Origin of the sequence: Micromonospora sp. NPDC048887 (genome assembly GCF_040649715.1) — a bacterium.
In the GTDB taxonomy this organism is placed as follows: Bacteria; Actinomycetota; Actinomycetes; order Mycobacteriales; family Micromonosporaceae; genus Micromonospora.
Map to the genome: position 1 here is coordinate 114,193 of NZ_JBEZGA010000010.1, position 56,766 is coordinate 170,958.

At 73.6% G+C, this 56,766-nt stretch carries 53 protein-coding genes (1 of these 53 only partly in view); 34 read left to right on the forward strand and 19 right to left on the reverse strand.

All coding sequences use genetic code 11. The annotated features are described in order from the left end of the window. The first annotated feature begins 223 nt into the window (after window positions 1-223). The 3 genes from dacB (at window position 224) to tilS (ending at window position 3,851) form a co-directional block, all read left to right on the forward strand. A complete protein-coding gene (gene dacB, locus AB0C17_RS17380; protein ID WP_357479463.1) occupies window positions 224-1,645 on the forward strand; it encodes a D-alanyl-D-alanine carboxypeptidase/D-alanyl-D-alanine-endopeptidase in 1,422 nt (473 codons plus the stop codon). 66 nt (window positions 1,646-1,711) lie between these two features. Next, window positions 1,712-2,779 (forward strand): zinc-dependent metalloprotease, encoded by a 1,068-nt coding sequence (locus AB0C17_RS17385; protein ID WP_357385449.1) that lies wholly within the window; start codon window positions 1,712-1,714, stop codon window positions 2,777-2,779. Window positions 2,780-2,900: 121 nt separating this feature from the next. Next, entirely contained in the window at window positions 2,901-3,851 is a 951-nt protein-coding gene (tilS, locus tag AB0C17_RS17390) for a tRNA lysidine(34) synthetase TilS (RefSeq protein WP_357468799.1), read from the forward strand. A gap of 267 nt (window positions 3,852-4,118) precedes the next feature. Here the strand turns inward: tilS and AB0C17_RS17395 are convergent, their stop codons facing one another. After that, window positions 4,119-5,078, reverse strand: a complete 960-nt coding sequence (locus tag AB0C17_RS17395) for a helix-turn-helix domain-containing protein (protein WP_357468802.1) — start codon at window positions 5,076-5,078, stop codon at window positions 4,119-4,121. Window positions 5,079-5,228: 150 nt separating this feature from the next. Here AB0C17_RS17395 and AB0C17_RS17400 point away from each other — a divergent pair, with 150 nt between their 5' ends. The 4 genes from AB0C17_RS17400 to folE all read left to right on the forward strand — a co-directional run bounded on the left by AB0C17_RS17400 (window position 5,229) and on the right by folE (window position 9,189). Continuing rightward, window positions 5,229-5,366 carry a hypothetical protein gene (locus AB0C17_RS17400; RefSeq protein WP_018786602.1) on the forward strand — a complete coding sequence of 46 codons (138 nt, stop codon included), beginning with the start codon at window positions 5,229-5,231 and terminating at the stop codon, window positions 5,364-5,366. A 99-nt stretch (window positions 5,367-5,465) separates the two neighbouring features. Further along, window positions 5,466-6,041 (forward strand): hypoxanthine phosphoribosyltransferase, encoded by a 576-nt coding sequence (gene hpt / locus AB0C17_RS17405; protein ID WP_013288988.1) that lies wholly within the window; start codon window positions 5,466-5,468, stop codon window positions 6,039-6,041. A 431-nt stretch (window positions 6,042-6,472) separates the two neighbouring features. Continuing rightward, window positions 6,473-8,485, forward strand: a complete 2,013-nt coding sequence (gene ftsH / locus AB0C17_RS17410) for an ATP-dependent zinc metalloprotease FtsH (RefSeq protein ID WP_357468805.1) — start codon at window positions 6,473-6,475, stop codon at window positions 8,483-8,485. An 86-nt stretch (window positions 8,486-8,571) separates the two neighbouring features. After that, the gene (folE, locus tag AB0C17_RS17415; protein ID WP_259275967.1) at window positions 8,572-9,189 is read left to right on the forward strand and encodes a GTP cyclohydrolase I FolE; all 618 of its coding nucleotides are present in this window, start codon (window positions 8,572-8,574) and stop codon (window positions 9,187-9,189) included. Between the two features lie 50 nt (window positions 9,190-9,239). Here folE and AB0C17_RS17420 read toward each other — a convergent pair whose 3' ends face one another. Beyond that, complete coding sequence (locus tag AB0C17_RS17420; protein WP_357385457.1) at window positions 9,240-9,941, reverse strand: hypothetical protein; 702 nt, start codon at window positions 9,939-9,941, stop codon at window positions 9,240-9,242. Further along, on the reverse strand, window positions 9,938-12,523 hold the full coding sequence (locus tag AB0C17_RS17425; RefSeq protein WP_357479466.1) for an FtsK/SpoIIIE domain-containing protein: 2,586 nt from the start codon (window positions 12,521-12,523) through the stop codon (window positions 9,938-9,940). The genes AB0C17_RS17420 and AB0C17_RS17425 overlap by 4 nt, the downstream gene beginning before the upstream one ends. Before the next feature lie 213 nt (window positions 12,524-12,736). Here AB0C17_RS17425 and AB0C17_RS17430 point away from each other — a divergent pair, with 213 nt between their 5' ends. Continuing rightward, window positions 12,737-13,297, forward strand: a complete 561-nt coding sequence (locus AB0C17_RS17430; protein ID WP_357479468.1) for a hypothetical protein — start codon at window positions 12,737-12,739, stop codon at window positions 13,295-13,297. A 7-nt stretch (window positions 13,298-13,304) separates the two neighbouring features. On the opposite strand, the gene AB0C17_RS17435 is transcribed toward AB0C17_RS17430, so the two are convergent. Genes AB0C17_RS17435 through AB0C17_RS17465 form a run of 7 tightly spaced genes read right to left on the reverse strand, consistent with a single transcriptional unit; the run spans window position 13,305 to window position 21,709 of the window. Continuing rightward, window positions 13,305-13,904 carry a hypothetical protein gene (locus AB0C17_RS17435; protein WP_357385459.1) on the reverse strand — a complete coding sequence of 200 codons (600 nt, stop codon included), beginning with the start codon at window positions 13,902-13,904 and terminating at the stop codon, window positions 13,305-13,307. Between the two features lie 10 nt (window positions 13,905-13,914). Then, a complete protein-coding gene (locus AB0C17_RS17440; RefSeq protein WP_357479348.1) occupies window positions 13,915-15,078 on the reverse strand; it encodes a peptidoglycan DD-metalloendopeptidase family protein in 1,164 nt (387 codons plus the stop codon). After that, on the reverse strand, window positions 15,075-15,635 hold the full coding sequence (locus AB0C17_RS17445) for a hypothetical protein (RefSeq protein WP_357385463.1): 561 nt from the start codon (window positions 15,633-15,635) through the stop codon (window positions 15,075-15,077). The genes AB0C17_RS17440 and AB0C17_RS17445 overlap by 4 nt, the downstream gene beginning before the upstream one ends. Beyond that, window positions 15,632-17,575, reverse strand: a complete 1,944-nt coding sequence (locus AB0C17_RS17450) for an MFS transporter (RefSeq protein WP_357479351.1) — start codon at window positions 17,573-17,575, stop codon at window positions 15,632-15,634. The genes AB0C17_RS17445 and AB0C17_RS17450 overlap by 4 nt, the downstream gene beginning before the upstream one ends. 1 nt (window position 17,576) lies before the next feature. Further along, window positions 17,577-20,969 carry an ATP-binding protein gene (locus tag AB0C17_RS17455; RefSeq protein ID WP_357385467.1) on the reverse strand — a complete coding sequence of 1,131 codons (3,393 nt, stop codon included), beginning with the start codon at window positions 20,967-20,969 and terminating at the stop codon, window positions 17,577-17,579. Between the two features lie 49 nt (window positions 20,970-21,018). After that, window positions 21,019-21,381, reverse strand: coding sequence for a hypothetical protein (locus tag AB0C17_RS17460; RefSeq protein WP_013288977.1), 363 nt, complete (start codon window positions 21,379-21,381; stop codon window positions 21,019-21,021). Window positions 21,382-21,394: 13 nt separating this feature from the next. Further along, window positions 21,395-21,709 carry a hypothetical protein gene (locus AB0C17_RS17465; protein ID WP_013288976.1) on the reverse strand — a complete coding sequence of 105 codons (315 nt, stop codon included), beginning with the start codon at window positions 21,707-21,709 and terminating at the stop codon, window positions 21,395-21,397. 357 nt (window positions 21,710-22,066) lie between these two features. Between AB0C17_RS17465 and folP the strand changes: the two genes are divergently transcribed. The 7 genes from folP (at window position 22,067) to AB0C17_RS17500 (ending at window position 26,711) form a co-directional block, all read left to right on the forward strand. Then, window positions 22,067-22,978 (forward strand): dihydropteroate synthase, encoded by a 912-nt coding sequence (gene folP / locus AB0C17_RS17470; RefSeq protein WP_357479354.1) that lies wholly within the window; start codon window positions 22,067-22,069, stop codon window positions 22,976-22,978. Further along, window positions 22,975-23,334, forward strand: coding sequence for a dihydroneopterin aldolase (gene folB / locus AB0C17_RS17475; protein ID WP_357385472.1), 360 nt, complete (start codon window positions 22,975-22,977; stop codon window positions 23,332-23,334). The genes folP and folB overlap by 4 nt, the downstream gene beginning before the upstream one ends. Next, window positions 23,331-23,858: a 2-amino-4-hydroxy-6-hydroxymethyldihydropteridine diphosphokinase gene (gene folK / locus AB0C17_RS17480; RefSeq protein WP_357385474.1), complete on the forward strand. Its 528-nt coding sequence runs from the start codon at window positions 23,331-23,333 to the stop codon at window positions 23,856-23,858. The genes folB and folK overlap by 4 nt, the downstream gene beginning before the upstream one ends. Window positions 23,859-23,943: 85 nt before the next feature. After that, window positions 23,944-24,432, forward strand: a complete 489-nt coding sequence (locus AB0C17_RS17485) for a DUF3180 domain-containing protein (protein ID WP_357479471.1) — start codon at window positions 23,944-23,946, stop codon at window positions 24,430-24,432. A 114-nt stretch (window positions 24,433-24,546) separates the two neighbouring features. Beyond that, on the forward strand, window positions 24,547-25,773 hold the full coding sequence (locus AB0C17_RS17490) for an ABC transporter permease (RefSeq protein ID WP_357385476.1): 1,227 nt from the start codon (window positions 24,547-24,549) through the stop codon (window positions 25,771-25,773). Window positions 25,774-25,833: 60 nt separating this feature from the next. Further along, a complete protein-coding gene (locus AB0C17_RS17495) occupies window positions 25,834-26,136 on the forward strand; it encodes a hypothetical protein (protein WP_135242344.1) in 303 nt (100 codons plus the stop codon). Window positions 26,137-26,219: 83 nt separating this feature from the next. Continuing rightward, window positions 26,220-26,711, forward strand: coding sequence for a hypothetical protein (locus tag AB0C17_RS17500; protein ID WP_357385478.1), 492 nt, complete (start codon window positions 26,220-26,222; stop codon window positions 26,709-26,711). A 2-nt stretch (window positions 26,712-26,713) separates the two neighbouring features. On the opposite strand, the gene AB0C17_RS17505 is transcribed toward AB0C17_RS17500, so the two are convergent. Continuing rightward, complete coding sequence (locus AB0C17_RS17505) at window positions 26,714-27,706, reverse strand: ATP-binding cassette domain-containing protein (protein WP_357479357.1); 993 nt, start codon at window positions 27,704-27,706, stop codon at window positions 26,714-26,716. A gap of 2 nt (window positions 27,707-27,708) precedes the next feature. On the opposite strand from AB0C17_RS17505, the gene AB0C17_RS17510 reads away from it, so the two are divergent. From AB0C17_RS17510 to AB0C17_RS17525, 4 genes are all read left to right on the forward strand, one after another. Continuing rightward, a complete protein-coding gene (locus AB0C17_RS17510) occupies window positions 27,709-28,398 on the forward strand; it encodes an ABC transporter permease (RefSeq protein WP_357385482.1) in 690 nt (229 codons plus the stop codon). Further along, a complete protein-coding gene (locus AB0C17_RS17515; RefSeq protein WP_357468828.1) occupies window positions 28,395-29,117 on the forward strand; it encodes an ABC transporter permease subunit in 723 nt (240 codons plus the stop codon). The genes AB0C17_RS17510 and AB0C17_RS17515 overlap by 4 nt, the downstream gene beginning before the upstream one ends. Window positions 29,118-29,269: 152 nt before the next feature. Then, the gene (locus AB0C17_RS17520) at window positions 29,270-30,274 is read left to right on the forward strand and encodes a glycine betaine ABC transporter substrate-binding protein (RefSeq protein WP_357479359.1); all 1,005 of its coding nucleotides are present in this window, start codon (window positions 29,270-29,272) and stop codon (window positions 30,272-30,274) included. 115 nt (window positions 30,275-30,389) lie between these two features. Then, window positions 30,390-32,366 (forward strand): hypothetical protein, encoded by a 1,977-nt coding sequence (locus AB0C17_RS17525; protein WP_357479362.1) that lies wholly within the window; start codon window positions 30,390-30,392, stop codon window positions 32,364-32,366. 35 nt (window positions 32,367-32,401) lie between these two features. On the opposite strand, the gene AB0C17_RS17530 is transcribed toward AB0C17_RS17525, so the two are convergent. Both AB0C17_RS17530 and AB0C17_RS17535 read right to left on the reverse strand, forming a co-directional pair. After that, on the reverse strand, window positions 32,402-33,571 hold the full coding sequence (locus tag AB0C17_RS17530; RefSeq protein WP_013288963.1) for an NADH-quinone oxidoreductase subunit D: 1,170 nt from the start codon (window positions 33,569-33,571) through the stop codon (window positions 32,402-32,404). Further along, on the reverse strand, window positions 33,568-34,647 hold the full coding sequence (locus tag AB0C17_RS17535) for an SAM-dependent methyltransferase (RefSeq protein ID WP_357469068.1): 1,080 nt from the start codon (window positions 34,645-34,647) through the stop codon (window positions 33,568-33,570). Before AB0C17_RS17535 ends, AB0C17_RS17530 begins: the two co-directional genes overlap by 4 nt. A 193-nt stretch (window positions 34,648-34,840) precedes the next feature. On the opposite strand from AB0C17_RS17535, the gene AB0C17_RS17540 reads away from it, so the two are divergent. From AB0C17_RS17540 to AB0C17_RS17570, 7 genes are all read left to right on the forward strand, one after another. Further along, on the forward strand, window positions 34,841-35,770 hold the full coding sequence (locus AB0C17_RS17540; RefSeq protein WP_357468834.1) for a Rossmann-like and DUF2520 domain-containing protein: 930 nt from the start codon (window positions 34,841-34,843) through the stop codon (window positions 35,768-35,770). Further along, a complete protein-coding gene (panC, locus tag AB0C17_RS17545; RefSeq protein WP_357468837.1) occupies window positions 35,770-36,612 on the forward strand; it encodes a pantoate--beta-alanine ligase in 843 nt (280 codons plus the stop codon). The genes AB0C17_RS17540 and panC overlap by 1 nt, the downstream gene beginning before the upstream one ends. A 29-nt stretch (window positions 36,613-36,641) precedes the next feature. Next, window positions 36,642-37,070 (forward strand): aspartate 1-decarboxylase, encoded by a 429-nt coding sequence (gene panD / locus AB0C17_RS17550; protein WP_357385492.1) that lies wholly within the window; start codon window positions 36,642-36,644, stop codon window positions 37,068-37,070. A 228-nt stretch (window positions 37,071-37,298) separates the two neighbouring features. Then, window positions 37,299-38,192 carry a septum formation family protein gene (locus AB0C17_RS17555; protein WP_357479365.1) on the forward strand — a complete coding sequence of 298 codons (894 nt, stop codon included), beginning with the start codon at window positions 37,299-37,301 and terminating at the stop codon, window positions 38,190-38,192. Window positions 38,193-38,253: 61 nt separating this feature from the next. Then, complete coding sequence (locus AB0C17_RS17560; protein ID WP_357479368.1) at window positions 38,254-39,954, forward strand: L-aspartate oxidase; 1,701 nt, start codon at window positions 38,254-38,256, stop codon at window positions 39,952-39,954. Between the two features lie 105 nt (window positions 39,955-40,059). Beyond that, entirely contained in the window at window positions 40,060-40,956 is an 897-nt protein-coding gene (gene nadC, locus AB0C17_RS17565; protein ID WP_357479370.1) for a carboxylating nicotinate-nucleotide diphosphorylase, read from the forward strand. 9 nt (window positions 40,957-40,965) lie between these two features. Continuing rightward, a complete protein-coding gene (locus tag AB0C17_RS17570) occupies window positions 40,966-41,724 on the forward strand; it encodes a type III pantothenate kinase (RefSeq protein WP_013288955.1) in 759 nt (252 codons plus the stop codon). Window positions 41,725-41,790: 66 nt separating this feature from the next. Here AB0C17_RS17570 and AB0C17_RS17575 read toward each other — a convergent pair whose 3' ends face one another. Continuing rightward, entirely contained in the window at window positions 41,791-42,537 is a 747-nt protein-coding gene (locus tag AB0C17_RS17575; protein ID WP_357479373.1) for a class I SAM-dependent methyltransferase, read from the reverse strand. A gap of 94 nt (window positions 42,538-42,631) precedes the next feature. Between AB0C17_RS17575 and lysS the strand changes: the two genes are divergently transcribed. The 3 genes from lysS (at window position 42,632) to AB0C17_RS17590 (ending at window position 47,679) form a co-directional block, all read left to right on the forward strand. Next, window positions 42,632-44,140, forward strand: a complete 1,509-nt coding sequence (lysS, locus tag AB0C17_RS17580) for a lysine--tRNA ligase (RefSeq protein WP_357385502.1) — start codon at window positions 42,632-42,634, stop codon at window positions 44,138-44,140. A gap of 118 nt (window positions 44,141-44,258) precedes the next feature. After that, on the forward strand, window positions 44,259-44,609 hold the full coding sequence (locus tag AB0C17_RS17585) for an Lsr2 family protein (protein WP_013288952.1): 351 nt from the start codon (window positions 44,259-44,261) through the stop codon (window positions 44,607-44,609). 532 nt (window positions 44,610-45,141) lie between these two features. Beyond that, window positions 45,142-47,679, forward strand: coding sequence for an ATP-dependent Clp protease ATP-binding subunit (locus AB0C17_RS17590; protein WP_064446770.1), 2,538 nt, complete (start codon window positions 45,142-45,144; stop codon window positions 47,677-47,679). A gap of 201 nt (window positions 47,680-47,880) precedes the next feature. Here the strand turns inward: AB0C17_RS17590 and AB0C17_RS17595 are convergent, their stop codons facing one another. Beyond that, on the reverse strand, window positions 47,881-48,780 hold the full coding sequence (locus AB0C17_RS17595; RefSeq protein WP_357385504.1) for an A/G-specific adenine glycosylase: 900 nt from the start codon (window positions 48,778-48,780) through the stop codon (window positions 47,881-47,883). A gap of 95 nt (window positions 48,781-48,875) precedes the next feature. Between AB0C17_RS17595 and AB0C17_RS17600 the strand changes: the two genes are divergently transcribed. The 3 genes from AB0C17_RS17600 (at window position 48,876) to AB0C17_RS17610 (ending at window position 50,824) form a co-directional block, all read left to right on the forward strand. Next, window positions 48,876-49,388 (forward strand): ACT domain-containing protein, encoded by a 513-nt coding sequence (locus AB0C17_RS17600; protein ID WP_357385506.1) that lies wholly within the window; start codon window positions 48,876-48,878, stop codon window positions 49,386-49,388. After that, on the forward strand, window positions 49,385-49,948 hold the full coding sequence (locus tag AB0C17_RS17605) for a peptide deformylase (protein ID WP_357385508.1): 564 nt from the start codon (window positions 49,385-49,387) through the stop codon (window positions 49,946-49,948). The genes AB0C17_RS17600 and AB0C17_RS17605 overlap by 4 nt, the downstream gene beginning before the upstream one ends. A gap of 105 nt (window positions 49,949-50,053) precedes the next feature. After that, window positions 50,054-50,824: a hypothetical protein gene (locus AB0C17_RS17610; RefSeq protein ID WP_357468853.1), complete on the forward strand. Its 771-nt coding sequence runs from the start codon at window positions 50,054-50,056 to the stop codon at window positions 50,822-50,824. 8 nt (window positions 50,825-50,832) lie between these two features. Here the strand turns inward: AB0C17_RS17610 and disA are convergent, their stop codons facing one another. The 4 genes from disA to AB0C17_RS17630 all read right to left on the reverse strand — a co-directional run bounded on the left by disA (window position 50,833) and on the right by AB0C17_RS17630 (window position 55,430). Further along, entirely contained in the window at window positions 50,833-52,023 is a 1,191-nt protein-coding gene (disA, locus tag AB0C17_RS17615) for a DNA integrity scanning diadenylate cyclase DisA (RefSeq protein ID WP_349880028.1), read from the reverse strand. A gap of 130 nt (window positions 52,024-52,153) precedes the next feature. Further along, the gene (radA, locus tag AB0C17_RS17620) at window positions 52,154-53,602 is read right to left on the reverse strand and encodes a DNA repair protein RadA (RefSeq protein WP_357468858.1); all 1,449 of its coding nucleotides are present in this window, start codon (window positions 53,600-53,602) and stop codon (window positions 52,154-52,156) included. A gap of 103 nt (window positions 53,603-53,705) precedes the next feature. Then, complete coding sequence (locus AB0C17_RS17625; protein WP_357385516.1) at window positions 53,706-54,458, reverse strand: hypothetical protein; 753 nt, start codon at window positions 54,456-54,458, stop codon at window positions 53,706-53,708. A gap of 141 nt (window positions 54,459-54,599) precedes the next feature. Next, window positions 54,600-55,430, reverse strand: coding sequence for a UbiA family prenyltransferase (locus AB0C17_RS17630; RefSeq protein WP_357385518.1), 831 nt, complete (start codon window positions 55,428-55,430; stop codon window positions 54,600-54,602). Between the two features lie 45 nt (window positions 55,431-55,475). Between AB0C17_RS17630 and AB0C17_RS17635 the strand changes: the two genes are divergently transcribed. Both AB0C17_RS17635 and AB0C17_RS17640 read left to right on the forward strand, forming a co-directional pair. Beyond that, window positions 55,476-56,231, forward strand: coding sequence for a methyltransferase domain-containing protein (locus tag AB0C17_RS17635; RefSeq protein ID WP_357385520.1), 756 nt, complete (start codon window positions 55,476-55,478; stop codon window positions 56,229-56,231). A gap of 40 nt (window positions 56,232-56,271) precedes the next feature. Then, window positions 56,272-56,766, forward strand: the 5' portion of a protein-coding gene (locus AB0C17_RS17640; protein ID WP_357385522.1) for an acyl-CoA dehydrogenase family protein. It continues 672 nt past the right edge of the window; the window shows 495 of its 1,167 coding nt (coding positions 1-495); the start codon lies at window positions 56,272-56,274; its stop codon lies off the right edge, out of view.

A 56,766-nucleotide genomic window follows, 5' to 3' on the forward strand; every position in this document is an offset into this window, starting at 1 on the left:
CGGGGCCACCGGGCGGGTGTCCGTCCCGGGTGCCAACATCCCTCATCGTCCGGCTCCGGCCGCCGGGTCCGCCCGGGTCGGCCCGCCGCACGATCCGGCAGGCCCGGTGAGCCGGCCCGGCGTGCCGGGCTCGATCCCGGTCAGCCCGCCGGTTCCGCCGTCCGGCGCCGCGCCGCCCGTACCCTCCGGTCCGCCGCCGGGCCGGCCACGACGCCGCTCGCGGCTGCTCGCGGCGCTGGCCTGCGTGCTCGTGCTGGCCCTGGCGGTGGCCGGGCTCGCGGTGCTGCGCCCCGGCCCGGTCGCCGGGTGGCTGGGCTACCCCGACAGCACGGGTACGGCGGTCGCCGCGCCGCCCGAGCCGACCCCGCCGGCAGTGCTGGCCGGGCCGGACGGCAACGCCCCGCTGCCCACCGAGGCCGGCATCCGCGCGGCCCTCGACCCGCTGGTCCGCGCCGCCACGCTCGGCGACCGGGTGCACGTCTCGGTGGCCGACGTGAGCACCGGCCAGGCGCTCTACGGCAGGGGCCAGGACACCCCCACCGTGCCCGCCTCGGTGACCAAGCTGGCGACCGGGGTGGCGGTGCTCGCGGCACGCGGCCCGGCGTACCGGATCCCGACCCGCGCGGTGGCCGGGGCCAACCCGGGCGAGGTGGTCCTGGTCGGCGGTGGTGACCCCACGCTCGCCGTGAACAAGGACGGCTTCTACCCGGGCGCGGCCCGCCTGGACGACCTCGCCGCCCAGGTGCGCGACGCGCTCGGCGGCACCGCGCCGACCAAGGTGATCGTCGACTCGTCGCTGTTCAGCGGCCCGGTCTTCGAGCCCGGCTGGGACGCCGACATCCCCACCGGTGGCTTCGGCGCGGCGATCACCGCGTTGATGACCGACGGCGCTCGGAAGAACCCCGCCGAGGCGCGGCGCACCGCCGAGCAGACCAACCACGCCGCCGAGCGGGTGCCGCAGCCCGACCTGACCGCGGGCCGGCAGTTCGCCAAGCTTCTCGGCCTGACCGGCGCGGCCCAGGTGGCCCGGGGCACCGCGCCGGCCGAGTCCGGCGCCACGGGTACGGCTCCCGGCGCCGAGCTGGGCACTGTCGAGTCCCTGCCGATGATCCGGCTGGTCGACATCATGATCAGCGACAGCGACAACGTGATCGCCGAGGCGATGGCCCGGCAGGTGGCGCTCGCCAAGGGCAAGCCCGGCTCGTTCGCCGGCGGCGCGGCCGCCACCGACCAGGTGCTCGGCGAGCTGGGCCTGCCCGCCGGTGAGATCAGCCTGGCCGACGGCAGCGGGCTGTCCCGCACCAACCGGATCAGCCCTTCGCTGCTCACCGACCTGATCACGATGGCCGGCAACGGCAGTCACCCCGAACTCGCCGCGATCTTCGGCGGCCTGCCCGTCGGCGGCTGGTCGGGCACGCTCGGCGAGCGCTACCGGGCGGCGGCCACGAGCGCCGGGGCGGGTGTGGTGCGGGCCAAGACCGGCACGCTGAGCGGCGTCAACGCGATCGCCGGCACGGTGACCACCGCCGATGGCCGGTTGCTCACGTTCGCCGTGCTCACCGACCGGACCCAGGGCTCGCTGGACGAGAGCCGCGCGGCGCTGGACCGGATCAGCTCGGCGCTGGCCGGGTGCGGCTGCCGCTGACCGACGGGCGTCGATCGGCCGGCGCGACCCCGGGTGGGGGTGTTCCGGCGCGGGTACGGTGGGTTCATGGCGCAGTTCGTGGACTGGGATCTGGCCGCCGCGACCGCGGGGGCGCTGAGTAAGTCGGGCCCTCGGGTGTCGTACGCCGAGGCCACCGACGTGGTCGGCGACCTGCGCCGGCTGACCGAGGAGGCGGCCGGTCACGTCGCCGACTACACCGGCCTGCGTGCGCAGGTCGCCCACCCGCCGGTACGCGTGGTCGACCGCCGCGACTGGGCGGCGGCGAACATCGCCGGGCTGCGTGAGGTGGTCTCCCCGCTGGTCGAGCGCCTCTCCGGCGACAAGCGGCCGGGCGCGCTCACCGAGGCGATCGGCTCCCGGGTGACAGGTGTGCAGGCCGGCACCGTGCTGGCGTACCTCTCCGGGCGCGTGCTCGGCCAGTACGAGGTCTTCGCCGGCGACCCCGGCCAGCTGCTGCTGGTGGCGCCGAACATCCTCGAGGTCGAGCGGAAGCTCGGCGCGGACTCGCGCGACTTCCGGCTCTGGGTGTGCCTGCACGAGGTCACCCACCGCACCCAGTTCACCGCCGTGCCGTGGATGCGCGCGTACTTCCTCGGTGAGGTGCAAGCGTTCGTGGACGCCTCGCAGGGCGGGGAGCACCTGCTGGAACGACTCCGCCGTGGGGTGGCCACGCTCTCCGACGCGGTCAAGGACCCGGAGAGCCGGGCCAGCGTGCTGGACATCGTGCAGACCCCGGCCCAGCGCGCGGTGCTGGACCGGCTGACCGCGCTGATGACGTTGCTCGAGGGCCACGCCGAGTTCGTGATGGACGGCGTGGGCCCGCAGGTCATCCCCAGCGTCGAGTCGATCCGCGCGGCGTTCAACCGCCGTCGCGAGTCCGGCAACCCGCTGGAGAAGGCGATCCGGCGGCTGCTCGGCATCGAGGTCAAGATGCGCCAGTACGCCGAGGGCCGCAAGTTCGTGCACGGCGTGGTCGACCGGGTGGGGATGCAGGGCTTCAACAAGATCTTCTCGTCCCCGCTGACGCTGCCCCGGCTGGACGAGCTGGGCGACCCGGACGCCTGGGTGAACCGCGTACACGGGCCCGCCGGTGCCACCCCGCCCGTCGTCTGATCCGGTCGTTTCGGCTGGTCCGGCCGGCTCGGCTGGTCCCGGCTCGGCCGACGGCACCGGCCCGGCTGATTCCGGCGCTCGGTCGCGGCGATCTCCGTCGCCCGCTCCCGCCGTCGCGGCCGTGCGGCTCGCCGTACGCCGGTTGCTGACCCGTCTGCCCGGCGGCGGCCCGGTGCTGGTGGCCTGCTCCGGCGGGGCCGACTCGCTCGCGCTCGCTGCCGCCACCGCGTTCGTGGCCCCCCGGCTCGGGCGCCCGGCTGGCCTGGTGACAGTCGACCATGGCCTGCAACCCGGGTCCGCCGAACGGGCCGAGGCGGTCGCCGGCTGGGCCCGCGCCGCCGGGCTCGACCCGGTCGAGGCGCTCACGGTACGGGTGGACGGCCGGCCCGGCGGCCCCGAGGCAGCCGCCCGGGAGGCCCGGTACGAGGCGCTGGTCACCGCCGCCCGCCGGTACGACGCGGCCGGGGTGCTGCTCGGGCACACCCGCGACGACCAGGCCGAGACCGTCCTGCTGGCACTGGCCCGGGGCGCCGGACCGCGCGGGCTGTCCGGGATGCCGGAACGGCGCGATCTCGACGGGGTGCCCCTGTTGCGCCCGTTGCTCGACGTCCCGCGTGCCGACACGCGGGCCGCCTGCGCCGCGCTCGGACTCGACCCGTGGGCGGACCCGCACAACGCCGATCCCGCGTACGCCCGGGCCCGGGTCCGGGCCGAGGCACTGCCCGCCCTCGTCGACGCGCTGGGCCCGGGGGTGGTGGCGAACCTGGCCCGTACCGCCGGGCTGCTCGCGGCCGACAACGCCGCGCTCGACGCGCTCGCCGCCGCCGCGCTGGCCGACGTCCGGACCGAGGGGAGCGGCCTGTCCGTCGCCGGGCTCGCCGGGCTGCCGGCCGCCGTCCGCACCCGGGCGCTGCACGCCTGGGCCCGTGAGCTGGGCGCGACACCGGCCGCCCTGTCCCACAGTCACGTGGCGGCGCTGGACGCCCTGGTCACGGCCTGGCACGGACAGGGCCCGGTGCACCTGCCCGGCGGCCTCCAGATCCGCCGCCGGGCAGACCACCTCCAACCCTGACCCGCTGTACCCGGCGCTGCGCCCGCCCTCACCCCTGCCTGCCCGCCGCCGTTCCGACCCTCCCCACCCCCCGGCCCCGCTGATCAAGGAGTTTGGGTCACGTTCCGGCCCTCCCCACCCCTCAAACTCCTTGATCACCGCTCCAGGCGTGCCGGCCGGGGCGTTGATCATGAGGTTGGCGGGGAGAAAATGGGCGGAAAGCGCGGTCAACCTCATGATCGACGGGGTGAGCGCGCCGGGGAGGGGGGTGCACGAGACGGGGGTGGGTCAGGTGGATTGGCGGTCTCGGAAGGTGGTGCGGTAGGCCAGCGGGGTGGTGCCCACCCGGCGGGTGAAGTGGTGCCGCAGGGCCGCCGCGTCGCCGAATCCGGCCTGCTCGGCGACGCCCTCCACGCTCAGCGCGGTGTCCTCCAGCAGGTGCCGGGCCAGCAGCACCCGCTGGTTGGTCAGCCAGTCGTGCGGGGTGGTGCCGGTCTCGGCGCGGAACCGGCGGGCGAACGTACGCGGGGCCATCCCGGCGCGCGCCGCCAGCTCGTCCACTGTCACCTGCCGCCGTAGGTGTCCCATCAGCCACTCCAGCACCGGTTCCAGGGTGGGCGCCTCCGGCGCCTTGGGGATCGGTGTCTCGACGTACTGCGACTGGCCGCCGTCGCGGTGCGGTGGCACCACCATCCGGCGGGCCAACCGGGTCGCCACCGCCGAGCCGTGTTCCTGGCGTACGAGATGCAGGCAGGCGTCGATGCCGGCGGCGGTGCCGGCGCTGGTGAGCAGCCGGTCGTCCTGTACGTAGAGCGAGTCGCACTGGACCCGGGCGGCCGGGAAGCGCCGCTGGAGTTCGTCGGTGTACCGCCAGTGGGTGGTGCAGTCGCGCCCGTCGAGCACGCCCGCCTCGCCGAGGACGAACGCGCCGGCGCAGACGCTGAGCAGCCAGGCGCCCCGGTCGGCGGCGCGGCGCAGCGCGGCGAGCACCGGTTCGGGCACGGGGGTGCCGTCGGCGTGCGCGGGCACCGCCACCAGGTCGGCGTCCTCGACCGGGCCCAGGTCGGCGGTGGGGGTGAGCAGGAAGCCGGAGCGGCTGCGTACCGCGCTGCCGTCGGCGGTGCAGACGTCGAACCGGTAGCCGGGGAAGCCGTCGGCGGTGCGGTCGGTGCCGAAGACCTCCGCGAGCACGCCGAGTTCGAACGCGGCGACCTGGTCCAGGGCGATGACGGCGACCGTGCGGAGCATGTGACGAGGGTAACCCGCCGGATGGCAGGAAATCGATGCCCACTGGCTTTTCTGCCACTGTCGGCCTCGGTCGGTGGTCCGCAGAATCAATGGTGTCCGGTGCGCACCGGCGGCGAAAACAGTCTCAACCATGTGAAAGGGAGCGCCGCCATGACCGTTCTCCTGCTTCTGCTCTTCCTGCTCCTCCTCGTCGGCGCCAGCGCCTTCGGGTTCACCGCCGACACCCGCGACTCGGCCGACTGGAAGCCGAGCGACGACGGGCAGCGCTGGCGCTCCCGTACCTGCTGAGGTGATTTGGTCAGTTCGCGCCGAAAATCCCCGGCGGGACCGCGCCAAAAGGGGCGGCCCCGCCGACGGCGGCGCGGGCGCGTACGGCAGGCTAGGAGCATGGCTGACGGCTCCTGGTACGACGCCGACATCGACCACGTGATCATTTCGGAGGCGCAGATCCGCGACAAGACCGCGGAGCTGGCCAAGCAGGTCTCGGCGGACTACGCCCACGTCGAGGACGGCCTGCTGCTCGTGTGTGTGCTCAAGGGAGCGGTCATGTTCATGGCCGACTTCGCCCGCGCGCTGGGCCGCCAGGGCCCGCCCGCCGAGCTGGAGTTCATGGCCGTCTCCTCCTACGGCCAGGGCACCACCTCGTCCGGCGTGGTCCGCATCCTCAAGGACCTCGACCGCGACATCGCCGGCCGGCACGTGGTGGTCGTCGAGGACATCGTCGACTCCGGCCTGACACTGTCCTGGCTGCTGCGCTACCTGGAGTCGCGCTCCGCGGCGAGCGTCGAGGTGGTCGCGCTGTTCCGCAAGCCGGACGCGGTCAAGGTCCAGGTCCCGGTCAAGTACGTCGGGTTCGACATCCCGACCGAGTTCGTCGTGGGCTACGGGCTCGACTTCGGCGAGCGGTACCGCGAGGTGCCCTACGTCGGGGTGCTCAAGCCCGAGGTGTACGCCCGGGCCTGACCCTGCCGAGCCCTTCGTCAGCTGACATTCAGCGGGCTCTCAGTCTTCCGGTCTACGGTAGGGGCCGGTGACGTGGAGGCACCCTCCACGCCCGGCCCCTCGAACCGCGTGACCGTGCGGTGTGGGCGGGCCGGGTGGGAGCTCCCCGCCACGCCGGCTCAAACCCAGGTTCGCCCTACGCGTAAGCGCCGGGCTCGCAAGCTCGCTCAACGTGCGCGCCGAGGTTCCGAATGTGCGCGACTGCGGGGCTCGCAAGCTCACTCCTCGCGCGCACGGTGTACCGTCGAATGACCGTGGTGCGGCAGTTTGCGTGCCCCGGGGGTCGGGCCGGCCCGCACGGCGGCCCCGGCCGCCGCTCAAGGCGGCGACACCATTCAGACGGTCAGGACGTCGATCAGGAGGATGCGGGCGCCTCGGCACCCGACTACAGCATGGAACGTACGCGTTTCTTCCGCCGACCGGTGGTCTGGATCATCCTGGTCATCCTCGGCGCCGTCGTGCTCAGTCAACTGTTCACCGCTGGTCCCAGCTACCACCGGGTGGATACTTCCGTCGCGCTCGACCAGCTCAACAAGGGCGGCATCGAGAAGGTCGTCTTCCAGGACAAGGAGCAGACGCTCCAGCTCGACCTGAAGGACAAGGCCAAGTTCGGCGACGACACCACCACCGACAAGATCGAGGCGCAGTTCCCGTACGAGGTCGGCGGCCAGGTCTGGAACCAGGTCCGCGAGGCCGAGGCGGCGGACCGGATCACCGGCCCGGTCGACACCAAGGTGTCGTCGGACAGCATCTGGGTCAGCCTGCTGGTCAACCTGCTTCCCATCGCGCTTCTCGTGCTCCTGCTGCTGTTCTTCATGTCGCAGATGCAGGGTGGCGGCTCGCGGGTGCTCAACTTCGGCAAGTCCAAGGCGAAGATGATCACCAAGGACACGCCGAAGACCACCTTCGCGGACGTGGCCGGGGCCGAGGAGGCCGTCGAGGAACTGCACGAGATCAAGGACTTCCTGCAGAACCCGGCGAAATACCAGGCCCTGGGCGCCAAGATCCCGAAGGGCGTGCTGCTGTTCGGCCCGCCCGGAACCGGTAAGACGCTGCTCGCCCGCGCGGTGGCCGGCGAGGCCGGGGTGCCCTTCTACTCCATCTCCGGCTCCGACTTCGTCGAGATGTTCGTCGGTGTCGGCGCCAGCCGGGTCCGCGACCTGTTCGAGCAGGCCAAGTCGAACGCCCCGGCGATCGTCTTCGTCGACGAGATCGACGCGGTCGGCCGGCACCGTGGCGCCGGCATGGGCGGCGGTCACGACGAGCGGGAGCAGACGCTCAACCAGCTCCTGGTCGAGATGGACGGCTTCGACACCAAGGGCGGCGTCATCCTGATCGCCGCCACCAACCGGCCGGACATCCTCGACCCGGCGTTGCTGCGCCCGGGCCGGTTCGACAGGCAGATCCCGGTCGACGCCCCCGACATGGAGGGCCGCAAGGCCATCCTGCGGGTGCACGCCAAGGGCAAGCCGTTCACGCCCGACGTCGACCTCGACGCGGTCGCCCGGCGTACCCCGGGCTTCAGCGGCGCCGACCTGGCCAACGTGATCAACGAGGCCGCGCTGCTCACCGCTCGTAAGGAGCAGCGGGCGATCACGAACGACTCCCTGGAGGAGTCGATCGACCGGGTGATCGCCGGCCCGCAGCGCCGGACCCGGGTGATGAGCGACCAGGAGAAGAAGATCACCGCGTACCACGAGGGTGGGCACGCGCTTGTCGCCTGGGCGCTGCCGCACGCCGCGCCGGTGCACAAGGTGACCATCCTGTCCCGGGGTCGCTCGCTGGGTCACACGCTTGTCCTCCCGACGGAGGACAAGTACACCCAGACCCGGGCCGAGATGATCGACACCCTGGCGTACGCGCTGGGCGGCCGGGCGGCCGAGGAGCTGGTCTTCCACGAGCCGACCACCGGCGCCGGCAACGACATCGAGAAGGCCACCCAGCTGGCCCGCGCGATGATCACGCAGTACGGCATGAGCTCCAAGCTCGGTGCGATCAAGTACGGCACCAGCGGCGACGAGCCGTTCCTCGGCCGCAACATGGGCCACGAGCGGGACTACTCCGACGCGGTGGCCGCCGAGATCGACGGCGAGATGCGTGCGCTGATCGAGCTGGCCCACGACGAGGCCTGGGAGATCCTGGTGGAATACCGGGACGTCCTGGACAACATGGTCCTCGAGCTGATGGAGAAGGAGACGCTCTCCACCGCCGACATGGCCCGGATCTGCGCGCGCGTGGTCAAGCGCCCGCCGATGGCGCCGTACCACGGCTTCGGCAAGCGTCAGCCCTCCACCGAGCCGCCGGTGCTCACGCCGGCCGAGAAGGAGGCGCTGGCCGCTCAGGCCCGCGCCGACGGTGCCGCCTCGATCGGTGGTTCCAGCAACAACTCGGACGGTATGCACTGAACAGCGATCCGACGACGGCCGGCTCCCCGCACAGGGAGTCGGCCGTCTCCGCGACCGAGCCCGACGGCGACGACGCGCTCGACTACGTGGCCGCGCGGCTGATCAGCGGCAAGCTCACCGGTGGCCCGGTGGAGGAGAGCGTCGACCTCGCCCGGATCGAGAAGGCGGTCCGCGAGATCCTCATCGCGGTCGGCGAGGACCCGGACCGCGACGGTCTCCAGCAGACACCGGCCCGGGTGGCCCGTGCGTACGCCGAGCTCTTCGCCGGCCTGCGGGTCGACCCGGCGCAGGTGCTCCGCACCACCTTCGAGGCCAACCACGAGGAACTGGTGCTCGTCCGGGACATCGACGTGATGAGCCTCTGCGAGCACCACCTGCTGCCGTTCCGGGGCAGCGCGCACATCGGCTACATCCCCGGCCCGGACGGCCGGATCACCGGCCTGTCCAAGCTGGCCCGGCTGGTCGAGGTGTTCGCCCGCCGGCCCCAGGTGCAGGAGCGGCTCACCTCGCAGATCGCCGACCTGCTGATGTCCAGCCTCGCCCCGCGCGGCGTGATCGTCGTGCTGGAGTGCGAGCACATGTGCATGGCGATGCGCGGCATCCAGAAGTCGGGCGCGAAGACCATCACGTCCGCGGTGCGCGGCGGCCTGCAGAACGACGCCAAGTCGCGGGCCGAGGCGATGGCACTGATCATGGCCCGCTGACCCCGACCGCCACCGACGGCCGCGTACTCCCGCCGGGAGCGCGGCCGTCGTCAGTCCGGCAGCATGGCGAGCAGCAGCCCGGCGGCGGTGAGCACCGCCGGCACCAGGCAGACCAGGGCACCGAAGCGCGGCGTCCGGTCCACCCGGTCGGTGGGACGCGGACGGAAGACACGCCCCACCGCGAGCCAGCCCAGCATGAACGCGACAGCCGGCAGCGGCAGTCCGACCAGCAGCGCCAGCACCGTCACCGGGCCCGGACCGGCGACCGCGTACAGCACGAGCTGGAGCAGCGGCACCACGAGCGCCAGCGGCCCGTACACCAGAAGGTTGCGCGGACGGGCCGGCCACCGCGCCAGCCGGGGCAGGCCACGCGCGCTCAGCGTGTCGTCCGCCGCGTCCGCCCAGTCTCCGGCGGCGCGCAGCGCCGCCAGCACCGCCGACGGCCCACCCGCCATCGACCGGGCCGCCTCGGTCACCTCAGGCGGCGTCGGGACCAGCGACAACGCCGGTACGCCCAGCTCACGCAGCCGGGACTGCTGCGGCGCCAGCCGTTCCCGTACCACGGTCAGCTCCTCGCGGGCCGCGGCCACCGACCGTGCCTGCTCCCCGGCGGCGGTGGCCGCCGCCCGGCGTACGCCGTCGAGCGCCCGCGCGGCGGCGACATACTCCGCCCAGGCCGACTCGGCGGGATCCGCCACCGTGGCCGGCCCACCCGAGCGGGGCCCCGGTACGGTCGTGCCGGTCTCACTCATGCCGTGCCCTCCCCGGTGCGGTCCGTCGCCCGCCGGTCCGGCTCGACCCGCGCGGTCGCCGCCGCCCCGGTCGTGCCGAACGGCACGAAAACCGTGCCCTGCTCGTCCGGGCCGTCCCAGAGCACCGCGCGGCCCGGCCGGGGCCGCCACCACACCGGGCGGTCGAAGAGCTGCTCCAGCCGGCCGCCCGGCACGTCCGTGACCGCCACGGCGGTGAGCTTGTCCACCTCGCCCTCCGGGCCGAGCAGCCCGGCCAGCGGAGCCGGCGCCCGCCACCAGCCGAGCAGGTGCCGGCCGGCCGGCGGGCCCTCCACCAGCAGCGACCGAAGCAGGTCGGGCGGCAGCTCGGAGGCGTCCGGCACGTCCAGCCCGAACACCACCAGGTAACCCGGCTCGTCCGACGCCATGGCGTCCCTCAGCCCGGCAGCGTCGACGGTCTCCACCCGGTGCCGTCCGGCCAGCTCGGCGGCGAGCGCCCCGGCCGGCTCGGCCGACCCGTTCGCCAGCGGCGCCAGCACGAACCGGACCGCGCCCGGCTGTGCCGCCGCCGCACTGCGAACAGCCGTCACCAGCAGGCGCTCCGCCTCCTCGTCCCGCCCCAGGACGGCCAGGTTCCGTCCCGCGCCCGGCCCCAGCGGCACCGTCACCGTGGACCGGCGCACGTCCACCGCCCGGCCCAGCAACGCGGCGGGCCCGTGGGCGCGGCCGGCGAGCGCGGCCCGGTGCCGAGGATCGTTCGCCAGCAGCGGGCGGGCGTACCCGGCGAAGACCACCGGCGGCGTCGCCGCCTCGTCCCGCGCCTCCCAGAGCCGTCGCCGCAGGTCGGTGAGGACCTCGGGGTCCTCGTACGGATCCGGGAAGCGGATCATCCGCTCGTGCCCCCGGGTCGCGCCGCGCGGCCCGCCAAGGCCACCCGCCGTGTTCACCACCGCGCTGCCCACCGGCAGCCCGGCCGCCGAGTCGTTCGCCGGTTCCAGCACCGCCGAGCCGCCGGGCAGCGCCACCCGCACCGGGAACTGCCCGAGCAGCGGGTCACGCGGACCGCCGATGCCCAGGTCACCCTCGCCGGCCAGCACCAGGTGGATCCCGTACGACCGGCCGGCGCGGGCGAGCGCGTCCAACCGGGCCAGCAGGTCGGCGGCGAGGCGGTCCCGCTCGCGTAGCGCCAGCGGGAAGTTGTCGACCACGCAGACGATCCGGGGCAGCGGCTGGTGCTGCCGCAGCTCGGTGTAGCGCTGCCCACCGGCCCGCCGGGACGCCTCCTCGCGGCGGCGCAGTTCCGCCTCCAGCTCGCCGAACAGGTCGGCCACGTACTCCCGGTCGGCGGCCATCCCGGCGGCGCGCACCTGCGGCACCCAGGAACGGTCCCGCTCGGTCTGGAGGAACTCCACGAAGGACTCGCCGTCGGCCAGGTCGGCCAGGTAGAGCGCCAGCTCGTCCGGGCCGTACCGGGCGGCGAGTCCGAACAACGCGTCGGTCAGGAACGCCGACCGGCCCGCCTGGCCCCGGCCGCTGACCAGCCAGTGCGGGGTCAGCTCGGTGAAGCCCAGGCTGACCGGACGCCCGGCGGCGTCACCCACTGTGGTGCTCAGCCCGTCCGCCGAGCCGGCGGCCCAGAAACCGTCCGCCGGCAGCAGGTCACGCAGGGACAGACGCGAGCCGTCCTCGATCTGCCGGGCCAGCCGCGCACACACGTCGGCGACCAGCTCGGCGGGCGGGTCCTCGTCGAGGAACACGGGCGAGTTCAGCCCGCCCGGCGGCTCGGCGCCGGGACTGCTGAAGCCGGCACCGGGCGGGTCGCCGACAAGCGCGTACGCGGTGCGCACCGTCACCGGTGTGGCACGCGGCAGCGGGCTGCCGTCCGGCCAGCCGGCGAGCACCAGATGCAGCCCGGCGCGCGGCCCACCCTCGGCCAGTCCGGCGAGCCGGTCCAGGTCGGCTGTGGTCGTACCGCCTGGTAGCGCGGCGACCACGAGCAGCAGCGTCCGGTCGTGCCCGCGCTGCCGGGCGGTTCCGGCCGCCATCCACTGCTCGGCCTCGGCCAGCACCGCGCGCATTCCGGCGAGGTCGGTGGCGGGCGGAGGCAACAGCCCGGCGTCGGCCAGCGGCGCGTACCCGGCGAATGTCGCACCGGAACCGCCGTCGACCGCGCGGACCAGCAGCGCACCCGCCGGAGTGGCGGCGAACACCCGCAGCAGCAGCGCCCGGAGCAGCCCGGCCACCCGGGCGTCCGAGGCGTCGGCGTCGAGGCTCAGGTGGCCGCTGCCGAGCAACGGCACCAGCGCCGGGAAGCGGGCGTCGTCGAGCGGCGCGGCCGTGCCCACCCGGACCAGTGGCGGCAGGCCGTCACCGGGCGGTGTCGCCGCGCTGAGCGATTCCAGTGGCCCGCCGGCCCAGCCGGGTGCCGCCAGGTCGGCCGCCGCCCGCAGACGTTCGGCCAGCTCGTACTGCCGGTGGTGGTCGGCCGGCGCGGGCCGGATCTCGTCGAGGATGCCCGCGGCCGCCGTCGCGGCGGCCTCGGCCCGGCGGTGCAGCGCGGCGGCCCGGCCGGCGCGCGCCTTCGGAGTCGCCACCGCGTCCACCTCTCTTTCCGAGGCCGACATGTCCTCCCCGAGTTGTGACGGTAACCCAGGCGGCGGCCGTCCACCGGGATGTCGGTCGGCGCGGTGAGCTGGCCGGCGGTGAGCAGCCTCACCCCGTCGCCGGGCGGCGTCCGCCCGGCGGTTCGCCACGATCCGCCGGTTCCAGGCATTGGGTACGCGACGCGCAGCCGATAGCCTCAGGAGGTGGAATCAGTGCAGCCCCCCGCCGGTTCCCAGGTGTCCCGAGTACCGGCGCAGCGAACCCCGCCGGAGCCGTTGGCGCCCCCCGCGCCCGCTCCCCTACCGGTACGCCCCAAGCGTTCCGTGCGCACGGTGCTCGCGGTCGTCGCGGGGGTGCTGGCGTTGCTGTGCACCGTCGGCGGTGTGGTCGGATTCGTGCTGTACGACCGCGCGACCGCCCCGGACCGGAGCGCCCCCGACGTGGTGGTGGACAACTATCTTCGGGCCTTCCTCGTGGACCGCAACGACACAAAGGCGCAGGAGTTCGCTTGCAAGTCCGAGGGCAACCTTGATGCTCTTCGAGACCTCCGTGCGGAGATGGAGCAGCGGGAGGCCAAGTTCGAGGTGGTGGTCCGAGCTAGCTGGGGGGCCTTGACCAGAGTCAAGGATGGCGAGGATGAGTCGGTATCCACGACGCTGACCATTTCGAGTTCGGCTGATGGTCAGACACGCAGCAGCCGACGCGAGGACTGGCAGTTTCGGGTAGTTGAGCGGGACGGATGGCGCGTCTGCGACGGCAAGAGAATTGGTTGAGTGGAGCTCATTCCAGCCAGAGCAGGTGCACCGGCACCTCCAACGTGGTCGGTGCCTGCCCACGCCAGGCCCACCGGTACCACTCCAGCTCCGGGGCCACCCGCACGCAGATGTCGCCGTCCGGGCCGGAGTAGGTCTCGGTGACGGCGCGCAGGTCGCGCCGCTCCACACCGTCGTCCACGTACACCACGCGCCGTCCGGTCACGGCGTCGGCCTCGAACACCGGCGTGGGTGGCCGGCGTTCCGGCACGTCCAGCGACACCAGCCGGAGACCCGGGGCGCTCGCCCCGGCCGCCGGACGCCGCTCGCCGATGGTCTCCACCCAGACCCGTTCCACTGGTACCAGCGGCGCGAACACCTCAACCTGCTCGGCCTCGGCCCGGTACCACTCGTGTTCCGGAATCACCGGTACGTAGGTGCGGCTGCCCTGCACCACCCGCTCGTCGGCCCGCAGGTCGCCCCGCCAGCCGAGACCGGGCAGGCCGACCAGCACGCGGCGACCGCGTAGCTCGGCCCCGCCGGCGGCGGGCACGGTCTCCACCGGGCGGGGTGGTAGCGGCGCCCAGTCCGGTCGGTCGGCGAACGGGTCGGGCAGGGGGTTGCTCATCCGCCCGTCCTCACCCGGTCTCGCCGAGGGGTGCGCCCCGCTTGCGCATGAAGGGGACCGGGTTCTCCGCTCCTCTGCTGGACCGATCGCCGTCGTGGTGCACCTCGAAGTGCAGGTGCGGGCCGGACGAGTTGCCGCTGCTGCCGGAGATCCCGATGACCTCGCCCGCCGCGACCGACTGACCCGGCACCACGCGGGGCCGTTCGACCATGTGGCAGTAGCGGGTGATGAACCCGCCGGCGTGCAGGATGTCCACGAACCACCCGCAGCCGCCCTTGTCCGGCCAGCCGTCCCGGTCGCAGTCCCGCCGCCCGGAGCGGTCGGGGTCGCAGCGGGCGACCAGCACCCGTCCCGCCGAGGCGGCGTGGATCGGAGTGCCCTTCGAGGCGGCCAGGTCGACGCCGTGGTGGCTGGGACGGGCGGTGGTGCGGAAGCCGGAGACCACGCCGCCGGGCAGCGGCGCGGTCCAGCCGGAGGCGGCGATCCGGTCTCCGGCGGCGGCGTCGCACACCGCCTTGCCGGCGATCTCCACGGTCCGGGCGGCGCCTCCGGCGAGCTCGTCGACGATGCGTCCGGCCAGTTCCTCGTGTTTGGCGTAGGCGTCGGGATAGGCGCTGACCTGGACCTGCTGGGCCACGACTGTGAGTGGGCGCTGCTGCCAGTCCGGTACCTTCTCCATCTTCTGGTAGAACTTGCGGGCCGCGTACGAGGGTGTCATCCGCTGCTCGACGCTGCCCCACCCGGGCCGCTGCTGGAACAGGCCGAGCGAGTCGTGGTCGGCGCCCACTCCCTCGTGCGGCAGCGCGAGCGACGCCGGGACCGTACTGTTGGCGAGGTTGCGCAGCGCCGACTCCTGCATCGCGGTGGCCAGCGCGATCACCCAGCCGCGGGCGGGAAGTTTCATGTCCTGGCCGACCTTGATGATGACCGCGGCGTTGCGGAGCTGGCGCTCGCCGTACTCGGCGAAGCGCGGCATGTCCCCGGTCAGGTTCACCTGGTAGGCGGGGTCACAGTTCAGGGCCGCGAGCTTCGGGTCGTCCTCGTCGCCGCCCAGTTCGGTGAGGAGGAAGGCACCGGCACCGCCGACGCAGCAGAGCAGGGCGAGCACGCTCGTCACGGCGGTGGCGACCACGCCGAGGCGCAGCTTCCGGCGGGCCTGCCCGGCGGCGGTCACGACCGCTCCCAGTCGACCGCGTCCACCAGCCAGGGCCCGTCCGGTGCGACGAGTTCGAGCCGGAGCGTGCCGTTGTCCAGCGGAACCAGCGCCTCCACGAAGGACTCGGTGCGGGGCCGGAGCGTCGGGGCGCCCGTCACCTTCCGCGCGGGCACCGTCTCCGGATCGGCACCGGTCATCTTCTCGACCAGGGCCGGGGTGGACAGTGGCCGCAGGCGGGCCTGCCAGGCGTCGCCGCTGCTGCCCGGCCCGCTCAGCCACGCCGTGGTGAACCGCCCGGCGATCTGCTCCGGGGTGGCCTCCCCCGGCCGGACCTTGGGTGCGACAGCGGCCGGCGGGCTGGACAGCACGCCGTCGTCACCGGCCTCCGGGTCGGCTGTGCTGATCGGCTGGGAGGGGCGGCTGGCCAGGCCGGGGCCGGTGTCGCCCGGCCCGGCGACCAGACGCGCCGCGCCGATCACCCCGAAGACCAGTACGGCGATCACCAGGGCGACACCGATCCGGGATCGGAGGACCCGGGTGAAGAGGAATTCCAGCGCCCGACGCACCGGACTCACCGGGCCTCGGAGCGGACACGGGGCGCCGGCCGGGCCGGGGAGGTGCCGCGGCCCGCCGAGTCCGGCCGGTAGACGGCGTAGGAGGGCGACTCCTCCGGCACGTCCGGCTCGGTCCAGGTCGACGGCGCACGCCGGGGCCGGGGCGTGGCGGTGGGACGGCCGCCCGGCCGCCCGGTCGCGGGCGGGTCCTCCGGCCGTTCCCGTCCGTCCGGCCGTTCCCGCTCGGCGGGCGTGGCGCTGTGCGCCGGATCCTCGTGCCGGGCCTCCGGCCGGAGGCTGCGCTGGTCGGCCGTGACGGTGCGGCGCTTGCCGATCGCCGGCTCGTTGGTGCCACCGGGCTCGGCCACGTCCAGCCGGGCGGCGATCCGCATGTCCCGGAAGAACCGGCGGTGCCAGGACCCGGCCGAACTGACCGCCTCGCTGCTGTCCTTGCCGCCGAGCTGGGTGATCCGGCGGTACGGCCGCAGCAGCAGCCAGCCGACCACCCCGCAGAGCCAGACCAGCACCACCTGGAGCCAGCCGGGCAGCGTCGCGGTATTCATGATCAGGTCGACGGCGAAGAGGTAGATGGCCGCCCCGGTGCCGAAGATGGCGATGTTGAAGACCGCGGCGACCACCGCGTTCGCCAGCCGCCGGAGGCCGGCGCTGGCCGGGCGCATCAGGCCGACAGTGCCGAGGATCGGCGCGGCGATCACCGCCCAGCGGAAGATCAGGAAGCCGAGCAGCACCAGCAGCGACGCGGTGAGGTCGAACATGGCGAACAGCACCGAGGCCAGCACCGCGATGAACCCGGCACCGATCCGGTCCATGTCTTTGGTGCCCTTGAGGTACTCGTATGCCTCCGGGTCCTCGGTCTCGATCTGCTGGGCGACACGGGCCCACTGCTGCTGCTTGGCCTTGATCGTGCCCTCGCGGGTAGCCGGATTCTGGCGGAGCTTCTCGGACTCCTCCCAGGTCAGGGACTGGGCGTCGTAAAGGGCCGGACCATACTTCTTCGCAGTCTCGCTGTCCGCCGAGCCGAGCACACCGCGCAGCCAGTTCCGGTAGAGCATCGTCTCGGTGGCTGTGTCACTCGCGCGCACGGCGGGTGGCCGGTGATCCTTGCACGCTTGCGGATTCGGGTCGTCACACTGCCCCGGCGGCGTGTCCTTGGTAGAAGGGCCGACCGCGTCGTGCACCACGCCCAGCGTGCTGATCAGCGTGTTGTCGGCGATGTTCGCGGACTTGACCGGCCAGGCGGCCAGCGCGGTCACCGCCACCATCACCAGCAGCGCCCAGCCCGCGGTGGTCATCGCGTTGCTCATGTCCGACTGGCGGGACCGCCAGAGCAGGTAGAGGCCGACCACGCAGACGGTGATGATGCCGAAGACGCTGAACACCTTCTGGTAGACGGCCTTCGTGGCTTGTTCCACAAGCGGGTCGGCCCAGCTCCACATCGTGCGCGGGTCCCAGGCGCGCTCGCGCAGCGCGTTCGAGGCACCGATCACCGCGTTGGCGAACATGAACTCGCCGTTGGCGACCATCGTGGTGAACCGGTAGTCCGGATGCAGCACCGAGGAGGCGCAGCCGCCGTCGATGTCGTACGTGTTGTAGCTGTACCCGGCGTAGCCGTAGTCGCTGTAGAGGCCCTTCGGGCCGGGCTCCTTCGCCGAGTCGGGCCGGGACGCGAACCAGCCGGCCAGGCCCGAGTCCGGCGCGGCGGGCACCGGCGCGTTGCGGCACTCGACCTGGTCCTCGCTGACGGCCTTGAGCTTGCCGACGCAGGACCGGAAGTCGGCCTGCCACTCCTTGGTGCTGCACAGCTCGGCGCGCGCCTGGGCGACCGGCGCGGCGGCGTACGCGGGTGTGGCCGCCCCGATCACCGGCCAGGAGATCGTGGCCCCGGCGAGTACGCCGAGCGCGAGGAGGAGCGCCGTGATCCGTGCCCGGGCCCTCGCCATGTCACGCCTCCAGATCAGCCAGGACGGTCGGCAGTATCCCGGCGGCCTGGGCGACCGCGGCGGGGGTGGTGTCCAGGTGCTCCAGCAGCCCGTCGACGTACGACACGTCGACCCGGACCTTCTGCACGCGCCCGTCGACGTCGCGCATGACGAACTCGCGGAAGCCGAGCCGGTTGGCCGACCCGCTGTCGGCCTGGGAGAGAGAGGCGAGTGTCGCCTCGTACCCGTCGTCCACGGGCACCCGCAGCAGGCGCAGCGCCTCGGAGGCGATCTCGCTGTCCTCGGCGATCCGGCCGACGAAGACGGTGGAGACGAGGTTCTGCACGTCGAGGCCGAGGATGTCCTTCGGGTTCTGCGAGGCGACCAGCGCGGCCAGGTTCCACTTGCGGGAGTCGCGGGCGAGCCGGACCAGGAACGACCGGCCGGAGCGCCAGCCCTCCATGAAGTGCGCCTCGTCGAGGCCGACCAGCTTCCGCGAGGACATCGACCCGCCGTAGCAGCGGCGTACCGCGAGCCGGTGCGCGGTGTGCAGCATCGGCAACGCGAGCGCCTCCTCGGCCGACCAGTACTCCCGCTCGATCTTGAGGTCGGGGAGCCGCAGGCCGGCCATGGTGATGACGGTGAGCGCGGCGTCGGCGCCGAGCAGCCCCTCCGGCGGCCGGCCGAAGAAGAGCATGGCCAGCGGCATCTCGGCGGTGTCGAGCAGCAGGTGGGCCAGCTCGCGACCGGCGTCGTCGTCGAGCCCTTGCAGGCAGGTGACCACGTCGTCGAGCGTGGAGGTCTCCTCGGCGGGCACCTGGCGTACGGCGTGCCGGAACAGCGTGGCGGTGGACGCCTCCCGGGCCACCTGCGGCGGCACCAGCATCATGCAGATGTCCTGCACCAGCATCCGGCGCTCGGCGCGGGCGTTCGACACGGCGATCTCGAACTCGCGGTCGCCCGCCGCACCGGCGCCGAACTCGCTGCGCAGCGGCGTCGGGATCAGCGCGTACGGCGCGAGCGTGCCCTGCTCCGAGCCGGTCAGGTTGAGCACCCGGGAGTACGGTGCCAGCTCGGGCATGGCGCACAGCCGGGCCAGCGGACCGGACGGGTCGAGCAGCGTCACCTGTACGCCACGGCGTGCGGCCAGGTAGCCGAGCGCGCCGAGCAGCGTCGACTTGCCACCGCCGGGTTCGGCGACGAAGACGGCGAGGCCGGAGCGCTCGCGTACCTCCATCGGGAAGTGCAGGTCGAGGAAGACGGGCCGGCGGCAGGTGCCGGCGGTGCGCCCGATCAGGTCGCCGCGCCGGTCGCCGACAGTGGACGCGGCCTGCGGCAGCGCGGCGGCCAGCAGGTTGACGGGCATCCGCCGGACGTAGCCGGTGTTGGCGATCGGTTCGCCGGGGATGAACTCGCGGGCCAGCCAGTCCTGGTTCTTCGGGTGCTGGAGCGAGATCCGCAGCTCGCGGGAGTAGAGCTGGATGAGCCGCCGGGCCCGTTCCAGGCACTCCTCCCGGGTCCGCCCGCCGACCGCGATGCGGTGCCAGCCGTGTGCCCGGGCCGAGTCGACGGGCAGGCCGGTGGTCATCTCGTCGCCGATCACCAGCGCGCGCTTGGCCAGCCGTTCCAGCTCCGGTGGCGCGTCGATGCCGTGCTCGGCGTAGTCGAGCTGCTGGGAGCGGATCATCCGGAGCCGGTGTTCGAGGTTCCGGAAGGAATCGTTGGGGCCGAGGATGTCGACCCGGGTGGACAGCTCCATCGGCCACGGCAGCCGCTCGTGGAAGTGCAGCCAGGGCTCGTGCCGTTCGGGGATCTCCAGCGGCTCCATCCGGCCGACCGCGAGCACCGCGACGTGGCGCTCCTCGCCGGTCATCCGGTTGACCAGCTTCACCGTCGAGCCGTACGGGGTGCGGTAGCGCTCGACCTGCTCGGTGAGGGCCAGCAGATCGCCGCGTTCCCACCGGCCGTTCGTGATCGGGGAGAGGACGCCGGGCGGCGCCATGCACAGCGCCACCGACCGGTAGAGCAGCCATTCCAGCTCGGGCGCGGTGACCCGCCGCCCGCGCATGCCGAACGCGCCGAGGACCTCGTCGAACTGCTCGACGGTACGGCTCAGCCGGCGCCGCTCGCCGTCGGCGGTGCCCCGGCCGAACGTACGCAGCAGTCGTTCGGTGAGCGAGTCGCCGAGTGACCGGCGGGCGAACGTGACACCGAGGTAGGTCTGGCCCTCGGCGTGGTTGACCGCCATCAGGTGCCGCTGGGCGGCGACCAGGTGATCGGCCCAGCCGGTGGTGCCCGGCACGTCGGGCAGCGGGGCGACGGTGTGCGCGTCGATGGTGCGGGCCCACTCGTCGGCCGGGAAGGGCCTCGTGGTCCGGCGCAGGTGCAGCCGGAAGCCGGCGAGGCCGGCGTACTGCTCGGAGATCGCCGAGAGCAGCGCCTCGCGTTCCGCGTCCGGCCGGAACGCCCACCGCACCTCGGGCAGCCAGTACCAGGCGGTGACCGTGTTCGGAGTGAAGGTGAGGTGACCGGCGATCTCGGTGATGGCCAGCTCGACCGACGGGTCCCGATCGCCGAACTTGATCTTCGGGGCGCGGACCCGGGCCGGTTTGGTCGGCCGGTTCCGGCGTTCCGGCGTGCGTTGCCGGGGCGGCGTCACCTCGCGGTGCTCCGGGCGGCCCACCTCACGCGAGGGCGCCGTGCCGGCCGCGAGCGGCCCGGCCGGGGCGAGGTCCGGTTCCCGGTGCTCGGCCGGGGCGGGCGCGGCGACGGGCACGGGCGGCGCGGGGATCTGCGGGGGCGGCGGTAGCGCCGGCTCCGGCTCGGCCGGAGGGCGGAGCACGGGCAGCCGGTCACCGGCCTGCTGCGGAACCCGGCTACGGGACGGCGGCGGCGGGGCGAGGACCGCTGGCGGGTCGGGCAGGGACGGCTCGACCGGCGGCGGCGCGGCGTGCGTGGGCGCGGGCCGGGGACGCCCGACGGCGCGTACCCCCGGGGCCTGCTCGCGGACCGGCGGTTCCGGTTCGGGCCGCGGGGCCGGCTCGATCGGGACGGCGGGCTGGTGCGGGATCGGCAGGGGCTCGCGGCCGACGCCGCGGCGGGGCGGCGCCACCACCGGCTCGACCGGAGAGGGCGGCGCGGACGCGGCGGGTCGCCGCCGGGGCTGCGCGCCGCCGAACAGGTCGAGGAAGGGCGAGTCGATGTCGCCGTCGGGGCGTACCGGCTCACGCGGTGTCATCGGACGCGGCGGCTGGAAGACGCCGACGCGGCCGTGCCCGGGGCTGGTGACGAGCGCGCTGTCCAGGACCACCTCGTCCAGATCCTCGTCCGGTGGGTAGTCGAACGATCGCGCACGGTTACCGTTGGGCCCGGCCGGGCGCCCGGCCGGGGAACCCGGCGTGGAAGAGCGACTCATGCGACCGCCTCACCCGCATCGTTCGTCTGCACGGTTGTCGTACGCCCGGTCATGCCAGTTCCTCCCGGATCCTGATCCGGCTCGCCACGAGCCGCGGATCCCGCTGCTCGGTGGCCGGTTCCCGGGTGCGTCGCCAGTCGGTCAGCGCGGTCCGGATGACCATTCGCGCGGGCCGGTCCGGGTCGACGTACCGGAAGATGAACGAGGTCGTCACGATCGCCAGCGAGATCTCCCAGGCGGGGAACAGCTCGACCTGGAGCGTGAACAACCAGTGGATGAACATGTAGAGGGGTACGAGCAGCATGAACAGGCCGTACTGGGCGTACGGCAGATGGACGGGAAGGGTGTACCCGGGTGGCCCCAGGTAGACGAGGCGTGCCCGGTAGATGTCGTCGTCGGTGCGCAGCCGCATCGTCGCCCGCGCCCTACTCGAAGATCAGGTTGATCAGGTAGTCGCCGACGAAGAACAGTGTTGCCGCCCCGGCGATGAAGGCCAGGCCGATGATGGCGATGGCCGAGCTGGTCAGCACCTTCGAGATCTCACCCCGGCTGGCCCGGCCGATGAAGATCACGCCGAGGACCGCGAGCAGGATCGGCGCGATCTTGCTGGCGAAGAAGGTGACGACGTTGTCGGTGTCGATGCCCTTCGGGGCCGGCTCGGCGAGTGGAGTCGACGCCAGGGTGTGGAGCGCGTGGTCGACGGCACTGGATGCCGTTGCCATGAGCTCGATGGCGATCACTGGAAACCTCCCCAAGGTCGCGGCCGGCGGTGCCGCGTTGGTGCAAGTAGGCAAGCCTGGCGGGATGGTGCTCGTCAGAGACAGCGCCGTAAACGCTGCGTCCGTCACCCACCACGCAGAGTGGTGAGTTTTGGGGGGATTCTTCCCGCTTCGGCCCTCCCTCCAGGCTTCGCCATCTCGATGCTGGGCAATTCCAAAGCGTACGGCCCGGCCACCTTTGCGACAAGCCGTGAAGAGTCGACCCCCGAATGCCCGGATGACCGATCGTACACCTGTTCCAATGCGCACGTCAGGGGTGCCGCGTTCCGCGTTCGCCCGGTGGCCGGAAGCCCTGGCGGCGAACGGTACTGTCGGGCCGTGACCGATCTGGTACGGGCGGAGAACCCGGTGGTGATGGGCGTCCTCAACGTCACGCCCGACTCCTTCTCCGACGGCGGCAGATACGCCGATCTGGACGCGGCCGTCGCACACGGGGTGCGACTGCGCTCCGACGGCGCGGACCTGATCGACGTGGGTGGCGAGTCCACCCGGCCGGGCGCCGACCGGGTCGACCCGGAGACGGAGACCGCCCGGGTGCTGCCTGTGGTCCGCGAGCTGAGCGCCGCCGGGATTCTGGTCAGCATCGACACCAGTCGCGCCCGGGTCGCCGAGGCCGTCCTCGCCGCCGGCGCGTACGCGGTGAACGACGTCTCCGGCGGCCTCGCCGATCCGGACATGGCCCGGGTGGTCCGCGACGCGGGCTGCCCCTGGGTGCTCATGCACTGGCGGGGGCACTCCCGGGGGATGCGTGAGCTGGCCACGTACACCGACGTGGTGGCCGACGTCCGGGACGAGCTGAGCCGGCGCGTCGACGCCGCGCTCGCCGCCGGGGTCGCCGCCGACCGGATCATCGTCGACCCGGGCCTGGGCTTCGCCAAGACCGCCGCGCACAACTGGGCGCTCAGCGCCCGCCTGCCGGAGCTGGTCGAGCTGGGCTTCCCGGTGCTGTTCGGGGCCAGCCGCAAGTCCTACCTGGGCCGGCTGCTCGCCGACCCGGCGGGCGAACCCCGGCCCACCGCCGGGCGGGAGGCCGCGACCGTCGCGACCAGCGTGCTCGCCGTCGCGGCCGGCGCCTGGGGGGTGCGCGTGCACGACGTCCGCGGCACCGCCGACGCGCTCGCCGTCTGGCGGGCCACCGGCAGCCCCCGGCTGGCGACCGCGACCGGCGCACGGCCGGCGACCGCGTCGCGGACAGCAGCGACCACCGGCCTGAGCGGAGGCGACAGGTGACCGACCGGATCGAGCTGACCGGCCTGCGCGCGCACGGCCGCCACGGCGTCTACGACTTCGAGCGCGCGCAGGGCCAGGAGTTCGTGGTCGACGCGGTGCTCGAACTGGACCTCGGCCCGGCCGCCGGCTCGGACGAGGTGACCGACACCGTGCACTACGGCGAGCTGGCCGAACGTCTGGTCGCGGTCATCACCGGCGAGCCGGTGAACCTGATCGAGACACTCGCCGACCGGCTGCTCGCGGTCTGCCTGGCCGAGCCGCTGGTGGAGGCCGCGACGGTGACCGTGCACAAGCCCGAGGCCCCGATCCCGCACGCCTTCCGGGACGTCGCCGTCACGATGCGGCGTACCCGGTGACCCGGGCCGTGCTGTCGATCGGCAGCAACCTGGGCGACCGCCTCGGCCACCTGCGTGGCGCCGTGGCCGCGCTCGGCGACCGGGTGCTGCTGGTCTCCGGCGTCTACGAGACTCCACCGTGGGGGGACGCCGACCAGCCCGCGTACCTGAACGCGGTGGTGATGGTCGCGGACCCGGCGGCGGCGCCCGAGGACTGGCTGGCCCGCGCCCGGGCCGCGGAGGCGGCGGCCGGGCGCGACCGCGACCCGCGACGGCGGTACGGGCCGCGCACGCTGGACGTGGACGTGATCGCGGTCTGGGACGACGCCGGTGAGCCGGTGCTCCGCGACGACGCCGAGCTGACGGTGCCGCACCCCCGGGCCCACCTGCGCGCCTTCGTGCTGCGCCCGTGGATCGACATCGAGCCGCACGGCCGGCTACCCGGGCACGGCTGGCTGACCGACCTGCTCAACGCCGAGCCGCTGGCCGGGGACGCGCTGGAACTGAGCCCGCGACCGGATCTGACGCTAGAGTCGGAAACATGACCCGCTGGAGTGCGGCCCCGCCGTCGCGAGCCGAGGAGGCGCGGTGAGCACCGCGCGCTCCCCGCAGGGGCCCGACCGCTTCCGGATGGGCCCGACCCGGGCCTCCACGCTGGTGGTGGCCGGTCTGGCCGCCGCCGCGGTGGCCTGGCTGCTGATCAGCAGCTTCTATGGAGACCTCGGCTCCGACCTGCCCTGGCTGCCGGTGATCACGCTGGCCGGGCTGGCCGTGCTGGAGGGCTACGCCGCGGTCAACACGCGCGGCCGGATCGAGCGGCGGCCCGGCCGGGAGCCGGTGAACCCGCTGCTGGTGGCCCGGTTCGTGGTGCTGGCCAAGGCGTCCGCGCTGGCCGGCGCCATCTTCGCCGGCTTCTACGCGGGGCTGACCGGCTGGCTGTTCGTCGAGCGCACGAACGCGGCCATGAACGACCGGCCCGCCGCGCTCGGCGGCCTGATCGCCGCGCTCGCGCTGGTCGCGGCCGCGCTCTGGCTGGAACGCTCCTGCCGGGTCCCGGAGCAGGAGGACGACGAGGACCGCGAGCCGGGCGACCGGGAGACGCCCCGCGGCCGTCTCTGAGGGTTCCCCCCACCCCGGCCCGGCGGTACCGTCCCTGGGCGACCGGAGAGCGACGGCCGCCACCGGTCCGCCCGCCCGTGGGCCGGACGCGGCCACCTGGGGAGGCGCGAGCCAATGGCGTACGACGATGCGGGCCGGACAGCGCCGCCGGAGACGTCGTCCGGGGTGCCCGCTGCCGTACTGGAGAACGTCTTCGACGACCCGGCACACGGCGAACCCGGCCGGGACCGGATCGCGGTGCACGTGCTCTGGGAGTTCGTGCTGCTGGCCGCGCTGGTCGCGATGGCCTGGCTGCTCTGGCGGGAGGACTCGGACGCGCTGCGCGGCGGCGCCCTGAAGACGCTGCTCGTCGACGTGGCCGCGCTCGGCCTGTTCACCCTCGCCGCCGGCCTGAGCCTGCGGGCCGGCGCGGTGAACCTGGCGATCGGCCCGGTCGCGCTGGCCTCCGCGCTGCACTTCGCCGAGCAGGGCGACCGGGGCGTACGGGAGGCGCTGCTGCCGGCGCTCGGGGTGGCGGCGGTGGCCGGGCTGGCACTCGCCCTGGCCGTCGTGGTGCTGCACGTGCCCGGCTGGGCGGCGAGCCTGGCCGGGGCGGCCGGCGTGATCGTCTACCTGGAACGGCGGACCGGCCCGGTCACCGTGCAGGGGGACTACGACCCCCGCCGCAGCGCGCTGTACCTCTTCGTCGGCTTCGCCGCGGTCGCCGTCCTCGGTGGCCTGTTCGCCGCGATGAAGCCGGTACGCCGGCTGATCGGCCGGTTCCGGCCGGTCGCCGACCCGGCCCGGCGGCGCGGCGCGGTGGCCGCCACGGTGACCGCGCTGGCGCTCGTCGGGTCCACCGTGCTGGCGATGCTCGCCGGCGTGCTGCTCGCGGCGAACGGGGACGGTCAGGTCGCGCCCGGCACCGGGCTGGACTGGACCCTGCTGGCGGTCGGCACGGCGATGCTCGCCGGCACCAGCGCGTACGGACGCCGAGGCGGCATCTTCGGCACCCTGTTCGCGGTCTGCCTGGTGGTGGTGTTCCTGGCCTGGACCGTGCCGTACGGCTGGACGGTCAGCCGGTGGGCGCTGGGTGGTGCCGTGCTCGGCGTCGGCCTGCTCGTCACCCGGCTGGTCGAGACGTTCGGCCGGCCGCGCCCGGCGGCGCCGGTCGGACCCGGTCCGGTCCGCCCGGCCCGGGACGGCGCGTCGAGTGGCGGCTGGACGATGACCCCGGCGCCCCAGCCGGGCGACACCTGGCCGTCGGTGCTGCCGGTACGCGAGCACGACACCCCGGTCGAGGCATGGGAGGCCCAGCGCTGGGACAGCGAACCCCGGCGCTGGGACGCCGACGATCGCTGACCCGGCGGTGGCCGTGCGTCCCGCGCGCCGGGACTGATCTCTCCGGTTAGGCTCGGCGGCATGACCGATACTCCTGCCCCCGGTGGCCGCACCTTCGACGAGCTCGACAAGCTCTCCACCGAGGAACTGCGCGAGCAGGCGTTCAACCTGGCGCGCGACCGCCGCGACGTGGGCTTCTTCTGGTCGGTCCTGCGGCACCTGCCCAACGCAGACGAGGCCGCCGCGCTGGACGGGGCGCCGAACTCGATCGGCCCGACCATCGACGAGGCGAACGCGCTCTGGCGTGAGCTGACCGGGCACGGCTACGACGAGTCCGCGCCGCTGCTGCGCGCCGCCTTCATCGACTACCTGATGAAGCACTGAGGTCGATGACGGCCCGCCGGCCGGCGGCAGCCGCCCGCCTACGCAGGTTTGCCCGGCGGGACCGGCCGGGAACTGACCGCCGCATGGCTCTGAGCAACCGCCCTCGTACCGTCTCCCAGTACGGCACGGCCGCCGGCACCGGGATGCTCGCCGCGTTCCTGCTCGTCGCCGTCGGTGGCAGCCCGATGTACGTGGACTGGGCGCAGCGCGGCACCGACCCGACCGGTGCCGGTGGCTGGTTCCTCCGGCTGCTCGCCTGGCCGTCCTGGCGGTGGCAGGCCGACGAGGGCGTGTTCGCCACCAATCTCCGGGCGATCCTGCTCCTCGTGCTGGCCGCGGCGCTGCTGTACCTCCTGCCCGGCCCGCAGGTCGACCGGGTGACGTCCTCGGGCAGTCAGTTCCTCTCCGGCTGGGGCGCGTACGCGCTCGCCGCCGGGCTCAGTGCCCTGCTCGCCACGCTCCTCGGCCCGCACGGCTCGCTGTACGCCGCGTTCCAGGCCGCCAGCACCGGTGTCACGTACGGCTTCTTCGCGGGCTGGATCGTCGGCCTGGCCAGCCTCGGCGGCCGGGCCTGAGGTCAGTCCAGAGCGCCCAGCGTCAGCACCCGGGCGCGGGCGAGCAGCCCCACCGCCCGGCCCTCCTCGGTGACCACCGCGTGCTCGGCGCCGGAGGTGAGCAGCGCGCCGAGCGCGTCGTACGCCGAGTCGCCGAGCGCCACAGTGGGCAGGCCGGCGCCGCCGTCGGCCGGGAGCGGGTCGAGCACCGCGCGGGTCACCGGGGTGACAGCGAGCCGCCGGATGCCCCGGTCGGCGCCGACGAACTCGCGGACGAAGTCCGAGGCGGGCGCGCCGAGCAGCGCGGCGGGCGTGTCGTACTGCTCCAGCCGGCCGCCCTCGGAGAGCACCGCGATCCGGTCGCCCAGCCGGACCGCCTCGTCGAGGTCGTGGGTGACCAGCACGATCGTCTTGCGTACCTCGGCCTGCAACCGCAGGAACTCCTCCTGCAGGCGGGTCCGGACGATCGGGTCCACCGCCGAGAACGGCTCGTCCATCAGCAGCACCACCGGATCGGCGGCGAGCGCCCGGGCCACGCCGACGCGCTGCCGCTGCCCGCCGGACAGCTCGTGCGGGTACCGCCTGCCGAACTGAGCCGGGTCCAGACCGACGAGCTCCAGCAGCTCGCCGACCCGGGCCCGGGTCCGCTGCTTCGGCCAGCCGAGCAGTCCCGGCACGGTCGCCACGTTCGCGGCGACGGTCTGGTGCGGGAAGAGGCCGACGTTCTGGATGACGTAGCCGATGCGGCGGCGTAGCGCCACCGGATCGACCCGGGTGACGTCGTCGTCGCCGAGCAGGATCCGCCCGCCGGTCGGCTCGATCAGCCGGTTGACCATCCGCAGCACAGTCGACTTGCCGCAGCCGGACGGGCCGATCAGCACCACCAGCTCGCCGGCGGCGACCTCCAGGCTCAGCTCGCGTACCGCCTCGGTGTCGTCCGGGTAGCGCTTGCGGATGCGCTCCAGCGTGATCGACGCCGCGCCGCCTCCGGCGGCGCTCCCCGGGGTACCGTCCACGTGTGTCCCTCCACCTGAGCTACCGGGCCGACCCGGGTAATCCGTGGTTCTCCTGGCAGTACGTGCGGGACAACTCTGACACGATCCTGGCCGCGCTGCGGGAGCACACCTGGCTGACCGGCCGGGCCGTGGTGATCGCCGCGCTGGTGGCGCTGCCGCTGGCGGTGCTCGCGTACTGGTTCCGGTCGCTGTCGGCACCCATCCTGGCGGTGACCGGGGTGCTCTACACCGTCCCGTCGCTGGCGTTGTTCGCGTTCCTGGCGCCGTACCTGGGCATCGGCGCGATCACCGTGCTCACCGTCGTGGCGCTGTACGCGTTGCTGGTCATCGTGCGCAACGCGCTGGCCGGGCTGAACCAGGTGCCGCCGGAGGTGCGCGAGGCCGCCGAGGGCATGGGGTACGGCAGGTGGGGGCGGCTGCTGCGGATCGAGCTGCCGCTGGCGCTGCCGGGCATCCTCACCGGCGTACGGCTGGCGACCGTGTCCACTGTCGCGCTCGTCACGGTCGGGGTGGTGGTCGGCCGGGGCGGCCTGGGCCAGCTCATCTTCGCGGGCTTCCAGAACAACTTCTACAAGGCCCAGATCATGACCGGCACGGTGCTGTGCGTGCTGCTGGCGCTGGTGCTCGACCTGGTGCTGGCGGGCGTGGGCCGCCTGCTCACCCCCTGGCTGCGCGGGAGGTCCGCCCGGTGAACCCCGTCGAGCAGGCAGTGGTCTGGCTGAACGACCCGCTGAACTGGACCAACCCCGGCGGCGTGCTGGACCGCCTCGGCGAGCACCTGAGCATGTCCGCGCTGGCGGTGCTGCTGGGCTGCCTGGTGGCCTGGCCGATCGGGCTCTGGCTCGGGCACAGCGGCCGGGGCGGCGGGCTGGTCCTGCTGGTCTCCAACGTCACGCTGGCGATCCCGACGCTGGCGCTGCTGACCATCCTCCCGCTGACGTTCCTCGGCTTCGGCCGGTCGGCAGTGGTCGTGGCGCTCGCGGTCTTCGCGGTTCCGCCGCTGCTGGCGAACGCGTACACCGGGGTGCGGCAGGCCGACCCGGAGGCCCGGGACGCGGCCCGGGGGATGGGCCTGTCCGGCGGCCAGGTGCTGCGCCGGGTGGAGCTGCCGCTCGCGGTGCCCTACCTGGCGGCCGGCTTCCGTACCGCGGCGGTGCAGGTGGTGGCCACCGCGGCGCTCGCCTCCTTCGTCAACGGCGGCGGGCTGGGCCAGATCATCCGGGCCGGTTTCGGGCTCGACATCGCCGCCGGCGGGGGGCAGATCATCGCGGGCGGGGTGCTGGTGGCCGGGTTGGCGCTGCTCGTGGAGGGGGTGCTCGCGCTGGTGGAGCGGGCGGTCACGCCGCGCCCGCTGCGCCGGGTACGCCGGCGGGCGAACCGCCGCGCGACGGCGGCGACGACCGGCGGTTGAGCCGTCGGTGACGATCAGGTGACGAAAACCGCTCCGAGTTTGTCGGTCGGGTCTGGAGGATATTGGCTGGAGTCGCGGGTGGCCGTCCGGGTCGCCCGTCGGACACGCGGCCGGCCCGACGGGTCGCGCCGGGACACGGAAGGCGGGCACTCATGCGTGCGCGTACACGAATGGCCGCCGGGGCGATCGGCGCTCTCACCGCGGCCGCGCTTCTCACCGGCTGCGGCGACGCCGGCTCGTCCGGCACCGACGCGCCCGAGCAGGGCGCCTCGGGGGCGGGCTGTGCTCCGGCGGCCGGTGACCAGCTCGTCGTCCTGACCGACGACAAGAAGCTCCAGAACACCGACAACGTCATTCCCGCGATCAACGCGAAGGCGGCCACGCCGCAGCTCGTCGCCGCGCTCGACAAGGTCTCCGCGAAGCTCGACACCCCGAAGCTGATCCAACTCAACCGGGCGGTCGACGTCGACCGCAAGACGCCCCAGGTCGCCGCGCAGGAGTTCGCCTCCGCCAACGGCGTGACCGACGGGATCGAGAAGGGCCCGGGCGGCCAGATCACAGTCGGCGCGGGCAACTTCAGCGAGAGCCAGACCATCGCCGAGCTCTACAAGATCGCGCTCACCGCCGCCGGCTACCAGGTCAAGGTGCAGACCATCGGCAACCGGGAGCTCTACGAGCCGGCGCTGGAGAAGGGCCAGATCCAGGTCGTCCCGGAGTACGCCGCCACCATGGCGGAGTTCCTCAACACCAAGAACAACGGCAAGGACGCGCAGCCCGTCTCCTCGCCGGAGCTGGACAAGACGGTCGCGGCGCTGAAGAGCCAGGGTGACAAGAACGGCCTGGTCTTCGGCCAGCCGTCCCAGGCGCAGGACCAGAACGCGTTCGCCGTCACCAAGGCGTTCGCCGACAAGTACGGCGTCTCGACGCTCTCCGAGCTGGCCGCCAAGTGCTCCGGCCAGGCGACCGTGCTGGCCGGGCCGCCGGAGTGCCCGCAGCGGCCGAAGTGCCAGGCCGGCCTGGTCGAGGTCTACGACTTCAAGGCCGGCTCGTTCAGCTCGCTCGACGCGGGCGGCCCGCAGACCAAGAACGCGCTGAAGACCGGCTCGGCGAGCGTCGGCCTGGTCTTCTCCTCCGACGCCGCGCTGGCCACGAGCTGACGCACCACCGCCGGCCGGTGCCACGCGTGCCGGCCGGCGGCCCGTTCGGCGGCCCGGGCATCGAGTCGTGCCGACCCGTTCCCCTCGGGTGGAACTCTCGGTAATCTGCTCAGCCATGCCCGCCTCGGTCGCGCCCACCGACAAGAGCACGCCCACGGTGCTCACCGTCCTGTTCTGGGTCGGTGTGGGGCTGGCGCCCCTGGCCGCGCTCATCCTGCTGATCGCCGACGGCAACGGCTCGCTCCGGTTCGGTGCGGTCCTGGCGATCCTCGCCGTCGTGCTCATCGGTCTGTCGATGGCGCTGCGGCCGGAGGGCGGTTCCGACGACGCGGCCACCGAGGAGCTGCGCGAGGAGCTGGCGCAGCTCCGGCGGGAGTTGCGAGCCGAGATCGTGGCCGCCGCGCAGCGCGGCAACCAGGCACTCGACCAGGCCCGCCGGGCGGAGGAGGCGGCCGGCGCGGTACGGCATCGGCTCGACGCGGCAGCCGCCGGACTGGCCGCCGCGCCCGCACCCGCCGCAGCGCCCGTGCCCGCGTCCGCCGCCGTGCCCGCGTCCGCATCCGCCGCCGTGCCGGAGCGCCCGAGCGGTGCGGCACGGGTGCCGGTCACCGGCAGGTCCGACGCGGGACGGGCGCACCCGGCCGGCCGGGACGACGACGAACCGGCCTGGCCGGCGGGCGCCGCCGGCCGCTACGGAACCGACTCCGACTCACCCAGGGCGGGCGCCGAGCCGCTCCGGCCCGGCCGTTACGACGCCGAGCCGCTCCGGCCCGGCCGTTACGACGCCGAGCCGCTCCGGCCCGGCCGTTACGACGCCGAGCCGCCCCGGACCGGCCGTTACGACGATGAGCCGTCCCGGGCGGATTACTACGAATCCGAACAGCCCCGGTCCGGCCGTCACGAACCCGACCCGGTGCGGACGGGCCGGCACGACGCCGAGCCGGCGCGGGCCACCGTACGTCCGGACCGGCCGGCGAGCGGGGTGTACGGCGCGGCGCGGGTCTCCGATCCGGCGGCCCGCCCGGTCGGCGTGGTCCACCACACCGAGACGGTGCACGTCACCACCCGGCACACGATCGTCGGCGGTGGTGAGCCGGCCGGAAACCGGTACGGCGGATTCCCCGGCGGCTGGTCGGACGAGGACCGGTCGCGTGGCACGGACCCGGCCGATCACTGGCGTGCGGGACACCGCGACCCGGGCGACCGGCCGGGCCGTCGGGCCGCTCCTGATGATCGTGGTCGGGGTGCGGAGTCCGTTGACGACAGGCACTCGTGGAACGACCCCGGACGCCCAGGTGCCGACCATCCGTGGGCGGGCGTCGGCCGGACCGCCGACGGTGAACCGGGCTGGTCCGCGCGTACCGACGGCGAACAGGGCTGGTCCGCGCGCACCGGCGGGGAACCGGGCTGGTCCGCGCGGACCGCCGGGGGCGGCTGGTCGAGCGACCAGGGCCGGACGGCGGCGGAGGAGCAGCGGCAGTGGCCCGGCGGGGGTGACGACCGGGCGGCGGGCGCGTGGCCGGCGGCCGCGGCGGGCGGGCCGGACGCCCCGGCGGGCCGGGCGAGCGACGGCGACCAGTGGTCCGAGATGAGTGCGGGCAACCGGTGGGCCGCCGTCCGCGACGACGGCGCGGGCCGGGAGATCCGGCTCGGAGAACGACGGGCGGCTGTGCACGCCGACGGCGGCGGCACCGAGTACCGGGTCGAGGACCGGTGGGCGTCGGTACGCGGCGGCGGTCCGGCCGCGAGCGGGCCGGGCGAGCCGGAGGGCCGCTGGTCGGCGGAGAGCAACCCGGCGCTGCCGGTCGGCGGGGTGCCGGTGCCGGAGCAGTGGCGGCCACCGGCGCGGCGCAGCGGCCAGCCGGAATGGCGGCAGCCGCCCCCCGAGTGGCGTCAGCCCGGACCGGAGTGGCGTCAGCCGGAGGAACGGCACCAGGCCGAGCCGGAATGGCGGCAGCCGGAGACGCCGCAGCCCGAGTCGCAGTGGCGTCGGCCCGAGCCGGAGTGGCGGCCGGCGGAACCGGAGTGGCGCAGCCCAGAGCGCGGTGGACACGGCCGGCCGCACCGGGACGCCACCGACCGCTGGGGCTGAACCGCCCGCATCGACCGACAGCGCCCGGACGGCTGTTACTTGTCGATGTCGCCCACCACGAAGAACATCGAGCCGAGGATGGCGATCAGGTCGGGCACCAGGCAGCCGGGCAGCAGCGACGACAGGGCCTGCACGTTCGCGTACGAGGCGGTGCGCAGCTTCATCCGCCACGGCGTCTTCTCGCCCCGGGACACCAGGTAGTAGCCGTTGATGCCGAGCGGGTTCTCGGTCCAGGCGTACGTGTGCCCCTCGGGCGCCTTCAGCACCTTCGGCAGCCGGGTGTTCACCGGTCCGCTGATCCGGTCCACCCGGTCCAGGCACTGCTCGGCGAGGTCGAGCGAGACGTACACCTGGTCGAGCAGCACCTCGAAGCGGGCGTGACAGTCACCGGCGGTCTTCGTCACCACCGGCACGTCGAGCTGGTCGTAGGCCAGGTAGGGCTCGTCGCGGCGCAGGTCGAGGTCGAGCCCGGAGGCGCGGGCGACCGGACCGGACGCACCGAACGCGGCGGCGTCGGCGGCGGACAGCACGCCGACCCCGACGGTACGGGCCAGGAAGATCTCGTTGCGCCGGATCAGGTTGTCGAGGTCGGGCATCCGTCGGCGTACCTCGGCGATGGCGGCGCGGGCGCGTCCGGTCCAGCCGGACGGCACCTCCTCCTTCAGGCCGCCGACCCGGTTGAACATGTAGTGGATCCGGCCGCCGGAGACCTCCTCCATCACGGCCTGGATGGTCTCGCGTTCCCGGAACGCGTAGAACATCGGCGTGATCGCGCCGATCTCCAGCGGGTACGAGCCGAGGAACATCAGGTGGTTGAGCACTCGGTTCAGCTCGGCCAGCGCCATCCGCAGCCAGGTGGCGCGCTCCGGCACCTCCATGCCCATCAGCCGCTCGACGGCGAGCACCACGCCCAGTTCGTTCGAGAACGCCGACAGCCAGTCGTGCCGGTTCGCCAGCACGATGATCTGCCGGTAGTCGCGTACCTCGAAAAGCTTCTCCGCCCCCCGGTGCATGTAGCCGACGATCGGTTCGGCGGCGACCACCCGCTCCCCGTCGAGCACCAGCTTGAGCCGCAGCACGCCGTGCGTCGACGGGTGTTGCGGCCCGATGTTGAGCACCATGTCGGTGCCGAGCTGCTCACCGCCCGCGCCGGTGCCGACTGTGAGCTCGCGGAGGTCGGCGGCGTCCGTGGTCATGCCCGTCATCGTGCCACGACCGCGTCGAGCGCGACGCCGACCGGCTGCCGCAGCCACAGGTGCCCGCCGAGCCCGGCCGGGTCGGTCAGTTCGGCCGCCGCCGACGCCGCGGCCAGCGCCCGCAGGTAGCCGGCCGGGTCGCGGGAGGCCAGGCTCAGCGGCGGTCGCCCGCCGTCGGCCCCGAGCGCCCGCAGCGCCTCCCGCTGCGAGACCAGGGAGTACGCGCACCGGGCGACCCGCTCACCGGCGGAGGCGACCGAGTCCATGGCGACGTGCGCCGTCACGTCGCACGATCCGTCCGGCACCGGCGGCACCTGCCGTCCACCCCGGTACCCGGTCAACGTCCCGTCCAGCGGACGCGAGTCCCGCAGATGCCCGTAGTCCACGGCGAGCGCCAACCCCCGCGCGACCTTCCCCACGGCCCCCGCCCAAGCCAGATCCCGCCCCACCCCGATCTCCCCCCTCCCACCGACCCCGCGGCGACTCCCGCCCTCGCCCTCCCCGGTGATCAAGGAGTTCGTGTCCTGATCCGGGCCCTCCGCCGACACGAACTCCTTGATCACCGGGGAGGGAGGCGGGGCGGACGGTGAGGGCCACCAGTGGGTCAGCCAGGTGGTGCCGGTGGGGGACGGGGGCGGGCCCACCGTCTCCTCGCCGGTTTTCGGGTTCACCAGGAGGAGACGCCAGCCTGCCTCGGTGTGGACCGCCACGTCCACGGGGACGTTGTCCAGCCACTCGGTCGCCAGGAGCAGGCCGGTTATCGCGTCCGGGATGTCGGCCTGCCAGGCGATCTCCGGCGGCAGGCCGGCCGGGCGGGGCGACAGTTCCACCGCTACCGGGTTGATCCGGGCGGCCAGCTCGGGTGCGGCCTGCGCCAGCAGCGCCCGGAGCAGTTCGCCCCGGCCCGCACCCACGTCCACCACGTCCAGCCGCGCGGGGTGGCCCAGCGCCGCGTCCACCAGTTCGAGTTGCCGCAGCAGGCAGGCGGCGAACGCGGGCGAGGCGTGCACGCTCGTGCGGAAGTGCGCGGCGGGCCCGCCGCCGGAGACGAAGAAGCCGTCCGGCCCGTACAGCGCCCGCTCCATCGCGTCGCGCCAGCGCAGCGGGGAGGTCACCGGGCCGACCCTACGGGACGTACCCGAACGGGCGGTTTGCCCGCCACCGCAGCGGCCGGTTCCGGCGGCCGGTGAAGGTTTTCACACCTCCTTGTTTCCGGTCTGTCACCCGGGCGCATACTTGCCATCGACCGGTACCCCCTTCGAGGACTGGATCGCTGCCATGAGCGCACCGCTGCGCCCTCGGGCCACCGCTGCCCCGCTCGTCTCTCCCCGTACCCTCACCGTCGGCGTGCTCGGCGCCGGCCGGGTCGGCGCCGTGCTGGGCGCGGCCCTCGCCGCCGCCGGCCACCGGGTCGTCGCCGCGTCCGGCGCCTCGGGCGCGACAAGGGCCCGGCTGGCGCTGCTGCTGCCCCGGACCCCGCACCACGAGGCGTCCGCCGTGGCGCGCGCCGCCACCGACCTGCTGATCGTCGCGGTCCCGGACGACGCGCTCGCGGACGTGGTCGCTGACCTGGCCGCGAGCGGCGCGCTGCGCCCCGGCCAGGTGGTGGCGCACACCTCCGGCGCGCACGGGCTGGCCGCGCTGGCCCCGGTCGTCGAGGCGGGCGCCCGGCCGCTCGCGCTGCACCCGGCGATGACCTTCACCGGTACGCCGGACGACCTGTCCCGCCTGCCGGGCATCTCCTACGGCGTGACCGCCCCGGCCGAGCTGCGTCCGTTCGCGACGCGGCTGGTGGCCGACCTGGGCGGTGTGCCGGAGTGGGTGGGTGAGGCGGACCGGCCGCTCTACCACGCGGCGCTGGCGCACGGCGCCAACCACCTGGTGACGCTCGTCAACGAGTCCGCCGACCGGCTGCGTGACGCCGGGGTGGAGCGGCCGGAGAAGGTGCTCGCCCCGCTGCTGCGGGCCGCGCTGGAGAACGCGCTGCGGCTGGGCGACGACGCGCTGACCGGCCCGGTGTCGCGGGGTGACGCGGGGACCGTACGCCGGCATCTGGACCGGCTGGCGCGGACCGCGCCGGAATCCGTACCCGCGTATCTGGCGTTGGCACGACGGACGGCGGACCGCGCCGTCGCGGTCGGCCGCCTGCGCCCGGCGGACGCGGCCGCGCTGCGCAACGTGCTCGACGGAATCGAGGTGGCGGCCTGATGGCCGAGGTGCTGCACACGCGCAAGGAGCTGGCGGCGGCCCGCGAGGCGATGGCCGGCACCGTCGGCGTCGTGATGACCATGGGCGCGCTGCACGCCGGGCACGAGGCGCTGCTGCGGGCCGCCCGCGAGCGCGCCGGCCACGTCATCGTCACGATCTTCGTGAACCCGTTGCAGTTCGGCCCGAACGAGGACTTCGACCGCTACCCGCGCACGCTCGACTCCGACCTGGAGATCTGCCGCCGGGCCGGGGTGGACGTGGTGTTCGCGCCCTCGGCGACCGAGATGTACCCGGAGGGACGCCCGACAGTGGGGCTGAATCCGGGGCCGCTGGGCGAGGACCTGGAGGGCCTGAGCCGTCCCGGCTTCTTCCACGGCGTGCTCACGGTGGTCATGAAGCTGCTCCAGCTCACCCGGCCCGACCTGGCGTTCTTCGGCGAGAAGGACTATCAGCAGCTCACCCTGGTGCGCCGGATGGTCCGCGACCTCGACGTGCCGACCGAGATCGTCGGCGTGCCGACCGTACGGGAAGCGGACGGGCTGGCCATGTCGAGCCGGAACCGGTACCTCTCGGCGGAGGAACGGCGGACCGCGCTGAGCCTGTCCGCCGCGTTGCGGGCCGGCGCCGAGGCGGCCGAGCGGGGCGAGGACGCGGGCGCGGTGCTGGCCGCCGCGCACCGGGCCTTCGACGCGCCGGACGCCCGCCTGGACTATCTGGTGCTCACCGACACCCAGCTGGAACCCGGCCCGGTCGACGGCCCGGCCCGGCTGCTGATCGCGGCCTGGGTCGGCGCCACCCGCCTGATCGACAACACGGCGATCCACCTCGCGCCGCGTCCCTGACCCCACCACGAATGCGGAAAGGCACCCCGATGTTCCGGACCATGCTCAAGTCGAAGATCCACCGGGCCACGGTGACCCAGGCCGACCTGCACTACGTCGGCTCGGTCACGGTGGACGAGGATCTGCTCGACGCGGCGGACCTGCTCCCCGGCGAGCAGGTCGCGATCGTGGACATCACGAACGGCGCCCGGCTGGAGACGTACGTGATCCCGGGGCGGCGGGGCAGCGGCGTGATCGGCATCAACGGCGCCGCCGCGCACCTGGTGCACCCCGGCGACCTGGTCATCCTGATCTCGTACGGCCAGATGGACGACGCCGAGGCGCGCGCGTACCGCCCCCGGGTGGTGCACGTCGACGCCGACAACAGGGTCGTCGACCTCTCGGCAGACCCGACGACGGCGGCCCCCGGCACCGCGGGCGCCCCCGTCCCCAACCCCCTCGCCGCCTCCCTGAGCTGACCCGCCCCGCCGTTCTCGCCCTTTCTCGCCCTTTCTCGCCCTTTCTCACCCCGTCGATCTTGCACTTTCGGCCCCTCGGATGCGTCTTTTGTCCGGCTTGCCGGGGCGACTAGTGCAAGATCGACGAGGGTGGCGGAGTGGGGAACGCGGTCTGTCACTGGAAGGTCATTTTCGGCTACCCTGAGCGGACCGTCGGGGATCGACGGTCGTCGGCTGGGGGAGGCCGCGATGCGCCGTGCGATGAGCGCCCTGGTCGCCGTGATTGTCGCGAGCGCCGCCCTGGCCGGCTGCGCCGGCACCGGCGGGCTGGACGGCGACCTCACCGACGACTGGGCCGCGATGGCGGCCCCCGCGCCGTTCACCCCGGCTGCCGGGGTCTGCCAGGTCGCCGACTTCACCGCGAGCGTCGGGCTGGCCGCGTACGCGCCGGTCGGCTGCGAGCTGCCGCACCGGGTGGAGACGGTGCACGTCGGCGCGTTCACAGCGGACCGGCCCACCCCGCCACCGCTCGCCTCACCCGAGCTGCGTACCGCGTTCGCCGACTGCGACAAACGGGCCGCCGGGTACGTGGGTGACGACTGGCGGGCCGGGCGGCTCCGGCTGGCGGTGGCGCTGCCGACGGGTGTCGGCTGGACGGCCGGCTCTCGCTGGTACCGGTGCGATCTGACCGAACTGACCACCACCGAGGCGGCGGCCACCGTGGTGACTCGGACGGGCAGCCTGCGCGACGCGCTCAGGACGCCGTCCCCGCTGCGGCTGGGCTGCCAGCGCACCGTACGGGAGGCGGGCCGCGTGCAGCGGCTCACCCCGATCGCCTGCACTGTGGCACACGACGCCGAGTTCGTCGGCGTGTGGGCCGCGCCGGACCGCCCGTACCCGACGAAGCCGGAGGACTGGGCGCCGCTCTACGACGGCTGCTTCGCCGTGATCGCCCGTTATGCCGGGCTGCCCGCCGACGGCCATCTGCGCTACCGCAGCGACGTGGTGGTCCGCCCGCCCGCGGCCGGTCGCTGGGCGGTCGGTGACCGGGGCGTGCGCTGTTACCTGTGGCTCAGCGACCGTACGGTGACCACCTCGCTCAAGGGCGCCGGACCGGCCGCCCTGCCGCGCCGGACGAGGTAGCCGACCGCACTCGTCACGCCCCCCGCGCCCGAGCCGAGGACGCTTCGGGTTGACTGTGCTCATGGACCTACCCACAGTCGGCCTGCCGGCGCTGCCCCGGCTGCTCGCCGCGCCCGCCCCCGGCTGGGTGGAGACCACAGACGTGATCGTGGTCGGCTCCGGTGTGGCCGGGCTGACCGCCGCGCTGCACCTGCGCGAGGCGGGCCTGCACGTCACGGTGGTCACCAAGGTCGACATGGACGAGGGCTCCACCCGCTGGGCGCAGGGCGGGATCGCCGCCGTGCTGGACCCGGCGGACACGCCGGCCGCGCACGCGTACGACACGGAGGTCGCCGGCGTCGGTCTGTGCGACCCGGCGGCGGTCCGCGCGCTGGTGGCCGAGGGGCCGACCCGGCTGCGTGAGCTGATGCGGATCGGGGCGGAGTTCGACCGCAACCCGGACGGCTCGCTGATGCTGACCCGCGAGGGCGGCCACCGGGCCGACCGGATCGTGCACGCGGGCGGTGACGCCACCGGCGCGGAGGTGCAGCGGGCGCTGCACGACGCGGTGCGCCGCGACCCGTGGATCCGGCTGGTCGAGCACGCACTGGTGCTGGACCTCCTGCGCGCTCCCGGCGACGGGCCGGGCGGGCTCGGCCCGGCCTGCGGCATCACACTGCACGTGCTCGGCGAGGGCAGCGAGGACGGCGTCGGCGCGATCCTCGGCCGCGCGGTGGTGCTGGCCACCGGCGGCATGGGGCAGGTCTTCGCCGCCACCACCAATCCGGCGGTCTCCACCGGGGACGGCGTGGCGCTGGCGTTGCGCGCGGGCGCTGCGGTCACCGACGTGGAGTTCGTCCAGTTCCACCCGACCGCGCTGATCGTGCCGGCGGGCGGCCCGGGTGCCGGGCTGGCACAGCAGCCGCTGGTCTCCGAGGCGCTGCGCGGCGAGGGCGCCCACCTGGTCGACGGCGACGGCAAGCGGTTCATGGTCGGCCAGCACGAACTGGCCGAGCTGGCCCCCCGGGACGTGGTCGCCAAGGGCATCCACCGGGTGCTGCTCGCGTCCGGCGCCGACCACGTGTTCCTGGACGCCCGCCACCTGGGCGGCGACTTCCTGGCCCGGCGCTTTCCCACCATCGTGGCGTCCTGCCTGGCCATCGGCGTGGACCCGGCGACCGACCTGATCCCGGTCGCGCCGGCCGCGCACTACGCCTCCGGCGGCGTCCGGACGGACCTGCGCGGCCATACCTCCATCCCCGGCCTGTACGCGTGCGGCGAGGTCGCCTGCACCGGCGTGCACGGCGCGAACCGGCTCGCCAGCAACTCGCTGCTGGAAGGGCTGGTCTTCTCCCGCCGGATCGCCGAGGACATCGCCGCCGGCCTGCCCGAGCAGGCTCGCCCGGCGGAGACCGGCGCCTGGGTGGGCGGTCCGGGTCCGCTGGTGCCGGCGTCCGGCACGGCGGATCTGCAACGGGCGATGACGCGGGGCGCGGGCGTGCTCCGGTCGGAGCGAACGCTGGAGGCCACCGCCGCCACGCTCACCGCGCTGGGCGCGGGGCAGGGCTCGCCGCGTACCGCCGACTGGGAGGCCACGAACCTGCTCACAGTGGCGTCGACGCTGGTCGTCGCCGCGTACGCGCGCCAGGAGACGCGGGGCTGCCACTGGCGGGAGGACTTCCCGACGGCCGACGAGCGGTGGCTGGGCCACCTGGTGGCCGAGGTGGGGACGGACGGCATCGTGGTCGAGCGCTGGGAGGCGACCTGTGAGCGCGAGGAGTGAGCCGGTTTTGCGAGCCCCGCAGTCGCGAACGAAGGAGGCCCTGTGAGCGCGAGGAGTGAGCCGGTTTTGCGAGCCCCGCAGTCGCGAACGAAGGAGGCACAGTTCATGAGGGAGCCGACGGAGCGGGCGCTGCGGGAGGGCGGCCTGGACCCGGAGCGGGTCCGGCACGTCATCGTCGACACGCTGCGCGAGGATCTGGGGCCCGACTTCCTCGACGTCACGAGCGTGGCCACCATCCCGGACGAGCAGCACGACACGGCCGATCTGGTGGCGCGTGCCGACGGCGTGGTGGCCGGACTGCCGGTGGCCGCCGCCGTGTTCGAGCTGGTCGGCGAGGTGACCGGCGCGGGGCGTACGGCCGAGGTGTCGCTTGTGGCGCACGACGGGCAGCGGGTGACGCGCGGCGACGTGCTGGCGACCGTGACCGGGCCGACCCGGCTGCTGCTGACCGGCGAGCGCACGGCGCTGAACCTGCTGTCCCGCATGTCCGGCGTGGCAACGCACACCCGGGCCTGGGCCGACGCGCTCGCCGGCACGAAGGCGACGGTGCTCGACACCCGCAAGACCACGCCGGGCCTGCGGGCGCTGGAGAAGTACGCGGTCCGGGCCGGTGGCGGCACGAACAAGCGGATGGGCCTGTACGACGTCGCCATGATCAAGGACAACCACAAGCTCGCGGCGGGCGGGATCGCCGCCGCGTTCCGCCGGGTCCGGGACGCGTTCCCCGAGGTCCCGGTGCAGGTCGAGGTGGACACGCCGGCCGAGGCGGTGGAGGCCGTCGAGGCGGGCGCGCGGTTCCTGCTGCTGGACAACATGACCCCGGCCCAGCTACGCGAGGTGGTGGCGTCGGTGGGTGACCGGGCGGAGCTGGAGGCCACCGGCGGGCTGACGCTGCCGATGGCGGCCGAGTACGGCGCGACGGGCGTCGACTTCCTCTCGGTGGGGGCGCTCACCCACTCCTCGCCGATCCTGGACATCGCCCTCGACCTGCGCGCCGTCTAGGCTGCCGCTGTGCTGCTCTGCATCGACATCGGAAACACGAACACCGTGCTGGCGACCTTCGACGGCGACAAGCTGGTGCACTCGTGGCGGATCAAGACCGACGCCCGCTCCACCGCGGACGAGCTGGGCCTGATGTTCCGCGGGCTGCTCGCCGGCGACGCCGTGGAGATCACCGGCGTGGCCGCCTGCTCGACCGTGCCGGCCGCGCTGCGCTCGCTGCGCACCATGCTGGACAGGTACTACGCCGACCTGCCCAGCGTGATCGTCGAGCCGGGGGTGCGGACCGGCGTGCAGCTCGCCATCGACAACCCGAAGGAGGTGGGCGCGGACCGGGTGGTGAACACGCTCGCCGCGTACACGCTCTACGGCGGGCCGTCGATCGTCGTGGACTTCGGCACCACCACCAACTTCGACCTGGTCAGCAGCCGGGGCGAATTCCTCGGCGGCGCGTTCGCGCCCGGCATCGAGATCTCCTTCGACGCGCTGGCCGCCCGCGCCGCCCAGCTGCGCAAGGTGGAGGCGACCCGGCCGCGCTCGGTGATCGGCAAGAACACTGTCGAGTGCCTTCAGGCCGGGCTCTACTTCGGCTTCGCGGGCCAGGTGGACCGGATCGTCGAGCGCATGTCGGAGGAGCTGGGCGGCGTGAAGGCGGTCATCGCCACCGGCGGCCTGGCCTCGCTGGTGCTCGGCGAGTGCCACACCATCACCCACCACGAGCCGATGATCACGCTGATCGGCCTGCGGATGGTCTACGACCGCAACGTCTGAGGTGCAAGGAAGGGCCCCCTGTTAACGCCTCAGGTAGAGGAGGGGCCCCTTCTTAACGCCGCCGCTTCAACGCCGCCGCGCCCGGAGCACCATAGTGCGGTACGGCAGCTCGACGGCGTCCCGGCCGGCCAGGTCGGGGTGGGTGGCGAACAGCTCGGCCAGCTCCGCGTCCACCCGCCGCCGCTCGTCCGCGTCGGCGGTCAGCCAGAACGAGCGGGTGTGCAGCATCGCCACCACCTCGTCCGGCGTGAGCGTGGTGGCGTGCGCGAACTCGCCCACCTCGACCGCCGTGAAGCCGGGGCCGAAGTCCGCGTACCGCTGGGTCACGTCGCCCGCGTTGTCGCCGAGGTGGGCGATCCGGGTCAGCTCCGCGACCCAGCCGACCCGCTCGTCGCGGATGTTCCAGACCGGCGCGAACGTGCCGCCCGGCCGCAGCACGCGGGCCACCTCGGCGTGCGCCAGCTCCCTGTCGAACCAGTGGTAGGCCTGCCCGGCCAGCGCCGCGTCCGCCGACCCGTCCGGCAGCGGCACCGCCTCGGCGCTGCCGGCCAGCGCCGTCGTACCAGGCGTGGCGGCGGCCAGCTGCGCCCGCATCCCCGGATCGGGCTCCACGGGTACGACCCGCGCCACCGGCCCGCTCAGCGCCAGCAGCCCTCGGGTGAGGATGCCCGTGCCGGCGCCGAGGTCCACCACCCGGGCGGCGTGCAGCCCGTCCAGCGCCCAGCGCAACGCGGCCTCGGGGTAGCGGGGACGGAACCGGTCGTACTCGGCCGCGGCGGCGCCGAACGAGAGGGCCGCAGTGGGGTCGGTCATGGCGGGCAGGTTATCCCGTAACGGCCGCCCGGGCGCTTGAGTACGCTCATGTGCTGACCCCGCCGATGTTCCCCAAGGCCTGAGGAAGCGTGCCGTGACCGAGCAGAACGCCCTGCCAACAGACCCCGCCGACGACCTTCCCGAGCAGATGAAGGTCCGCCGGGAGAAGCGGGACCGGATGCTCGCCGAGGGCGTCGAGCCGTACCCCGTGGGCTTCCCGCGCACCACCACGCTCGCGCGGCTGCGGGAGCGCTACGCCGACCTGCCCACCGACACCGCCACCGGCGACCGGGTCTCGGTCACCGGCCGGGTGATCTTCATTCGCAACACCGGCAAGCTCTGCTTCGCGACGCTGCGAGACGGTGACGGCACCGAGGTCCAGGCGATGCTCTCGCTGGACCGGGTCGGCGCCGAGCGGCTGGCGGACTGGAAGCGCCTGGTCGACCTCGGTGACCACGTCGGCGTGACCGGCGAGGTGATCACCAGCCGGCGCGGCGAGCTGTCCGTCCTCGCCGAGGAGTGGGCGGTGACCGCCAAGGCGCTGCGCCCGCTGCCGGTGGCGCACAAGCCGCTCAGCGAGGAGTCCCGGGTCCGCCAGCGCTACGTGGACCTGGTCGTCCGCCCGCAGGCGCGGCAGATGGTCCGCACCCGGTCCACCGCCGTACGCAGCCTGCGCGACACCCTGCACGGTCAGGACTTCATCGAGGTCGAGACCCCGATGCTGCAACTGCTGCACGGCGGGGCGGCGGCCCGCCCATTCGTGACCCACAGCAATGCGCTCGACACGGATCTGTATCTGCGAATCGCGCCGGAACTGTTTCTCAAGCGTGCGGTGGTCGGCGGCGTGGACCGCGTCTTCGAGATCAACCGCAACTTCCGTAATGAGGGCATCGACTCTTCGCACTCGCCCGAGTTCGCGATGCTGGAGGCGTACCAGGCGTACGGCGACTACCACACGATGGCGGAGCTGACCCGAAATCTCGTGCAGCAGGCCGCACTGGCGGTCGCCGGCTCGACGGTGGTGACCCACGCCGACGGGCGTGAGTTCGATCTGGGCGGGCAGTGGCGGTCGGTGTCGCTGTTCGGTGTTCTTTCCGAAGCGCTCGGTGAGGAGGTCACCGTCCGCACCGAAAGGGCACGCCTCGTCGAGTACGCGGACAAGGTCGGTCTCTCGGTCGACCCGAAGTGGGGGCCGGGCAAGCTGGCCGAGGAGTTGTTCGAGGAACTGGTGGTGCCGTCCCTTCAGGCGCCGACGTTCGTGATGGACTACCCGGAGGAGACCAGCCCGCTGACCCGGGCCCACCGCAGCGAGCCGGGCCTGGCCGAGAAGTGGGACCTCTACGTGCTCGGATTCGAGCTGGGCACCGCGTACTCGGAGCTGGTCGACCCGGTCGTGCAGCGCGAGCGGCTGGTGGCCCAGGCGCAGCTCGCGGCGCGCGGAGACGACGAGGCCATGCGGCTGGACGAGGATTTTCTCCGAGCGATGGAGTATGGAATGCCGCCGTCCGGAGGCATGGGAATGGGAATCGACAGGCTGCTGATGGCACTGACGGGGCTCGGAATTCGGGAAACGATCCTGTTCCCGTTGGTCCGGCCCGAGTAGGCGCTCCGCAAGCCTTCTCCGGCTCGTTACCCGGTCCTATTGACGGAGCAAGCGCCGGACGGGTTATTGTGCTCGGGGTATTGCAGGAGCACAACCCTGCTCGAAAGGAATGTAGGACGTGGCCAAGCAGATCATTCACAAGCTGGTCGATGACCTGGACGGCGGGGACGCTGACGAGACCGTCAAGTTCGCGCTCGACGGGGTGCAGTACGAGATCGACCTCTCCGCATCCAACGCCGGTAAATTGCGTGACGTATTCGCGCCGTACATCGCGAACGGAACGAAGGTCGGTCGCGGGGGTGTGGTCGTGGGTGGCCGGGCCGCTCGGGGCCGGGGCGGGGCGACCGCCGACCGCGAGCAGAACCGGGCCATCCGCGAGTGGGCCAAGAAGGCCGGCAAGGACATCTCCGACCGGGGCCGGATCCCGCAGGAGATCGTGGACGAGTACCACGCGAAGGCGGGGCACTGACCCCACCCTCGTCACGGGCGACGCGACGCCGGACCGGAGTGCCACTCCGGGCCGGCGTCGCCGTTTCCGCGCCGGTGTCTTGTTTCCGCGTCCGCGTCCCCGACCGGTCGCGCGGTCCCGTTTCGGCCGCGCCGCGCCGGCTGGCCGGTGCGGCCCGAGCGGGCCGGCCGGTCCACGGCCGGGAAGAAATCTCCGCCGGGGACGGTTGTCCACAGGCGGTGGAGACTGCGTCCACAGGCTGTGGACGACCCGGCGGACGCGCCGGCGACGCACCGGGTCCACCTCGACCGGCCGTTCGGCCGCCGGTCGAATTTCGCTCTGCGCGTACAGGCAGGGGTCCCGGAACACCTCCTGAGCGTGGACGGTTGTCAGAAACGACGCCGGAACGGTCATTCGCGGGGGCACACGACCTCAGCGGAGGCGGTCCGCGGCGATAGAGTAAGGAGGCACGGACGCCCGTCCCGGACGTCCGCGCACCGGCCCCGCCGAGATCTGACCATCAAGGCGCACGGCACGTGAGGAGCACGAGGGCATGTTCGAGCGGTTCACCGACCGAGCGCGACGGGTTGTCGTCCTGGCCCAAGAAGAGGCCCGGATGCTCAACCACAACTACATCGGTACGGAACACATCCTGCTGGGCCTGATCCACGAGGGTGAGGGTGTCGCGGCAAAGGCCCTGGAGAGCCTCGGCATCTCCCTGGAGGGCGTGCGTCAGCAGGTCGAGGAGATCATCGGCCAGGGCCAGCAGGCGCCGAGCGGGCACATCCCGTTCACGCCGCGGGCCAAGAAGGTGCTGGAGCTGTCGCTGCGCGAGGCGCTGCAGCTCGGCCACAACTACATCGGCACCGAGCACATCCTGCTCGGCCTGATCCGCGAGGGCGAGGGCGTCGCCGCCCAGGTCCTGGTGAAGCTGGGCGCCGACCTGAACCGGGTGCGCCAGCAGGTCATCCAGCTGCTCTCCGGCTACCAGGGCAAGGAGCCGGCCGCGGCCGGCGCCGCGCCGGGCGAGGCCGCGCCGTCGACCAGCCTCGTGCTGGACCAGTTCGGCCGCAACCTGACCCAGGCCGCCCGCGAGGGCAAGCTCGACCCGGTCATCGGGCGCGAGAAGGAGATCGAGCGGGTCATGCAGGTGCTGTCCCGCCGCACCAAGAACAACCCGGTGCTGATCGGTGAGCCCGGCGTCGGCAAGACCGCCGTGGTGGAGGGCCTGTCCCAGAAGATCATCAAGGGCGAGGTGCCCGAGACGCTGAAGGACAAGCAGCTCTACACGCTCGACCTCGGTGCCCTGGTCGCCGGTTCCCGCTACCGCGGTGACTTCGAGGAGCGCCTGAAGAAGGTGCTCAAGGAGATCCGCACCCGGGGCGACATCATCCTGTTCATCGACGAGATCCACACCCTCGTCGGTGCGGGTGCGGCCGAGGGCGCGATCGACGCCGCCAGCATCCTCAAGCCGATGCTGGCCCGTGGTGAGCTGCAGACCATCGGCGCCACCACGCTCGACGAGTACCGCAAGCACCTGGAGAAGGACGCCGCTCTGGAGCGTCGTTTCCAGCCGATCCAGGTGGGTGAGCCGTCGCTGGCCCACACCATCGAGATCCTCAAGGGCCTGCGGGACCGCTACGAGGCGCACCACCGCGTCTCCATCACCGACGCCGCCCTGGTCGCCGCCGCGACGCTGGCCGACCGGTACATCTCCGACCGGTTCCTGCCGGACAAGGCGATCGACCTGATCGACGAGGCGGGCGCGCGGATGCGCATCCGCCGGATGACCGCGCCGCCGGACCTGCGCGACTTCGACGAGCGCATCGCCCAGGTGCGCCGCGACAAGGAGTCCGCGATCGACGCGCAGGACTTCGAGCGGGCCGCCCAGCTCCGCGACACCGAGAAGCAGCTGCTGGGGCAGAAGGCGCAGCGGGAGAAGGAGTGGAAGGCCGGTGACCTGGACGTCGTCAGCGAGGTCGACGACGAGCAGATCGCCGAGGTGCTCGGCAACTGGACCGGCATCCCGGTCTACAAGCTGACCGAGGAGGAGACCTCGCGCCTGCTGCGCATGGAGGACGAGCTGCACAAGCGCGTCATCGGCCAGGAGGACGCGGTCAAGGCGGTCTCGAAGGCGATCCGGCGTACCCGGGCCGGCCTGAAGGACCCGAAGCGCCCCTCCGGCTCGTTCATCTTCGCCGGCCCATCCGGCGTCGGTAAGACCGAGCTGTCCAAGGCGCTGGCCGAGTTCCTGTTCGGCAGCGAGGACGCCCTCATCCAGCTCGACATGTCGGAGTTCCACGACCGGTACACCGTGTCCCGGCTCGTCGGTGCCCCTCCCGGCTACGTCGGCTACGACGAGGGCGGGCAGCTCACCGAGAAGGTGCGTCGCCGGCCGTTCTCGGTGGTCCTCTTCGACGAGATCGAGAAGGCCCACCCGGACGTGTTCAACACGCTCCTCCAGATCCTGGAGGACGGGCGCCTCACCGACGGCCAGGGCCGGATCGTGGACTTCAAGAACACGGTCATCATCCTGACCACCAACCTCGGTACGCGTGACGTCGCCAAGGCGGTGTCGCTGGGCTTCCAGGCCTCTGAGGACTCCGAGTCGAACTACGACCGGATGAAGCAGAAGGTCAACGACGAGCTCAAGCAGCACTTCCGGCCCGAGTTCCTCAACCGGATCGACGACACCATCGTCTTCCACCAGCTCCGCGAGACCGAGATCCTCTCGATCGTCGACATCATGATCCAGCGCATCGAGACCCAGCTGCGCAACAAGGACATGGGTCTGGAGCTGACCGACAACGCGAAGAAGTACCTCGCGAAGAAGGGCTTCGACCCGGTGCTGGGTGCCCGGCCGCTGCGCCGCACGATCCAGCGCGACATCGAGGACAACCTGTCCGAGCGGATCCTGTTCAACGAGCTGACCCCGGGTCAGATCGTGGTGGTGGACTGCGAGGGCGACCCGGAGAACATCGACAAGTCCAAGCTCGTCTTCCGGGGTGCGGACCGGCCGGACGCCGTGCCGGACGCGGTCCCGGCGGACCTCGGCGGCACCGCCGCCACCGGCGCGGACGACGCCGCATAACGAGAGCACGAAGGGCGACGGCCCCGGTAGGCGAAAGCCACCGGGGCCGTCGCCTTTCCCATGCCCACCCACCCCACCCCACCCGCCCCGCCCCTACCCGGTTGATCAAGGAGTTTGTGTCTCCCGATGGGCTTCTCGGGGACACAAACTCCTTGATCACCGCTTGCGGTGAGGGGGCGGGGCGGGTGGGGTGGGGTGCGGTCAGGGGAGGGGGAGGGCGGGGCCGTCGCCGGCCAGGCGGAACGACTCCTCGCCAACCGGTTCCACCAGGCCGTCGGTGACCAGGCCGGCCAGGGCCCGGGCCCGCTGCACGTCGTCGTGCCAGACCTGGTCCAGCCGCTGGTGCGGCACCGGGCCGGTGGACTCCCGCAGCACCGCGAGCAGCAGTCCGCGTACCTGCCGGTCGGTGCCCGCGTAGCGCTGCGGCCGGCGGGTCGGTCCGGCCGGGGCGGCCTGCCCGGAGGCCCGCCAGGCGCAGCTCGACTCGACCGGGCAGACCGCGCAGCGCGGCGTACGGGCGGTGCAGACAACGGCGCCGAGTTCCATGAACGCGGCGCTGGCGAGCGCGGCGGCGGCCGGCTCGATCGGCAGCAGCTCCTCGGTGGCGACCAGGTCGGCCGGGCGGGTGGTGGGGCCGGCGTCGGGTTCTCCGGCGATCGCCCGGCACACCACCCGCCGGACGTTGGTGTCCACCACCGGGTGCCGCTGCCCGTACGCGAACGCGGCGACCGCGCGGGCCGTGTACGTGCCGACACCAGGTAGCGCCAGCAGCTGGTCGAGCCGGTCGGGCACCACGCCGCCGTGCCGTTCCACTATTGCCACCGCGCACTCGCGCAGGCGGATCGCCCGGCGGGGGTAGCCGAGCCGCCCCCACATCCGGATCGCCTCGGCCGGGGTGTCCTCGGCGAGCGCGCGCGGCTCGGGCCAGCGGGCCAGCCATGCCTGGAAGGCGGGTACCACCCGGACCACAGGGGTCTGCTGGAGCATGACCTCGCTGACCAGGATCGCCCAGGCGCCGATGCCGGGCTTGCGCCAGGGCAGGTCGCGGGCGTTGCGCTCGTACCACCGGCTGACCAGGGTGGCGAATGTGGGCTCGGACATCGCGCCGCCGATCATGTCACGACTGCCTTTCCCGCAGGTTGGGCGGGCGGGTGGCCGGTGTCGATCGATCATGGACGACGGGGCAGAATGTCCGAATGAACGAGCTCGCGATCACCGTCATCGGCCGGGACCGGCCGGGCATCGTGGCCGACGTCGCGGAGGTCCTCGCCCGGCTGGGCGCGAACCTCACCGACTCGACGATGACCCGGCTGCGTGGACACTTCGCGATGACCCTGATCTGCGTTGGCCCGGCCGCCGCCGACGTCGAGGCCGCGCTGGCCCCGCTCGCCGCCGACGGTCACCTGCTGGCCACCGTACGCGCTGTCACGCCGGACGGCGGCAGCGAGCCCACGGGCGAGCCGTACGTGCTGGCGGTGCACGGCGCAGACCGGATGGGCATCGTCGCGGCGATGACCCGGGTGCTCACCGACGCGGGCGGGAACGTCACCGACCTGAGCACCCGGCTGACCGGCTCGCTCTACGTGGTGGTCGCCGAGGTCGAGTTGCCGCCCGGCGTGTCGGACGAGGTGGCCGGCCGGCTCACCCGGGTCGCCGCGGATCTGGGCGTGGGGGTCAGCCTCCGCCCGGCGGACACGGATCTGCTGTGACGGGGCCGGAGTACGCGGGCCTGGGCGGCTGGACACCGGAGAAGCTCGGCGTCTCCGGTGCGGTACGCCCGGTGGTCACGGCCCCGGAGCCGGTGCTGAGCCAACCCGGCCCGGAGGTCGACCCGACGTCTGCCGAGGTGGTGCGCCTCGCCGCCGACCTGGTGGCCACGATGCGCGTCTCGCCCGGCTGTGTGGGCCTGGCGGCGCCGCAGGTGGGGGTGAGCGCGCAGGTGTTCGCGGTGGACGTGACGGGGCATCCGAAGGCGGTCACGGTGCACGGCACGTTCGTGCTCTGCAACGCCCGGGTGGTGGAGGCGTCCCGGTGGAAGGCCGGCCGGGAGGGCTGCATGTCGGTGCCGGACCTGACCGGCGATGTGAAGCGGGCCAGCCGCCTGGTGGTCGAGGGTGTGCTTCCGGGCAGCGGCGAGCCGGTCCGGCTGGTGACCGACGGCTTCGAGGCGCGTGCGCTCCAGCACGAGATCGACCACTGCGCGGGGCTGCTCTTCCTCGACCGGGTGGCGGGCGCGCACGCGATCTACCAGCGCAAGGTCTACCTCTGACGGTGATCGTCGCGCTCCACTGTGGACGGCTGTCCGGGTGCCGCGGCGGGTTCCCGGCGCGTCGGACCGGCGAGCCGTGCGCCGCGCGGCTACGGTAGGCGCATCATGCGTCTGACGGTCGGCCCCCTGCCCCCTGCCGTGTACTGGCGGCGTCGTGCCGTCGTGCTCGGAGCAGGGCTGCTCTTCCTGATTGTCCTGCTCTATTCCTGCACCGGTACGGACCGCAACACCGGTGCGCCGGGTACGGACCCGTCCCCGAGCGGTTCCGCCGGCGCTCAGCCCGACCCGTCCGGTTCGGTGCTGACCCCGCAGTCGGGCGGCCCGTCACCGACGGCCGGCGACACCGGCGGCGGCGCGAACACCGGCGGCGGCACCGGCGACGGTGGCGCGAGCAGCGGCGGCGGGAACACCGGCGGGGGCGTGAACAACGGGGGTGGCAACGGCAACGGCGGCGCCACCGGCCAGCCGGTCTCCGATGACGGCACCTGCACCGACTCCGAGTTGCTGGTGACGCCGGTGGCGGTGCCGCCCACCGCCCAGCGGGGCACTGTGGTCACGCTGCGCCTCAAGGTCAAGAACGTGTCGAACCGTACGTGCAGCCGGGACGTCGGCGCCGATCTCCAGGAGCTGTACCTGAAGTCGGGCGCGGAGAAGGTCTGGTCGTCGGACACCTGCGGCACCGGCAAGGGCTCGGATGTGCAGTCGTTCACGCCGGACTTCGAGCGCTCCTACGAGCTGGGCTGGAACGGCCGGCGGGACAACAGGTGCGCCAACGGGGTCGCGAGCGGTGAGTTCGCCGCGATCGGGGCGTACCAGCTGTTCGCCCGGGTCGGCACCAAGATCAGCGAGCCGGTGAAGCTGACCGTCACCGGCTGAGCGGTCGGTCAGACGTACCGTTCGAGGATGCTGGCCTCGGCGAGTCGGGACAGGCCCTCGCGGACGCCACGGGCGCGGGCGTCGCCCACACCCTCGACCGCCTGGAGGTCTTCCACTGTCGCGCCGAGCAGCCGCTGGAGGCTGCCGAAGTGCACCACCAGCCGGTCGACCACGGCGACCGGCAGCCGGGGCACCTTCGCCAGCAGGCGGAAACCGCGCGGGCTGACCGCCGCGTCGAGCGCGTCCGAGGCGGACGGGTAACCGATCGCCTTCGCCACCGCCACGAGGTCGATGAGTTCGGTGGCGCTGAGCAGGTCGAGCTCGACGAGCGCCTCGTCGAGCGTGCGCGACTTGCGGCCGGTCGGCAGGTAGTCGCGGATGACCAGGGTGCGGTCGGCGTCCACGCCGGCCATCAGCTCGTCGAGCTGGAGGGCCAGCAGGCGGCCGTCGGTGCCCAGCTCCACCACGTAGCCGGCGATCTCGTCGGCGATCCGGCGGACCATCTCCAGCCGCTGCACCACCGCCACCGCGTCGCGGACGGTGACCAGATCCTCGATCTCCAGGGCGGAGAGCGTGCCGGAGACCTCGTCCAGCCGCAGCTTGTAGCGCTCCAGCGTGGCGAGCGCCTGGTTGGCGCGGGACAGGATGGCTGCCGAGTCGTCCAGCACGTGCCGCTGGCCGTTCACGTAGAGGCTGATGATCCGCATCGACTGGCTGACCGAGATGACCGGGTAGCCGGTCTGCCGGGCCACCCGCTCGGCGGTGCGGTGCCGGGTGCCGGACTCCTCGGTGGGGATGGACGGGTCGGGCATCAGGTGCACGCCGGCCTGCACGATCCGGGTGCCGTCGCTGGAGAGCACCACCGCGCCGTCCATCTTGCACAACTCCCGGACCCGGGTGGCGGAGAACTCCACGTCCATCGGGAAGCCGCCGGTGCAGATCTGCTCGACCACCTTGTCGTAGCCGAGCACGATCAGCGCGCCGGTGCGGCCGCGCAGGATCCGCTCCAGGCCGTCGCGCAGGGCGGTCCCCGGCGCCATCAGGGCGAGATTGGCGCGCAGCGGATCGGCGCCGGCCCCGCCGCCGACGCTTCCGTTGACGCTCACGCTGATGGCACGAGCGGGGTTGCCGCTCACGGCGCCGGTACGGGCGTGCGGCGTCGCCGTTGCGGGCTTTGTGGCATCGCGGTCGATCGGCACGGGCACAGTCTACGGACTGCCATGCGGTGGGTGCTCTCGTGGTTACTGTGATGTGTCACGATGCCCGGCTCGGGCGGGTCGGTGCGGCCTGCGTGGCCTGCCCGGAAACGCCCGGCGGATCCCACCCGTGTCACTCCGCCGACGCGCGGGCGGCCGCCTGGAGGGCGGCTCGCACGTCGGTGACCTCGATCACCCGCATGTTCTCCGGCCCGGCGCCGCTGCTCTCCGGCCCGCAGCCGGGCGGCACGAGGGCCAGCCGGAAGCCGAGCCGGGCGGCCTCGGCCAGCCGGCGGGGGACCGCGCCGACGCGGCGGACCTCGCCGGTGAGGCCCACCTCGCCGATGGCCACCAGATGCGGGTTGAGCGCCAGGTTGAGCCCGCCGGACGCGACGGCGAGCGCCACGGCCAGGTCGGCCGCCGGCTCCACCACCCGGATGCCGCCGACGGTGGCGGCGAAGACCTCCCGGTCGTGCAGCGTGAGCCGCTCGGTGCGGCGCTGGAGAACCGCGAGGACCATGGCGAGCCGGGCGCTGTCGAGGCCGGAGACGGTGCGCCGGGGCGAGCCGGCGACAGTTGCCCCGATCAGCGCCTGCACCTCGGTCACCAGCGCCCGGCGCCCCTCCATCGCCACCGTCACGCAGGTGCCCGGCACCGGCTCGGAGTAGCGGGTCAGGAACAGCCCGGACGGGTCGGCCAGGCTGCTGATGCCGCCCTCGTGCATCTCGAAGCAGCCCACCTCGTCGGCCGCGCCGAAGCGGTTCTTCACGCCGCGCACCATGCGCAGCGAGGAGTGCTTGTCGCCCTCGAAGTGCAGCACCACGTCGACCAGGTGCTCCAGCACCCGGGGACCGGCCACCTGGCCGTCCTTGGTGACGTGCCCGACCAGCACGGTGGCGATGCCGCGCTCCTTGGCCACCGCGACCAGCGCGGCGGTGACCGCGCGGACCTGGGTGACGCCGCCCGGCACGCCCTCGGTGCCCGTGGTCGAGATGGTCTGCACCGAATCGAGCACCAGCAAGCCTGGCTTGACCGCGTCGAGGTGGCCCAGCACCGCCGACAGGTCGCTCTCGGCGGCCAGGTAGAGCTGGTCGTGCAGCGCGCCCATCCGCTCGGCGCGCAGCCGCACCTGACTGACCGACTCCTCGCCGCTGACCACCAGCGACGGGCTGCCGGCACCGGCCGCCCACTGCTGTGCCACGTCGAGCAGCAGCGTCGACTTGCCCACGCCGGGCTCACCGGCGAGCAGCACCACAGCGCCGGGAACCAGCCCGCCGCCGAGCACCCGGTCGAGCTCGCTGACGCCGGTGGGGCGGGCCCGGGCGGGCGCGGCGCTGATCGTGGCGATCGGCCGGGCCGGCTCGGCCGGCATCCGTGAGCTGACCACCCGGCCGGAGACCATGGGGCCGGTGACCGTGCACTCGACCACCGAGCCCCACTCGCCGCACTCGGGGCACCGGCCCACCCACTTCGGCGGCTGGTGGCCGCAGGCGTCGCACTCGTAGGCCGGGCGGGGGTCGCGGGTGGCGGCGCGACCGCGGCCGGCGCCGGCACGGGAGGGGGTCGATCGGGGCGAGGTCACCACCGGACGCTAACCGGCCCGTACGACGAAAGCCCACCCGAAACGGCGACACCGCCGGCGTGGCGCTGGCCACGGCGGCGGTGCCGACGGAAGGAGGGGGAGGTCAGTGGCCGCCCTCGGCGCCGCCGTCCTCACCGGCGTGCTCACGCGGGTTCACGATCTTCGACGGCGTGGCCTCCGCCGTCAGCGGGATGCCGATCGGGGCCGGGGTCTTGACGACCTTGCCGTCGCCGAAGTCGAAGGTCAGGTTGACCTGCTGGCCGACGAGCAGCTTCTCGTTCAGGCCGACGAGCTGGAGGAACCGCGGGTTGCCGGCGTTGAGCTGGGCGTAGCTGAGCGCCGGGATCTCGATCCGGGCCGGCTGACCGGCGGGCGCGGACTCGCTCTCGCTCGGCGACGGGCTGGCCGACGGCGACCCGGTCACCTCCAGCGACTGGCTCGGCGAGGCGCTCGGGTCGGACGCGGTCGGCGAGGTGGTCACCGGCTCGGTGGGCGAACCGGTCGGGGTGGCCGCGCCGCTCTCGCCCGCGCCGGAACCGGTGAGCACGATCTCCCGCGCGCTGTCGGTCGTGACCGTCACGGTCACCGGCTTCTCGCTGTCGTTGTAGATCACCACGTTGACCGGCGCGTTCGACCCGGCCTCGTAGCCCTTGGGGCCCGGGAACTGCACGTAGAGCCCGCGCACCTTGTAGAGGTTGTCGGAGGTCTGGACGTTGACGCCCTGTACCGACGGGATCTTGTTGGCGGTCTCGGAAATCTGCCCGGCGCCGCACCCGGACAGCAGCAGGCTCGCCGCCGCCGCCGTGCCGGCCAGCAGCAGGGCCGGCCCCCGGGAACCCCTGATCGAGCGCGTCACGTCGGTCCTCCTCGTCACGATCCCCGCCCGGTCGACCACCGGGCACGGGGTGGCCATACCCGCGCAGACCGCGCTCCAGGGTAGTTGGAGCTGATCGAGGCCCGCACGCGGACCCGGCAATACCACCTCGGAGGGACCTGCTCAGACCACCCGGCCGCTCGTCACCAGCAGCACCACATCGATGAGCGCCACCACCAGCACCGCCCGGAAGGCGGCCGCCGAGCGTCCGGGCGCGGAGCGTCCCGCGTACCAGCCGGCCGCCGGCACGGCGACGGCGGCGGCGACCGCCGACAGGCCGGTCCACGACGGCGGCCCGGGCGGGCCGAGGACCAGCGTGACAGTGGCCGCGAGCAGCAGCCCGGCGGCGGCCAGCCGGCTGCCCACCGGCCCGATCCGGTGCGGCAGCCCGCGCACCCCGGTCCGGGCGTCGTCGGCCAGGTCGGGCAGCACGTTGGCGAAGTGCGCGCCGGCGCCGAGCAGCGCGGCGGCGGCCACCAGCCAGACCGGGGGCGCCGGCGAGCCGGGCAGCGCGAGCACCACGAACGCGGGCAGCGCGCCGAACGAGACCGCGTAGGGCAGCACCGAAACCGGCGTCGACTTCAGCGGCCGGTTGTAGAGCAGCGCGGAGACCAGGCCCAGGGTGGCGCAGGCCGCCGCGGCCGGGCCGCCGGCCAGCGCCAGCAGGGGCACGGCGAGGGCGGCCACCGCGGTGGCGCGGGCCAGCGTCGGCCGGGCCACCGCGCCGGTGGTCACCGGTTTGTCGGTACGCCCCACCGCGGCGTCCCGGTCGGCGTCGATCAGGTCGTTGCTCCACCCGACCGCGAGCTGACTGGCCAGCACCGTCAGCCCCACCGCGACGACACCGGCCGCGGAGTGCCCGACACCGGCGGCGAGCAGCGCGGCGACCACGGTGACCGCCGCCGCCGGCTCCGGATGGCTCGCCCGGACGAGCCCTGACACCCGTGTCGACATACCGGAAGTCTGGTCGTTACCGGGCAGTCGTGCCACGCTCGACGCATGCCCGACGCGTCCCCGGTGTCCACTCCGTACCGGGTGCTGCCGCCGAACGACCCCCGGCAGTACGACGACCTGGCCGGCGAGTGGTGGCGGCCGGACGGAGCGTTCGCGATGCTGCACTGGCTGGCGCGGGCGCGCGCGGCACTCGTGCCTCCGTCGTCCACGCCGGACGATCCGCTCGTCGACCTGGGTTGCGGCGCCGGGCTGCTGGCGCCGCACCTGGCCGGGAAGGGCTACCACCACGTCGGGGTGGACCTGACCCGCTCCGCGCTCGACCAGGCCGCGAAGCACGGCGTGACCGTGATCCAGGGCGACGCGACGGCGGTGCCGCTGGCCGACGGCTGCGCCGCGGTGGTCTCCGCCGGGGAGGTGCTGGAGCACGTACCGGACTGGCGGCGGGCGGTCGCCGAGGCGTGCCGGCTGCTGCGACCCGGCGGCCTGCTGGTGCTGGACACGCTCAACGACACGCTGCTGGCCCGGCTGGTCGCGGTGGAGCTGGGCGAACGGCTGCCCACGGTGCCGCGTGGCATCCACGACCCGCGGCTGTTCGTCGACGCCCGCGCACTGGTCGCCGAGTGCGCCCGGCACGGCGTGTCGCTGACGGTGCGCGGGGTCCGCCCGGAGCTGGGCGGGACGCTCGCGTGGCTGCTGCGCCGCATGCGCGGCGGCGACCGTCCGGGCCGGACCGAACCGCGCATCGTGCCGACCCGGTCGACGGCGGTGCTGTACCAGGGCTGGGGGCGCCGGAGCGGGTAGCCGGGGCCGCCCGGGGTAAAGGACGCGAGAAGGGGGCGACATGACTGTGCACGCGCTGGAGGCGGCCCGCCGGTTGGCGCCGCGACTGGCCGCCCGCGCGGCCGGGCACGACCGGGACGGCTCGTTCCCCGTGGACGACTTCGCGGACCTGCGGGAAGCAGGGCTGTTCGGCCTGATGGTGCCCCCCGAGCTGGGCGGCGCGGGCGCGAGCTTCGCCGAGTACGCAGCTGTCGCCACCGAACTGGCCCGGGGCAACGGCGCGACCGCGCTGGTGTTCAACATGCACGCCTCGGTCACCGGGGCGCTGGGCGCGGTCACCGAGGAACTGGCCGAGGCGCTCGGCGTACCGGACGAGGCGCTGGCGGCGCGGGACCGGTTGCTGCGCGCGGCGGCCGCCGGCGCCTGGTACGCGGTCGCGATGAGCGAACGCGGCGCCGGCGCCCGGTTGTCCCAGCTCAGCACCGTCTACGAGCCGGTCGAGGGTGGCTGGCACATCAAGGGCAGCAAGACGTTCTGCTCCGGGGCCGGCCACCCG

Coding starts and splice junctions, on each gene's coding strand:
- AB0C17_RS17535 (WP_357469068.1), bottom strand. CDS start 34,647: ATGGAGCGGGCGCTGTACGGGCCGGACGGCTTCTTCGTCTCCGGCGGC.
- AB0C17_RS17555 (WP_357479365.1), top strand. CDS start 37,299: ATGCGCCGTGCGATGAGCGCCCTGGTCGCCGTGATTGTCGCGAGCGCC.
- AB0C17_RS17530 (WP_013288963.1), bottom strand. CDS start 33,571: ATGACGGGCATGACCACGGACGCCGCCGACCTCCGCGAGCTCACAGTC.
- panC (WP_357468837.1), top strand. CDS start 35,770: ATGGCCGAGGTGCTGCACACGCGCAAGGAGCTGGCGGCGGCCCGCGAG.
- panD (WP_357385492.1), top strand. CDS start 36,642: ATGTTCCGGACCATGCTCAAGTCGAAGATCCACCGGGCCACGGTGACC.
- AB0C17_RS17540 (WP_357468834.1), top strand. CDS start 34,841: ATGAGCGCACCGCTGCGCCCTCGGGCCACCGCTGCCCCGCTCGTCTCT.
- AB0C17_RS17420 (WP_357385457.1), bottom strand. CDS start 9,941: ATGAGTGAGACCGGCACGACCGTACCGGGGCCCCGCTCGGGTGGGCCG.
- AB0C17_RS17400 (WP_018786602.1), top strand. CDS start 5,229: ATGACCGTTCTCCTGCTTCTGCTCTTCCTGCTCCTCCTCGTCGGCGCC.
- AB0C17_RS17610 (WP_357468853.1), top strand. CDS start 50,054: ATGCGTCTGACGGTCGGCCCCCTGCCCCCTGCCGTGTACTGGCGGCGT.
- AB0C17_RS17455 (WP_357385467.1), bottom strand. CDS start 20,969: ATGAGTCGCTCTTCCACGCCGGGTTCCCCGGCCGGGCGCCCGGCCGGG.
- AB0C17_RS17500 (WP_357385478.1), top strand. CDS start 26,220: ATGGCTCTGAGCAACCGCCCTCGTACCGTCTCCCAGTACGGCACGGCC.
- AB0C17_RS17520 (WP_357479359.1), top strand. CDS start 29,270: ATGCGTGCGCGTACACGAATGGCCGCCGGGGCGATCGGCGCTCTCACC.
- AB0C17_RS17490 (WP_357385476.1), top strand. CDS start 24,547: ATGGCGTACGACGATGCGGGCCGGACAGCGCCGCCGGAGACGTCGTCC.
- AB0C17_RS17495 (WP_135242344.1), top strand. CDS start 25,834: ATGACCGATACTCCTGCCCCCGGTGGCCGCACCTTCGACGAGCTCGAC.
- AB0C17_RS17435 (WP_357385459.1), bottom strand. CDS start 13,904: ATGAGCAACCCCCTGCCCGACCCGTTCGCCGACCGACCGGACTGGGCG.
- nadC (WP_357479370.1), top strand. CDS start 40,060: ATGAGGGAGCCGACGGAGCGGGCGCTGCGGGAGGGCGGCCTGGACCCG.
- AB0C17_RS17635 (WP_357385520.1), top strand. CDS start 55,476: ATGCCCGACGCGTCCCCGGTGTCCACTCCGTACCGGGTGCTGCCGCCG.
- AB0C17_RS17560 (WP_357479368.1), top strand. CDS start 38,254: ATGGACCTACCCACAGTCGGCCTGCCGGCGCTGCCCCGGCTGCTCGCC.
- AB0C17_RS17595 (WP_357385504.1), bottom strand. CDS start 48,780: ATGTCCGAGCCCACATTCGCCACCCTGGTCAGCCGGTGGTACGAGCGC.
- AB0C17_RS17460 (WP_013288977.1), bottom strand. CDS start 21,381: ATGCGGCTGCGCACCGACGACGACATCTACCGGGCACGCCTCGTCTAC.
- AB0C17_RS17385 (WP_357385449.1), top strand. CDS start 1,712: ATGGCGCAGTTCGTGGACTGGGATCTGGCCGCCGCGACCGCGGGGGCG.
- AB0C17_RS17590 (WP_064446770.1), top strand. CDS start 45,142: ATGTTCGAGCGGTTCACCGACCGAGCGCGACGGGTTGTCGTCCTGGCC.
- ftsH (WP_357468805.1), top strand. CDS start 6,473: ATGGAACGTACGCGTTTCTTCCGCCGACCGGTGGTCTGGATCATCCTG.
- AB0C17_RS17485 (WP_357479471.1), top strand. CDS start 23,944: ATGGGCCCGACCCGGGCCTCCACGCTGGTGGTGGCCGGTCTGGCCGCC.
- AB0C17_RS17450 (WP_357479351.1), bottom strand. CDS start 17,575: ATGGCGAGGGCCCGGGCACGGATCACGGCGCTCCTCCTCGCGCTCGGC.
- AB0C17_RS17525 (WP_357479362.1), top strand. CDS start 30,390: ATGCCCGCCTCGGTCGCGCCCACCGACAAGAGCACGCCCACGGTGCTC.
- AB0C17_RS17575 (WP_357479373.1), bottom strand. CDS start 42,537: ATGACCGACCCCACTGCGGCCCTCTCGTTCGGCGCCGCCGCGGCCGAG.
- AB0C17_RS17395 (WP_357468802.1), bottom strand. CDS start 5,078: ATGCTCCGCACGGTCGCCGTCATCGCCCTGGACCAGGTCGCCGCGTTC.
- hpt (WP_013288988.1), top strand. CDS start 5,466: ATGGCTGACGGCTCCTGGTACGACGCCGACATCGACCACGTGATCATT.
- AB0C17_RS17600 (WP_357385506.1), top strand. CDS start 48,876: ATGAACGAGCTCGCGATCACCGTCATCGGCCGGGACCGGCCGGGCATC.
- AB0C17_RS17630 (WP_357385518.1), bottom strand. CDS start 55,430: ATGTCGACACGGGTGTCAGGGCTCGTCCGGGCGAGCCATCCGGAGCCG.